This window comes from Streptomyces typhae (assembly GCF_009755605.1).
In the GTDB taxonomy this organism is placed as follows: domain Bacteria; phylum Actinomycetota; class Actinomycetes; order Streptomycetales; family Streptomycetaceae; genus Streptomyces; species Streptomyces typhae.
Window position 1 is genome coordinate 397,528 of record NZ_WPNZ01000003.1, and the last position, 57,671, is coordinate 455,198.

The window sequence follows — 57,671 nt, forward strand, 5'->3', positions numbered from 1 at the left end:
GGGAACATCACGCAGATGGACACCGGGATCATCTACACCCAGGCGCGGAAGGGCAGTTGCACCTACGGCGAGGTCTTCACCACCGACGGCCGCATCAAGGCCATGAACCTGACGCCCATGGCCGACGACAAGCGCTTCTTCCCGAACTACAACGCCGCCCCCGAGGTCAACTCCAAGACCCTGAAGAAGTATCCGGAGATCGCGGACGTCCTCGCGCCCGTCACCGCGAAGCTCGACAACAAGGTGGCGCAGGACCTGAACGCGAAGGTGGACGTCGACGGCCGGGATCCGCACGAGGTGGCGAAGGACTGGATGGTGGCGGAGGGGTTCGTGAAGGAGTAGGCGGGGCGAGTTCCTCGGGGTGCCGACAGCATGCAAAGACTCTGCTGCAAAGACTCCGTTGCAAAGAAAGCGTTGCAACGGAGTCTTTGCATGCGTAGGCTGCGGGGCATGACGGAAGAGCAGCAGCAGCCGGAGCAGGCGGCCGAGCCCCGCAAAGTCGTGAATCTCGACCCGCGCTCACTGCGCGGGCTCGCGCATCCACTGCGGATGCGCCTGCTCGGCTCGCTGCGCCTGGACGGCCCCGCGACCGCGTCCCAGCTCGCCCAGCGCCTCGGCGAATCCAGCGGGGCCACGAGCTATCACCTGCGCCAGCTCGCGGAGTACGGCTTCGCCGAGGACGCCCCCGAGCGGGGCAAGGGCCGCGAGCGGTGGTGGCGGGCCACCTACGACGGTACGTACGTGGACAACCAGCTGGCCCGGGACGCGGACCCCGAAGTGCGCGGCGCCTACAACGCGTTCATGTACGAGCACGCGACCCAGCACGCCACCGAGGTCACCACCTGGATCGCCACCGAACAGGACTGGGCGCAGGAGTGGGTCGAGGCCGCCGACATCAGCGACTTCTCCCTGGCCCTGACGCCCGAGCAGGCCGCGGAACTCAAGGCGCGGATGCACGAACTCGTCGAGGGCTACCGGGGTTTGACGCCCGAGCCGGGCTCGGCCGACACGGCGACGGTCCGCGTCCACACTCACCTGATCCCGACCCGGCACACGGACTGAGAGGCACCCGCATGCACCCCGAAGCCCACCTGTACGCGCACCATGCCCGCGCGGCGGAGTTACAGCGCACGGCCGGCACCCGCAAGCCGCGCCGCGGCCCGCTCCGCTCCCAAGTCGGCTGGACCATGGTCGAGTTGGGTCTGCGCCTGGTCAGCAGCTCGGAACGCGCTCGCCCTTCCGGAGGGCTCGTAGCGCGTCGATCGTGCCCGACAGCGTAGTCACCGGAATGAGCTGGAGGCCCGCGGGCTTCTCGGCCTCGGCGTCCGCGCACTCGTCCTCGGGCACGAGGAAGACGGTGGCGCCGTCGCGCCCCGCGGCCTGGGTCTTCAGGGCGACGCCGCCGACGGCGCCCACCTTGCCGTCCTCGCTGATGGTGCCGGTGCCCGCGATGGTGCGGCCACCCGTCAGATCCTCGCCGCTGCCGTCGCCGTCCAGCTTGTCGATGATGCCGAGGGAGAGGAACAGGCCCGCGCTCGGCCCGCCGATCTTGCCGAGGTCGACGTCGACATCGACCTTCTCGGTGCCCTTGACGCCGTTCTCCCGCAGATAGCGGAGCGCGGCCCGCGTGGCCTTGTCCTTGGACTTCCGCATGTCGCCGAGGTTGTGCTTCTCGACCTCCTCGACGTCGTCGCCGGTCGGATAGACGGAGTCCTTCGGCATGACGGCACGGTCCGTGCGGAACCAGCCGTCGACGACGTCACCGATCCGTACGTCCATCTGCGGCCCCGTCGCCACGATGGTCGTCATCCGCAGCTGCCCCTCGGTCTTGCGCTGCGGCGCCCCCGTGACCGTGAGGACCGGCTTGCCCTTGTAGTTCCCGAGCACGTCGGCGGTGCCGCCCGGCTGGGCGACGGCGAACGGCAGCGGGGCGAGCCCCGCTGCCGCGAGCAGGGCGGCAAGCGGGAGCGCCGAGACGGCGAGGGCCTTGGGGCGGCTCAGACGAGCCAGACGAGACAGCACGCGTCCAATCTAACGCGAGGCAGATCAAGCCCGTCCGGCGCTTGCGGACGAGCCGGGCGCGGGCCGCGACGGACGGCGGGCCCGCGCGGCCTCAGCGCAGCGCGTCGGCTACTTCCCTGGCGGCGTCCACGACGCGCGGGCCCACCCGCTCCGGCACCGAGTCCGCCAGCATCACGACCCCCACGCTGCCCTCTATGCCGGTGACCCCCACGAGGGGAGCGGCGGCCCCGCTGGCGCCCGCCTCCAGTTCGCCGTGGGTGAGGGCGTACCCGGGGTCGGTGACCTGGCCCTGCCGGGCGGCGAGGATGGCGCGGCCCGCGGCGCCCCGGTCCAGGGGGTGGCGGAAGCCGGTGCGGTACGCCACGTGGTAGTCGGTCCAGGTCGGCTCGACGACGGCGACGGCGAGGGCCTCGGTGCCGTCGACGAGGGTGAGGTGCGCGGTCGCTCCTATGTCCTCGGCGAGGGAGCGCAGAGCGGGCAGCGCGGCCTCCCGGACGAGCGGGTGGACCTGCCGGCCGAGCCGCAGCACCCCGAGCCCGACGCGCGCACGGCCGCCCAAGTCACGCCGTACGAGCGCGTGTTGTTCGAGCGTGGCGAGCAGGCGGTACACCACGGTGCGGTTCACACCGAGCTTGTTGGACAGCTCGGTGACGGTGAGTCCGTGGTCGGTGTCGGCGAGCAGTTTGAGGACGCGCAGTCCTCGGTCGAGCGTCTGAGATGTCTCCGCGGTCACGACGCCCACTCCTTTGGTGGTGAGGGTCGACGGCCCCCTCTGCGGCGGGCACCGGACGCGCTCCGGGGCGGCGCTGCCACGGGGCGTTGTGTAGCGGGGACAGTAGCGAGGGCGTCCCGCTCAGCGGAAGACTCCGTCCAGAATCCGGTCAAGAGCACGGAAAGACTGCCCGTAATACCCCGATACGTCCGCCCGTGGATGGACGCGGTGCGCACAGTGTCTGCACGCCACGCGCACGAATCGTTACGCGGTGGCGTACCCGGGTGTACGGCGCGACGCGGTGCCCGGCCCGGCGTGCGGCTCAGCTTTTTGTACGGTTCCGCCCTGCATGACGCCCCACCCGCGCGGGCACGCGCATGCCGCCCCACCCGCGCGGGCACGCGCATGCCGCCCCACCCGCGCGGGGCCCGCGCGCCGGGGTCACTTCATGCGGGTGGCCCACTCCTGGACCTTCGCGATGCGCTGGCGGAGCTGGCCCGCGGTGGCCTCGGCGCTGGGCGGGCCGCCGCAGGTGCGGCGCAGCTCGGTGTGGATCACGCCGTGCGGCTTGCCGCTCTGGTGGACGTACGCGCCGACCATGGTGTTGAGCTGCTTGCGCAGTTCGAGGAGTTCCTTGTGGGAGACCACGGGCCGCCGCTCGGCGGGCAGTTCGAGCAGATCGGCCTCTTCCGCGGGCTTCTTCTTGCTGTGCGCGATCTGCCGTGCCTGCCGCTTCTGGAGCAGCATCTGCACCTGGTCGGGTTCGAGGAGGCCGGGGATGCCGAGGTAGTCCTGCTCCTCCTCGCTGCCCGGGTGCGCCTGCATGCCGAACTCGGCGCCGTCGTACAGGACCCGGTCGAAGACGGCGTCGGACTCAAGGGCCTCGAAGGGCAGCATGTCCTGCTCGCCGGTGTCCTCGTCCTCCTGCTTGTTGGCCTCGTCCATCTCCTTCTCGGACTCGGCGTACGGGTCCTCCTCGCCCTGCTTCTTCGGCTTGTCGAGCACGTGGTCGCGCTCGACCTCCATCTCGTTGGCGAAGGTGAGCAGGTCGGGGACGGTGGGCAGGAAGACGGACGCGGTCTCGCCGCGCCTCCTGGAGCGTACGAAGCGCCCGACGGCCTGGGCGAAGAACAGCGGCGTCGAGATGGTGGTGGCGTACACGCCGACGGCGAGCCGCGGCACGTCGACGCCCTCCGACACCATGCGGACGGCGACCATCCACCGGTCGTCGCTCCGGCTGAAGTCGTCGATGCGCTGCGAGGCCCCGGCGTCGTCGGAGAGCACCAGGGTGGCCTTGTCCCCGGTGATCTCCCGGATGAGCTTGGCGTAGGCGCGCGCGGAGTCCTGGTCGGAGGCGATGACGAGGCCGCCCGCGTCGGGGATGGCCTTGCGGACCTCGCCGAGGCGCCGGTCGGCGGCCTGGAGGACGTTGGGCATCCAGTCGCCGCGCGGGTCGAGCGCGGTGCGCCAGGCCTGCGAGACGGCGTCCTTGGTCATGGGCTCGCCGAGCCGGGCCGCGATCTCGTCGCCCGCCTTGGTGCGCCAGCGCATGTTGCCGCTGTAGGACAGGAAGATCACGGGCCGCACGACGCCGTCGCCGAGGGCGCTGCCGTACCCGTAGGTGTAGTCGGCGGCGGACCGCCGGATGCCGTCGTTGCCCTCCTCGTACGCGACGAAGGGGATCGGGTTGGTGTCGGACCGGAACGGCGTACCGGTGAGGGCGAGCCTGCGGGTCGCGGGCTCGAACGCCTCCAGGCAGGCCTCGCCCCAGGACTTGGAGTCACCGGCGTGGTGGATCTCGTCGAGGATGACCAGCGTCTTGCGCTGCTCCACGCGGTTGCGGTGCAGCATCGGGCGCACGCCGACACCCGCGTACGTCACGGCGACGCCGTGGTACTCCCGGCTGAGGGGGCCCGCGCTGTACTCGGGGTCCAGCTTGATGCCCACTCTGGCCGCCGCCTCCGCCCACTGCTTCTTCAGGTGCTCGGTGGGCGCGACCACGGTCACCTGCTGCACCACGTGGTGGTGAAGGAGCCAGGACGCGAGGGTCAGCGCGAACGTCGTCTTGCCCGCGCCGGGCGTGGCCACGGCGAGGAAGTCGCGCGGCTGCTCCTGGATGTACCGGTCCATCGCTCCCTGCTGCCAGGCACGCAGCTTGCCTGCGGTGCCCCAGGGGGCGCGGCCCGGGAAGGCCGGGGAGAGGTGGTGTGAGGAGGCGGCGGTGGTAGTCACGGTCTCCGGGTCTGACGGGGCCGCGGGGCGGCGGCTTGGACGGGTACGACAACCCGGCCACCCTACCGGTGGGCCGGGGGCGCGCCGTCGGGGGCGCGGGAAGCGCCCGGCAGGGGCGCGGGAAGCGCCCGGCAGGGGCGCGGGAAGCGCCCGGCAGGGGCGCGGGAAGCGCCCGGCAGGGGCGCGGGAAGCGCCCGGCAGGGGCGCGGGGCTGTATCGATGTGCGGCTCCGCCGCGTGGGCGCGGCCGGCCATGGATATGCCGCAGACGCGTCTGCGGGGGCCTCGGCAGATGCGTCTGCGGCTTTTCGTCGGTTGCGCGCGCAGTTCCCCGCGCCCCTTACGGGGCGCCCCCAGGCCCCCCGGCTCAGCGCGGGGCGCGGAGCCGGGTGCCGACCCACGCCCCGAACAGCGCCACCGCCGCCATCGGCAGGAACACGGCCGCGAAGGCCACCGGGTGCGAGCCCGCGGCATCGGCGCCTGAGCCGGTGCCGTGGCCGCCCACCGTGCCGCCACCGAGCGCGGCGAACGCGGCGCCGCCCGCGGCGAGCAGGACGACGTTGGACAGGCCGTCGGATATCTGGAGCGCGGCGGAGTTGGCGCCCGCGTCCGCGGGAGGCGAGAGGCGCAGCAGCAGGACGCTGGTGGAGGCGATGACGACGCCCATGCCGAGGCAGCCGACGCCCCAGGCGACGGCGACGATCCACACCGGCACGGCGTCCACGAGGACGCTGGGCACGGCTGCGATGGCGCCGGCGACGAGCACCATCCCGAGGGCCACCAGCTTGCCCCGGTGGGGCTCCATGCGCGGCCGGGACTGGACGTACGAGCCGAGCGCCCAGGTCGCGCCGCCCGCGGCGAGGGACAGCCCGGCCAGGGTGGGCGAAAGGCCCCGCTCGGTGACGAGCATCAGCGGGACGAAGGACTCGGCGGCGACGAAGGATCCGGCGGCGACCCCCCGCAGCAGCACGACGGACGGCAGCCCGCGCGCGGCCCGGTAGGTGCCGCGCGGCAGCAGCCCGAGGACGGCGGGCACGAGGAGCGCGGCGCCCAGGGCGGCCGGGAGCAGGGACAGGGGGCGCAGGTCCTGCCCCGCGTACTGGAGGAGCCCGGCGCCGAGCGAGATGCCGAGGGCGAGACGGATGCGGCGCCGGTCGGGGGTTCGGTCCGGGGCGGCGGGGGTGCTGTGATCGCCGGGTTCGGCGGGGGCCTCGGGGGCGCCGGGTCCGGCGGGGTCGGCGTGGTCCTCGGATCCGGCGGGGTCGGCGTGGTCCCCGGGGCCGACGGGGCCGCCGTAGTCCCCGGATCCGGCGGGGTCGCCGTGGTCCCCGGGTCCGGCGGGGGCCTCGGGGGCGCCGGGTCCGGCGGAGTCCCCTGGGCCCTCGGGACCGACGCGGTCGACGGGGCCCGCGGCCGTGCGGCGGATCGCGGGCAGGGCGAGGGCGAGGGGGGCGAGGACGAGTACCGGGATGCCGAGGAACACCCAGCGCCAGCCCAGGTGCTCGGTGATGGTCCCCGAGATCAGGGGCCCGACGACGGAGGGCACCACCCAGCAGGCGGCGAAGGCCGCGAGGATGGCGGGGCGCAGCCGCTCCGGGTAGGCCCGGCTCACGATGACGTACAGCGCGACGATGACGAGCCCGCCGCCGAGGCCCTGCACGGCCCGCCCCAGGATGAACATCCACATCACGGCTGCTGTGCCCGAGAGCACGAGCCCCGCGGCGAACGCGCTGATCCCCACCGCGAGCGGCCCGAGCGGCCCGCGCCGGTCGGCCCACTGCCCCGACAGGACCATGCCGAACAGACTCGTCGTGAAGTACCCCGAGAAGGCGAACGCGTACAGCGACACGCCGTCCAACTCCCGCGCCGCCACGGGCATCGCCGTGCCGACGGCGGTGGCTTCGAAGGCGATGAGCAGCACGACGGAGACCACGCCGATGCTCAGGGCCCGGTGCGCCTTGCCCAGCACCCCGCCCGCTTCCCCGTCCGCCGCGCACTCCAGGGCGGCAGGGGCGACGCCGACATCGATGTCGGCGCGCACGCTCACGTCCGCGTCACGCGTGTCTGTGGGGGTGTCGGAGTCCGTGTGAGGGTCGGGAGCAGGCATGTGAGCCACCGTACGAGCCCCCACTGACAACCGCGCCTGCCCGGGGTTCCTGCTTGGCTGCTCCTTTCGTCCTACGACCGCGAGCCGGGTCACCGGCCGCGCATGCTCGACCGCACCCGCTCCTACACGTACGACACCGCTGTCCGAGCCTCCTCAGCTGAAGGCAAGGTCTCAGTGATCAGCTCCCAGACCCGTGCGGCGGGCACACGGGAGAGCCTCAGAGGGGTGTTCGGGCCGACCTGCCCCGCTTCCACCGGCTCCTTGGGCGACTCGCGATGCCAGTAGCCGAGAGGCCCACAGTCCCAGACAGCGAACGCCCGTGCCGCCACGCTGTCCGGCTCCCCGGGCCGTCTCTGCCACACGGCTGTCATACGCCAGCTCGACCGCAGTTCCGCGATCATGTCGGTGAACGTGCTGAGCGTATGGCCGTCCAGGGGTCCGCCCGCCGCAAGAGCGTTTCTGATGTGCTCTCGCTCCTCGTGCCCGGACGCGGTGAGGGGCATCGTCTCCAGGGCGGACAGGCCCGCGTCGAGTGTTCCGACGGTCGTCTCGACAACGGTGGCTCGCACGTCGTCCGGGGAAGGGGCGGGAGCGGTTCGCCGTAGGTTCACCATGTCCGCGAGTGCCCACAGAAGCATGCTGGGCTCGACGCAGGCGTACTCCGATTCGGCCTCGCCGGGCCACGCCTCGTGGGTGACCACATGGTCCTCGCCGATGAACATCCCGTGGTGCAGCTTTCCCTGCCTGCCCGCCAACTCCAACGAGACGGCCACCACCGGGCTGATCAGTGTCTGGAGCAGCGGGAAGAGGAGGTGGGAAAGCTCATCCGCCTGATTGAGGAGACCGCGTTCCCGCAGCTCGCTCCGGGCCGGTGCCATCTCGTCGGGCGGCGTTTCTCCCGTCGCCAGGCTGAAGAGGACGACCACGTGGTCGTCACCAAGGCGGAACCGGGACCGGGCGACGTCCATGGAAGGCACGTGATCACTCGCTTCGCAGTTGCTTGTACGACGTTGCTTGTACGACGTGGCTTGTACGACGTGGCTTGTACGACGCTCCGGCCGGAGCGTGGTCAGTACTGCGACTCCACGGAGAGGTGCGTGACTCTTGCGATGCCCGCCCGGACGGCCCCTCGTCGCGTCAGCGTCGCCCTGTCGACGCCTGCGAAAAGAGCCGCGAGCGCGATGTCGGCACCGACAGCACGTTTCGCGACGCTCAGCGTCAGCTTCTTCCTCGATCCGCGGCCCGTCTCACGCACCGTGATGGTGACTCCGGGGTCCTCATCGTCCGCCGCTCGGGACAGGACGTACTCCCGGTGGTTGTTCGCCGCCAATCGGTAGGTGTCTCCCGCGTGCTTGAGAAACAGCGATCGTCCTTGGTGCGTGACGCCCAGGCGATTCCTCGTCATGTGGACATGAGCGTCGCCGAGACGCAGCGTCGCACGGTTCAGAGACGGCATGACCATCCCTGATGTGTGAATTCCGCGTGCTTCGAAGGTGGCGGTGGGAATCGAACCACCCCGTACCTCGGTGATGAGCATCTCGGGGTGACTCGGGGTCAGCGGGTACGTCACTCTGATGTCGCCGAACTCCTGCGAGGTGCCTTGCCATCCGAACTGGTGCCGTTTGCCTTTGTTGCTCTGCTTCCAGAAATCCAAGGTGAACGGAGCAGAGGTGGTGTGCATTTCTGGTCCTCGCTAGTCGAACGGGTTGACGACGTCTTTGAACTTCTTCGCACCGTCGGCCATGCCGGACCCGAGCCCATCGACCCTGTCTCCGACCCAGTCCTTCGCCTCTCCGATGCCCTTGCCGAGGGCCTCGTGGTTGTCCCAGATCAGGGCGCCTCCGTACACGGCTCCGGCCCCCAGAGCCACACCGAGCGTCACAGGATTGGGCGCCACGGTCAGCGCCGTCATGGACCCGCTGAACGCCGTGCCACTCAGGTCCGATGCGAACTTCGACGGGTCCGCTCTGATCTTCGCCCCGTCGTACGTGGCGAGATTGGCGATCCCGTACGCGGTCGCCGCGCCGCCGCCGACAACGCCCGCGCCACGAATCCAGCCGGCGGCTCTTCCTGCCTGTGCGAACCCACCGCCCCGTGCTACCCGAATCAGATTCGCCTCCGACGCCGACGGCATGACGTACGTGCCGTTCCGCATGAAGCCGCCGAACATGGCGGCCTCGTCCGATCCGGTCAAAGCTGTCACCGCGCCGGGGGGAAATCGGCTCAGGAGGCTTCCCGGAGCGGCGCCCGCCAGGCGGGTGTTGGCGAAGCGCGACACGAAGGTGCCGGGAGCGTGGATCTCCTTCCCGGTACGCATATGGCTGAGCAGCTTCACGGAGTACAGGACGGATGTACCCGTGGCGGCCGCGAACGCCCCGGCTGTCATCGTTCCCGAGGTCACGGCACTGACCAAGCCCCCGAGCTGCGCGCTCCCCGTCAGACGGGTCACCCCGTCACGCCGCAGCCGCTCCATGTAGTCGTCGAGGGTCTCGTCGTCCCGCTTCTCGAACCAGGCCGAGTCGTCGCGCGCCCGCTTCTGCCGGCGGTCGGCCTTCGCCACCTGGTCGGCGTCACCGTTGAAGCCCGTGCCCGCGGTGCGATCGTTCTTGTTGCCCTTGCCGTCCTTGACGACGGCCTCCAAGTCCCTCTTGAGGTCCTGGTCGGCGTCGTCGAAGGCCTTGACGCACAGCTTGATGAAGTCGGCCCACGCGTCCACGCTCGCGTTGATGCTCGCGGCCCGGACGGGGTTCAGGCGGGCGGCGCTGCTTTCCGACGCGCTGAGCCTGTCGTAGTCGAACGCGACCTTTCCCTCTTCGGAGACCTTCATCCCGGCCTCGACTGCATCGGCACGTGCGGTCGCGAGTTGCTTCCTGAGGTCGACGAACTGCTGGTGTGCGTTGCGCAGCAGCGTCGCGGTCGCCCTGGCCTGCGTCTGGGCCGCCTGGTACTCGTAGCGCGTGGCGGCGAACCTCGCGTGCGCCGCCCGCGCGCTCTCACCGAGCCAGGCCTGCCCTTGCGCGATCTTCTGAACGCCGTCCCGGTAGCGGCCCTCGACCTTGTCGAACTCCTCCGCCATCTCCTGCCACTTGTCGGCGGCGGCGGAGAGGCTCCCGAAGTCCGTCGTCATGGCTTCGTAGTACGACAGCACGCGGCGCTTCCTCCGGAGGTGACTCAGCTGGTCGAGGCGATTCAGTACTGGTCGAGTCGCGACCTGAGCCCGCCGATGCGCCGGGAAGTATCGAGGTCGGTATCGGTGAAGGTCTTGTTCGTGGACCGCAGGGCACCCTTCTCCGCGTCCAGCCGCCGCATGAGCGTCCTGACCTGGCTGTCCCAGGTGGTCCGCACCTTCTTCAGGCCATCTGCCGTGGCCCAACCGCCGAATGCGCTGATGGCCCTGTCGGTCGCCGCGTCGGCCCGGTCCCCCGCTTTACGGGTGTCCGGCTGAAGCTCGGTCTCGATGGTGTGCGCGGCGGCTCTCTTGTCGCGTGGCGTCGTCGCGAGGTCCGGTGCGCCCCCGGGCGGCGGCCCCGGAGGGTCCGTCTGATCGAGCCGCATCGACGTCGGCCGGCGTTCGGTCGCGTCGGCCCGCGTGCGGGCACCTTCCTGGTCACACCCCATGGTCGCGTGCCACAGCACCCCCGTGTGGCCAGGGCTAGGTCTCAGTCGTCGGACGTCACTCATCACTCTGTCGGTCCAACAGTGGCCAACTCGCAGCGCACGTTGCCAGTGCAATTCGCGTCATATGACGGCGAGTTCGCTGCCAACTGGAACGTGCGCGGCGTGCACCCGACGGACCCTGGCGTGCACCGGGCGGCCCCGGCCCCATTCATGAACGCCGTATGGCAGTCCCGTTGCAGCGGTGGCGGTGGTCTTGAGCAAGGTCATCGCCACCGCCTACCGTCGAGGTCAGCAGCAAGAAGCGCAGCGCGAGAAGAGCAGTAGGAGCAGTAGGAGCAGTAAGAAGCGCAGCTTGGCCGTGTGCCCGAGTGGTTGAGGGATTCGCCTGCAAAGCGAAGCACGCCGGTTCGATTCCGGTCACGGCCTCCAAGCAGTGGTCATCAGGGGTCAGCGGTGCAGGGCGCTGCCCTCCCGCCACTCCTTCCACGGCACGTTCCAGTCGCCGTAGCCGTTCCCCGGTGCCACCGTCTCCTTGGAGCCGGTCACCCTGACGACGTCACCGGGGATGACCTCCTCGAAGAAGCGCCGTGCCGTTCCGTCGGTGGCGAGGCCTATGCAGCCGTGCGTGACGTTGCTGTTGCCCGCGTACGTGTCGGCCTTCGGGTTCTCGTGGAGGTAGGTGCCGGACGTCGTGAGATGGACGGCGTAGTTGTAGTAGTCCTTGTAGGCGTCCGCGTAGCCGACGGTCCTGGAGTCCATCAGGACGCTGCGCTGCTTGTCGGAGACCACCATCGTGCCGTTCCAGGTGTCCATGCCCGGGGCGCCCGCGGTGACCGGTACGCGACGCGTCGTGCCGTCCTTGGTGACCTTCATGGTGTGGGTGCGCACGTCCACGGTGGCGATCAGCGACCGGGCGACCGTGAAGCGGCGCACGGTGTCCGCGCCCACCCGCACCGTGACCTCGGTGCCGGGCTTCCAGTAGGTCCTCGGGCGGTAGTCGACGCGCTGCCCCTCGTGCAGGTTGCGGTCCTTCACCCAGCTCCAGGAGCCGGTGGTCGGGGTGCTCGTCCGGACGCGCAGGCGCTTCTCCACGGCGGCCCGCTCGGCTGCCGGGACGGGCCGGGCGAAGGTCACGGACACCGGCATGCCGACGCCCACCCGCTGCCCGTCGGCGACGTTGACCCGTACGCCGTTCCCGCGCAGCGCCGCGGGTTCCACGACGGGCTTCGCCCGCTCGGTGGACGCCCCCGCGTCGCCCCTCCCCCGCTCGCCCGCCCCGGCCGTCGACGCCGCCCGCCCGTCGTCGCCCGTTCCCCCGTCCCCGGAGCCGCCCGCGCAGCCCGCGAGCACCGCCGTGCAGAGTGCCGCGCAGAGCGCCGCCGCGGCCGCCCCTCGCACGCCGTGCACGCCCTGTGCGACGTGCGTGCCGTGCACGGCACGCCGGGTTCCGGTGGTGTGTCTGGTCATTGGTTCCCCCCCTGCGGGCCCTGTCGGCCCTGTCGGCCTTGTCGGCCCTGTGCGATGTTCCTGTGGTGTGTTCCGGCCACAGCCGGTGTGCTTCCATGTACGCCTCCCATACGCACGGCGGACGACGCCGGGTTGCATGGTGCTTGCGGGAAATTTCGGGGCGGGCGGCCGGGACGGGCGACGCGGTTGCGGCAAGGGACGGCGGGGGCATGACGGAGGACGAGTTCGACGCGTTCTACGCGTCCGCGTTCCCCCGTGTCGTGGGCCAGGTCTACGCCCTGACCGGCGACCACGGGCAGGCCCAGGACGCCGTCCAGGAGGCGTTCGTACGGGCCTGGGACCGGCGGCGCGAGTTCAGCGCCGTCGACGCCCCGGAGGCCTGGATCCGCACGGTGGCCATGCGGATCGCCGTCAGCCACTGGCGCCGGGCACGCCGCTGGCTCGAACTGGTCCGCCGCACCCCGCCGCCCGAGCACGCTCCGGGGCCTGCGGTCGAACACCTCGCCCTGGTCGAGGCGCTGCGGCGGATCCCGGACGCGCAGCGCCTCGCGATCGTGCTGCACCACCTGTGTGACCTCAGCGTGGAGCAGGTAGCCTCCGAGACCGGCGCCCCCACCGGCACCGTCAAGGCCCGGCTCGCCCGCGGCCGGGCCGCCCTGGCCCGGCACCTCGCCGTCAGCGAGGACGACGTGCTCGACGGGGCTTCCGGGACTTCCGGGACTCCCGGGACTTCCGCACGAGGTGTACGGGGTGTACGGGGTGACGGTGCGGTCTCCGGCAGGAGCGGCGGTGCGGCCTCCGGCAAGGACACCGGTGCGGCCCCCGCCAGGAGCGGTGGCGACGACCGCGTACGGAGCGGGAAGGAGGGCGACCATGTCCGATGAGCCGAGGAACGGCCGACCGTCCGGCGACCCCGCACGCCGACCCGCGCCCACGCCGACACCCGCCCGGGCGCCCGCCCCGGCACCCACGCCCGCCCCGGCCCCGGCCCCGACGGCCCCGGAGCACCTCTCCACCGCCCTCCGCGACCTCGCCGAGAGCGGCCGCGCCCCCGCCCCCGGCACCGGCGCCCAGGTGCGGCGGCGCGCGCAGGCGCGCAGGCGTCGGCGGCGCACCGTCGTCGCGGGCGGAGCCGCGGTCGCCGCCGGTGCGCTGGTGTTCGGGCTCGCCGCAGGTCTCGGCGGTGACGACGGCTCCGGCCCCACGCCTGTGGCCGCTCCCTCGTCCCCCGCCGCGACGGCCGCCGCCGCCCCCGCCGTCGCCGTCGATCTCGCCGAGCGGACGCTGACCGTGCGCGGCCGCACCCTGCCTGTCTCGTCCGGCACCGCACGCCACCCCACGAAGCCGGGTCGCATGACCGTCGTCGCCAAGCACCGGACCAAGCGGCTCTCCGGCGCGTCGGTGGGCTTCGGCGGCGAGTACGACCTGACGCTGCCGTGGGTCGTGGAGCTCCGGGACTCCGGCGGCCGTACGAACTACCTCGTCGCCATGACGTACGACGACAGCGCGCCCGGTACCAGGGACATCACCCGGGGCTGGCTCGGGCTGCGGCCCGACGACGCCAAGTGGCTCTACGGGCAGATCGGTTCGGGGTCCGCGGTGACGATCGAGGGCACCGCGCCCGCCGCTCGGTGACGGCGCACGACGCGCACGACGCGCGAGACGCGCGAGACGCGCGAGACGACGGGAGCCCCGCGGAACGACGGCGAGGGGCGGCCCCGCTCGGGACCGCCCCTCCGGTGCCGCGCCCTGTGCGGCACCTCTTCGATCAGTGAGCCGGGATCAGCCCCAGCCCGTGTCCTCGTCCCCCATGATTCCCCCGTGATCGTGACGTAGTTGCTCGGGACACCTTCTGTGGTGCTTCTTCTGTGGTGCTTCTTCGGTCGTGCACTTCGGTGGTGCACTTCGGTGGTGCACTTCGATGGTGCCTTGCAACTGCCGTATACCAAAAGGGATTTATGGGGGGACACCGTGCCTGAGGCGTCATCGCGACCTAATGGGCACCGGTCGGTGACATTCCGCTCTCAGGCCACCGCCGCCTCGCCGAGGCGCGCCAGAATCGCGTCCACCGTCCGGTCCACGGTCAACTCCGAACTGTCCAGCCACAGTCCGATACGCGGCGTCGTCGCGCGGAACCCCTCGTCCAGGGCCTCCACCGTCCACTGCCCGTAGCCCGTCTTGCCCCGGGCGGCCTCACGTTCGGCGACCGCGGCCGGGCGGGGGGCGAGCACGACGACGTACAACGGACGGGTCCGCACCAGGCCGGCGTACCGCTTCAGCTCCTCGCCGAGGATCACGTCCTGGACGATCGCGGTGAAGCCCGCGGCGGCGTACGCGTCCGCGGTGGACGCCGAAAGGCCGTAGCGCAACCGGAGTTGGGCCTCCGCCTCGGCGCCCGCGCCCGGCGCGTACTCCTCGCGCCCTGAGACGATCATGCGGCGGAACACGTCGCCCCGGACGTGCGCCGCCCGCGGCAGCCGCTCGGCGAGGGCCTGCGCGACCGTGGACTTCCCGGCGGCCATGATGCCGGTGATGACGACGACCCCTTCAGGGTGATCCTCGAAACGGGTCTCCTGGCGGGCTTCCCGGCGGGCTTCCTGGTGCCCCTCAGGGCTCGTTGCAGCACTCACACTCGCGAACGTAGCGCAACGCGCCCCTCGGCCTCCTCCCCATTTCCGGGGCCCATGGGCCTGGGCACACGCGCCGGGGCACACGCGCCCGAGCCCTGTCCGGGGGGACTACACCAACTCCGCCCCCACCGCCGCCTGCGGCCTGATCGGCAGCCGGTTCACCGGCCGCCCCGTCGCCGCCCGCACCGCCGACGCCACCGCCGCGGGCGCCGTGACCACGGGCACCGCGCTCGCCGCCTTCGCGCCGAAGGGGGCGACCACGTCGCGCTCCTCGACGAGTTTGACGATGCGGATGTCGGGCGCGTCCAGGGCCGTGGGCAGCGCGTACCCCGTCAGGTCGGGGTGGCGCACCAGGCCGCGCGGCGTGCGCAGGTTCTCCGTGAGGGCCGCGCCGACGCCCTGGGTGACGCCCGCCTCGATGCGGACCCTGAGCTGCGCGGGGTTGAGGATACGGCCCACGTCCTGGGCGACGGCCAGCTCCACCACCCGTACCGAACCGATCTCGATGTCGACGTCCACGACCGCGCGGATCGCGCAGAAGGCCATGCCGACGAACGCGTCGCCCTGGCCGTCGGCGTCGAGCGGCTCGGTGGGGTGCGGGCGGCACTGCGCCGTCGCCCACAGCTCCTTGCCGTCCATCGCCTCCTCGACGGTGGTGGAGAGGACTCCGTCGTACGAGGTGATCTTGCCGTCGGCGATCTGGAGCAGCTCCGTCGACATGCCGAACTTGTGCGCGAGGGGCTGGAGCATCTGGGTGCGCACCATCTTCGCGGCGCGCTCGACCGCACCGCCGGACACCCAGGTGTGGCGGCCGTGGCAGCTCGGGCCCGCGGGCGGCTGGTCCGTGTCGACGGGGGCCACGCGCACGTCGTCGATGCCCAGGGTCTCCTGGACGATCTGCCGGGCGAGGGTCGCGAAGCCCTGGCCCGTCTCGACGGCCGCGCAGATCACCGTGGCGGCGCCGTCGTGGACCTTCACCGTGGCCGTGGAGACCTCGTCGGCGCCCTCGGCGCCGAGGAGCTGGACCATGCCGAGGCCGTAGCCCACGCCGCGCCGCACCGCCGCGGGTTCGCCCGCGCCCTCGGGCCCGCCGGGCAGCAGCCAGTCCTCCTGCGGGGTGTCCTTGGGCAGCTCGGGGAGCGGGAAGTCCCGTACGGCGTCGAGAAGTTCGGCCACCGGGGCCGGGCAGGTCACCGTCTGGCCCGTGGGCAGGATGTCACCGGTCGCCATGGCGTTGCGCAGCCGCAGCTCGGCCGGGTCGGCGCCGAGCTTCTTGGCGAGCTTGTCCATCTGCGCCTCGTAGGCGGCGCAGACCTGGAGGGCGCCCTCACCGCGTACGTGGCCGGACGGCGGGTTGTTCGTACGGACCGCCCAGCCCTCGATGAAGGCGTGCGGGACGACGTAGGGGCCGCAGGCGAAGGAGACGGCGGCGGCGAGGGCGTCGGCGGAGGTGTCCGCGTACGCGCCCCCGTCGAGCAGGATCTGCGCCTCCACCTTCACCAGTTTGCCGTCCGCGTCCGCGTGGTGACGGTAGCGCAGGAGCGTGGGGTGGCGGTGGGCGTGGCCGAGGAAGGACTCCTCGCGGGTCGCGGTGAGCTTGACGGGGCAGCCCGTCCTGAGCGCGAGCAGGCCGAGGGGGAGCTGGAAGCTGGCGTCCTCGCGGTCGGCGCTGGCGCCGGGCACGCCCGTGACGACGATCTTGACCTGTTCGGGGGCGAGGCCGTAGCAGGCGGCCGCCCGGTCGCGGTCGCCGTGCGGGTCGGTCGACGCGGTGTACAGCTCGACGCCGCCGTCCGGGCGCGGCACCGCGAGCCCCGCCTCCGCGCCGATGGGCGCCGGGTCCTGCCTGCCGATGCGGTAGAGGCCCTCGACGACGACCTCGCCGGCCGCCTCCGGGTCGCCGTGGCGCAGCGGGATGTGCCGGATGAGGTTCCCGTCGGGGTGCAGGGGCGGGGCCTCGAAGGACTGCTCGGGGTCGGTCACCGGGTCGAGCAGCTCGTACTCGACGATGATCGCGGCGGCGGCCATCCGGGCGGTGTCGGGGTGGTCGGCCGCGACGGCGGCGATGGCCTCGCCGTGGTGGCGCACGACCTCGGCGGCGAACAGCGGCCGGTCGGCGGTCTTCCGGCCGTGCAGCGGCCGGCCCGGCACGTCCTCGTGCGTGACGACGGCGCGGACGCCCGCCATCTCCTGCGCGTGCGTGACGTCGATGGACACGATACGCGCGTGCGCGTGCGGCGAGCGAAGCACGGCCGCCCACAGCAGGCCCTCGGCCCACAGGTCGGCGGCATAGGGGAAGGTCCCCTCGGTCTTGGCCCGCAGGTCCGCCGACGGCAGCGAGGAGCCGACGCCGTGCGGCAGCTGCTCGGTGCCCGGCGCGGACGCGGCGACGGTCTCGTTGCTCACGCCTGGCCTCCGTCCTGGTCGTACGGGCCTGCCTGGTGCGGTACGCGCGGCGCGCCCGCCGCCGTCCCGTCCTGACCGAAGTGCCCTTCCTGCCCGCCCGGGCCGCCCTGGCCGCCCTGGCCGTCATGCTCTTGGGCCGCGGCGCCCTTCGCCCGGCGCTCGGCGACGACGTCGCGCACCGCGTCGAGCACGCCCCGGTAGCCGGAGCAGCGGCACAGGTTGCCGCACAGGGCGCGGCGGGTCTCCAGGTCGCTGGGGGCGGGGTTGCCCTCCAGGAGGTCGTGCAGGGTCATCGCCATGCCCGGTACGCAGAAGCCGCACTGCACGGCACCGCAGTTGGCGAGCGCGCGCTGCACGTCGGAGGGGCTGCCGTCGACGGCGAGGCCCTCCACCGTGCGCACCTCGCTGCCCGCCGTGGTGGCGGCGGGCACCAGGCAGGACGCGACGAGCCGCCCGTCCACCTGGACGTTGCACGCCCCGCACTCACCCTGCGAGCAGCCGTCCTTGGCCCCCGCGAGCCCGAGCCGCTCCCGCAGCACGTACAGCAGCGACTCCCCGACCCAGGCGTCGGTGACGGGCCGGTCGGCGCCGTTGACACGCAGGACGTAGGACACGAGGGGGTGTTCCTCGTGCGGGTGGGCGGGCTGCTCCTCCTCGGGCGGCGCGGGCTGCTCCTCCTGGGCGAGGGCGGCGCGCTCCTCCTGGGTGAGCGGGGCCTGTTCCTCCTGCGTGGGGGCGGCTTGCTCCTCCGGCGCGAGGGCGGCCCGCTCTTCCTGCTCCTCGTCCTGCTTCGGGGTACGGGGCTCGGCGGGGGCGGTTTCTTCGGCGAGGGCGTCCGTGTCGGGGGCGGAGGTGTCCGGGACCTCGGCCTCTGGGGCTTCGGCCGCTGGGGCTTCGGCCTCTGGGGCTTCGGTCTCCGGGGCTTCGGTCTCTGGGGCTTCGGCCTCCGGGGTGCGGTCGGCGTCCGGGGCGAGATCCGCCTCCGGGGCGAGGACCCCCTCCTCGACGGGGTCCGGCTGCGCCTCCGGTTCTTCCGGCTCCTCGGGGGCCTCCAGGGCCTCCGGCTGCTCCGGTGTCTCCGGCTGCTCCGGTGTCTCCGGCTCCGGGGCGAGGTCGCCCTCGAAGACACCGACTTCGTCGTGCAGGTGGTGCAGGTCGTGCACGTCGTGCGCGTCCTGCACGACGTCCGCGTCATCCGTGCCGTCGGCGTCGTCCGCCACGAGGTCCTGGACCTGGACGGGTACGGAGTCGTCGGCGAGGTCGTCCGCGAGGTCGGCGACGTGCGCGGGGTCGATCCCGTCTGCGAAGTCCGCGTCCGGCCCCGGGTAGGCCTCGTGCACCGCGGGGTCGAAGGTGTCGAACCCGGGGTCGTCCGCGTGCGCCGGGCCCGCGGTGGGCCCGGGGTCGTGAGCGAGACCGGCGCCGTGCCCGAGGTCCGCCGCGTGCACGGGCGACGCGCCCCCGTGCGCGAAGTCGGCGCCGGGGGCGAAGTCGCCGCCCTGCCCGAAGTCCGCGCCCGCTTCGTGCGCGAAATCTGCGTCGTGCGCGAAGTCCGCTTCGTGCGCGTCGTGCGCGTCGTGCGCGAAGTCCGCGTCACGCCCGAAGCCGCCCTCGTGCCCGAAGTCGCTCTCCTGCGCGAAGTCGCCGTCGCGCCCGAAGTCGCCCTCGTGCGCGAAGTCGCCCCCGTGCGCGGAGTCACCCTCGCGCGCGAAGTCGGTTTCGTGTGCGGATGCAACGCCGTGTGCGAGTTCCGCCGCGTGCGCCGCGGTGGCGTCCGCCGCCTCGGCGGCGTGCTGCGCCGACTCGTGGACGGCCGTCTCCAAGCCGTGGCCCTGGCCGCGGTCCTGCCCGGCCGGGTCGCCCTCCGGCCCCGCCGGACCGAGGGAGCCGTCCGGGCGGCGGGTCACGACGAACAGCTTGGCCGTCCGTTCGAAGGGCGTCTCCTCGGTGCCGTGCTGTCCGTGCTGTCCGTGCTGTCCGTGCTGGCCCTGCTGTCCGTGCAGTACGGGCGCCGGCCCGGAGGGGGCGTACCCGGCCGCGTACGCGGAGGACTGCGGAGCCTGAGGGGCCTGCGGGGCTTGGGAATCCTGAGGGGCCTGAGGCGCCTGAGGGGCCTGCGGGGCGTCCGCCGGCGAGGTCGGCCACGACGTCGCCCAGGGCGCGGGCGCCCCACCGGGCAGCGTGGCGGGCGGCGTGCCACCCCCCGCCCAGGAGCCCAACGGCGAGTGGGCGGGCGGGATTCCGTCCCCGGCGAGCGCGGACGCCGCGTACTCGCCGGACTCGTCCGGCAGATCGCCGTCCGCGACGGGGATCGACCACTGCCCGGTCACGTCGTGCGGCGCGGGCGCGGGCGCATGCCCGTGCGCGTGCCCGTTCCGCGCGCCCTCCTGCGGGGCGGCGGCGTCCGGGAACGACCACTGACCGGTGGCCCGGGGGTCGTAGGGGTCCCCGGCACCGTCGCCCGGGAGCTGCTGCTCCGAGTGCGGCGCACCGAGCTGGGTGCTGCCCGGCTCCGGCCAGCGCACGGCGGCCTGCGGGTCGACGGGCGACGCGGGCGCGGCGGCGGGCGCGACGCCGGTGATCTCGGGCGGCAGCACCCACACGCCGGTGGACGCCGGGTCGGTGGCGTCGGATGCCGTCGGCGTGACCGTTATCTGCGGCGGCACATAGCCGTGTCCTGGCGCGGCGAGCGGTGTGCTCACCGCGTCGGCGGCGCCCTCGGGCAGCTGCACGAACGCGGTGGCGTCCGCGTCGTACTCGCCCTGCGGGTGCGGCTGCCAGCCGCTGGTGCCGTTCCTCTGTCCGTCGGTCACGACAGCGCCCTCCCCAGTGCTCGTCGGGCCAGTGCGGCGACGGTGCGCCGCAGGTGCAGTACGGCGGGCGGCAGCGGCTGTGCCGTGCCGTCCTCGGCGGGCGGGTGGTCCGGGATGCACGCGGCGGCGACGTACTCGCCGAAGGCCGTCAGGGCCTCCGGCACCAGGCCGCGCTCGCCGTCCCAGTCGATGAGTCCCGCGACCCACTGCTCGGCCTCCAGGGGCCGCAGCGGCATGGGCGCGATGGCGCCGACGGCGCATCGCACGCCCCTGCGCGCCGGGTCGAGCACCAGGGCGACGGACGCGGTCGCGCGCCCCGGTCCGGTGCGCCCGGTCGCCTTCAGGAAGACCTGCGGGGCGTGCAGCAGGGGCACGCGGACATAGCCGATGAGCTCGCCGGGGGCGAGCATCTCCATGCCCGCGAGCAGGTGGGAGACCGGGATCTCGCGGCGGGCGCCGCCGGGACCCGCGATGATCAGTACGGCTTCGAGCGCGGCGAGCACGGGCAGCGAGTCGCCGGTGGGCGCGGCCGAGGCGATGTTGCCGCCGAGGGTGCCCGCGTTGCGGATCTGCGGCGGCCCCGCGGCGCGCGCGGCGGCGGCGAGCGCCGGAATGAGCGCCGCGAAGTCCGGGCGCCCCATCCGGGCGTGCGTCAGTCCGGCTCCGAGGAGTGCGTGTCCGTCCTGGTACTGCCAGCCGCGGATCTCGCTGATGCGGCCGAGGCCGACGAGCGCTGCGGGACGGAGCTGGCCGGCGTTGACCGAGGACATCAGGTCCGTGCCGCCCGCGACGGGCACGGCGGCGGGCAGGGCGGCGAGCGCCGCGACGGCCTCGTCGAGCGTGACAGGCAGCGTCACAGACTGCGCCCCCTGCGCCGCCCGCGGTGCGTGCGTGGTCAAAACCGGCTGCCCCTTCCCGATGACCCGGCGGCTTGCGCGCCGTCTCACCGTTACGCCTGTTCCGCCGTACGGTACGTGCTCACAACCCGGACGTGGCAACTCTGGCACATCTTCGCCGGGCCCCGGCGCGGGGGTCCGCTAGGAGACGTTCGTCCGCAGACCTGGGGGATATGCCGTTTTCGCACTCCCTCGCCGGTCAGCGGGAATTGCCACTCTTCGGTGATCCTTGTACGGCTTCCTCCCGGCGGTCCGCGGTGTCACCGCGGACCGCCGGGAGCACGGGCTCGGGGGTCGCCCTCACACCATCGGGGGCAGCCCCTCGATCGGGCGTCCGCCCCCGCCGGGGCGCTGCTGCCACGGCAACGGACCGCCCGGCGGGCGGTAGTCGACGCCCAGCGCGTCAAGTCGCGCATAGTGTGCGGTCATTCGCCGTTCGAAATCGGCGAAGTCGCGCTCCGCGGGCGCCGGGAGCGTACGCCAGGCGACTTCGGCGAACGCCGCGAGCCTCGGAAAGACCTGATAGTCCACGCGTCCGTGGGACTCCATCACTTCGGTCCACACGTTGGCCTGGGTGCCGAGGACGTGCTCGGCCTCCTCCGCGCTGAGCTGCGCGGGCACCGGCTCGAAGCGGTAGACGTCCTCCAGGGTGCGGACCCAGCCGATGGGCACCGGCTCGTCGGGGCCGCCGTGCTGGCGGTGGTCCAGATAGACGTGCTGCTCCGGGCACATGACGACGTCGTGGCCCGCCTGGGCGGCCGCGATGCCGCCGCTGTAGCCGCGCCAGGACGAGACGGCCGCGCCCTCGGCGAGGCCGCCCTCCAGGATCTCGTCCCAGCCGATGAGCCGACGGCCGCGCGCGGAGAGCCACTTGTCGAAGTGCCGGATGAACCAGCTCTGCAGCTCGTCCTCGTTGCTGACGCCGAGCTCCTCGATGCGCGCCTGCGCGGCGGCGGAGTCCTTCCACTGCTCCTTGGGGCACTCGTCGCCGCCGACGTGGATGAACGTCGACGGGAACAGCTCCAGGACCTCTTCGAAGACGCCCTCGTAGAAGCGGAGCGTGTGGTCGTTGGGAGCGAGGACGTTGGGCGTGACACCCCAGGTGTCCCAGACCCCGAGCGCGGCGGTGTCGATGACGTCGGTGTTGCCGAGCTCGGGGTAGGCAGCGATGGCCGCCTGCGAGTGCCCGGGGATGTCGATCTCCGGGACGACGGTGATGTGCAGCGAGTCGGCGTACGCGACGATCTCGCGGATGTCGTCCTGGGTGTAGAAGCCGCCGTGCGGCTTCTCGTCCCACAACTCCGACTGGCGGTGGCCCCACTTGGTGCGCGAGCGCCAGGCGCCGACCTCCGTGAGCTTCGGGTAGCGCTTGATCTCCAGGCGCCAGCCCTGGTCGTCGGTGAGGTGGAAGTGGAAGACGTTGAGCTTGTGCGCGGCCAGGAGGTCCAGGTAGCGCAGGACCCCCTCCTTCGGCGTGAAGTGCCGGGACACGTCCAGCATCATGCCGCGCCAGCCGAACCGCGGGGCGTCCTCGATGACGCCCTGCGGGACGGTGTACTCGCGCCCCGGCGCGATGGGCGCCCGGCGGAACGCCGCCGCACCGAGGAGCTGACGCAGCGTCTGCGCGCCCCAGAAGACACCGGCCGCGGTGCCGCCGCGGATCTCGACGCCGTCGCCGGTGACGGTCAGGCGGTACGCCTCGGCCTCCAGTTCGCTGTCGAGGCGGAGGGCGACGGAGCCCGGCGCGCCTTCCGCGCCGGGCGCGAGCGGGAGCCGCAGTGCGGCACCGAGGGTGCCGCGCAGCCAGTGTTCCGTGGTCTGCGTGCCGGGTCCTGCCCAGAGCGTGGTCGACGCGTCGAGAACGAAGCCGTCGCCACCGGGCCCCTCGGCGCGTGCGGGCGCCGGGATCAGTTGCTCAAAGGTCATGGGAGGAGGCTGCCATGCGATTGCAGCCTGCAAAAGGGTCGTTGCGCGGGGTGCAACAGCCCGCGAGGAAGGAGCGAGCCATACGCGCCACGCCCCGGCGCGGCGGGGCCGACAGTAACGGGCAGGCGGGGGGAAACCGCCGCAAAGCGGCGCAGAGCTCGCAGCCCGCCACACACAAGCGGGCCCCCGGTACGCACAGCACCTGCGCGTACCGGGGGCCCCGAGTGGTCGGCCGACCGGGAGGGTGGCTACTTCTTGCCGCCGTCCTTGCCGCCCTTGTCCTTGTCGCCGCCCGCGCCCATGGACTCGTAGATCTCCTTGCACATGGGACAGACGGGATACTTCTTCGGGTCGCGGCCGGGGACCCACACCTTGCCGCAGAGCGCCACGACGGGCGTACCGTCGAGAGCGCTCGCCATGATCTTGTCCTTCTGGACATAGTGCGCATAGCGCTCGTGGTCGCCGTCACCGTGCGACACCTGCGGCGTCGGCTCTACGAGGGTCCCCGTACCTGCCCCGCGCTCGGGCTCGGGCTCAAGAGTGCTCATAGCTGCCAAGGGTACTCACGCCGGGCGCGCCCCGGCAGCGGCCGCCGCCGGGGCCGTCCGGGTGCGACCCGTGCGGCGCGCACGCGCCCCGGGCGGGTGCGGCGCGAGCCCGACGCGTCAGTTCAGGGACGCGTCGTCCGGGTACGTCGCCACCATCGCCAACTCGCTCCGCTGACGGCGCAGCACCGCGCGCCACAGCCGTTCCGGTACCGGTGAGGACACGTCGCCCGGCTCGGACTCGACGACGTACCAAGCCCCTTCGGCCAGTTCGTCCTCCAGCTGGCCCGGCCCCCAGCCCGCGTACCCGGCGAAGATCCGCAGGCTGCCGAGGGCGGAGGCGAGCAGCTCCGGCGGGGCCTCCAGGTCGACGAGGCCGATGGCGCCGTGCACCCGGCGCCAGCCGAGGGGGCCGTCCTCGCCGGGGATCACCGCGACGCCGAGGGCGGAGTCGAGCGAGACCGGGCCGCCCTGGAAGACCACGCCGGGCGCGCCCGCGAGGTCGCCCCAGCCCTCCAGGATGTCCTCGACGCCCACCGGGGTCGGACGGTTGAGCACCACACCGAGGGAGCCCTCCTCGTCGTGGTCGAGGAGCAGCACCACCGCACGGTCGAAATTGGGGTCCGACAGGGCCGGCGTGGCCACGAGCAGCCGCCCTGTGAGCGAGGACACCTCGGTCATGCCAGACATGATCCCGCATCACGGGCCCGGACGGGGAGGCAATGGGCCGACGCGGGGGAACCCAGCTCAGGGGGTGCCGGGGCGCCTGGGACGCACTGCCTGTCCAGTGACCGTGAGCGTCCGGTTCCGTACGGTTCGTGTTGTAGCGGAGTCATGACGTGTCTGAGGCCGCCTCGGGCTTACTCAAGGGGGGTACGCGGCCATTACGCTTGCCCTTTGATCCCCCCGTCCACCTCTTCGGAACGCGAGATTCATGACCGTCACCGGCACCCAAGACGTACTGCTTGTCCACGGCGGCACCCCGCTGGAGGGTGAGATCCGTGTCCGCGGCGCGAAGAACCTCGTGCCCAAGGCCATGGTCGCCGCCCTGCTCGGAAGCGCGCCGAGCCGGCTGCGCAACGTCCCCGACATCCGTGACGTGCGCGTCGTACGCGGCCTGCTCCAGCTGCACGGGGTGACGGTTCGCCCCGGCGAGGAGCCGGGCGAGCTCGTCATGGACCCGTCGCACGTGGAGAGCGCGAACGTCGCCGACATCGACGCGCACGCGGGTTCCTCGCGCATTCCGATCCTGTTCTGCGGGCCGCTCCTGCACCGCCTCGGGCACGCCTTCATCCCGGGCCTCGGCGGCTGCGACATCGGCGGCCGGCCGATCGACTTCCACTTCGAGGTGCTCCGCCAGTTCGGCGCGACCATCGAGAAGCGCGCCGACGGCCAGTACCTGGAGGCCCCGCAGCGGCTGCGCGGCACCAAGATCCGGCTGCCGTACCCGTCCGTGGGCGCCACCGAGCAGGTGCTGCTCACGGCCGTCCTCGCGGAGGGCGTCACGGAGCTGTCCAACGCCGCCGTGGAGCCCGAGATCGAGGACCTGATCTGCGTCCTGCAGAAAATGGGCGCGATCATCGCGATGGACACCGACAGGACCATCCGCATCACCGGTGTGGACACCCTGGGCGGCTACACCCACCAGGCCCTGCCGGACCGCCTCGAGGCCGCCTCCTGGGCGTCCGCGGCGCTCGCGACCGAGGGCAACATCTACGTCCGCGGCGCCCTGCAGCGCTCGATGATGACGTTCCTGAACACCTACCGGAAGGTGGGCGGTGCCTTCGAGATCGACGACGAGGGCATCCGCTTCTGGCACCCGGGCGGCCAGCTGAAGTCCATCGCCCTGGAGACGGACGTCCACCCCGGTTTCCAGACCGACTGGCAGCAGCCCTTGGTGGTGGCCCTGACGCAGGCCACGGGCCTGTCCATCGTCCACGAGACGGTGTACGAGTCCCGGCTCGGCTTCACCTCCGCGCTCAACCAGATGGGCGCCCACATCCAGCTGTACCGCGAGTGCCTCGGCGGTTCCGACTGCCGCTTCGGGCAGCGCAACTTCCTGCACTCCGCGGTCGTGAGCGGCCCCACCAAGCTCCAGGGCGCCGACCTGGTCATCCCGGACCTCCGGGGCGGCTTCTCGTACCTGATCGCCGCCCTCGCGGCCCAGGGCACGTCCCGGGTGCACGGCATCGACCTGATCAACCGCGGCTACGAGAACTTCATGGACAAGCTCGTGGAACTGGGCGCGAAGGTCGAGCTGCCGGGCAAGCCGGCAAACTGAGGCCGGGCCGGGAGAACCCAGCCCGGCCGGCGTTTGCGGCCATCTTTTAGGCGGCACGCAGAAGGGCGGCCACCCCGCACGGGGTGGCCGCCCTTCGCTGCACAAGGCCAGAGGACTGCTTACTTGCCCTTTGCCGCTTCCTTGAGCTTGGAGCCCGCGGAGACCTTGACGCTGTAGCCGGCCGGGATGTTGATCGGCTCGCCGGTCTGCGGGTTGCGGGCGGTGCGAGCGGCACGGTGCGTGCGCTCGAAGGTCAGGAAGCCGGGGATGGTGACCTTCTCGTCGCCCTTGGCAACGATCTCGCCGACGGTGTCGGCGAACGCGGCCAGCACGGCGTCGGCGTCCTTGCGGGTCACCTCGGCGCGGTCGGCCAGCGCGGCCACCAGCTCACTGCGGTTCATGTTTGTACTCCCGTGTTCTTCTTGCTGTTGAGGCGTGCCACGCGGCGGAGCCGCATACCGGGCACAGCGAAGCCGATGCTGCCAGGGTCCTCAGGCGAGCCCCGGACCGGGTCCCCGTCGGACCCTCGCGCCCAGAGACGCATCCTGCCCCCACCTGCGGCGGGAAAGCCAATCCGGCACCCGTGGGAGTCACACGAAAAGCGCCGCTTTCTCGGCTGGGTGCCTCGAAATGGTGACGCTCCGTCCGCTCCCGGTGCCGGACCCGAGTGCCCTGGCGGACCGGCCTGGGGGCCGGCGCAGGGCCCTTGGGGGCCGGGTAGGGCCGCGCGGGCCCCCAGGCCCGCGTCCCGCCACCCTAGAGGGCCGTCACGGGCGCCGCGTTCCACGACGCGCCGTGCGGTCAGGCCGTGGTACCCGTCACAGCGGCCCCCGCCGCCTTGGCGGCGCCGCGCACCGCTCCGGCGACCGCGCCCGCGACCTTGTCGTTGAAGACGCTGGGGATGATGTAGTTCGGGTTCAGCTCGTCCTCGGTGACCACGTCCGCCAGGGCGGTGGCAGCGGCCAGCATCATTTCCGTGTTGACCGTACGCGACTGGGCGTCGAGCAAGCCACGGAAGACACCCGGGAAGACCAGGACGTTGTTGATCTGGTTCGGGAAGTCGGAGCGGCCCGTGGCCACAACTGCCGCCGTCTCGCGGGCGATTGCGGGGTCGACCTCCGGGTCCGGGTTCGCGAGCGCGAATACGATCGCGTCGTCCGCCATGGCCGCGACGTCGTCGCCGCCGAGCACGTTCGGGGCCGACACGCCGATGAACACGTCGGCGCCCACGACGGCCTGCTTGAGGGTGCCGGTGACGCCCTCCGGGTTGGTGTTGTCGGCGATCCAGCGCAGCTGCGAACCCTGCTCGGTGTCGGCGGCGGAGGACGCCAGGTCCTCGCGGCCCGCGTGCACCACGCCGTGGATGTCGGCGACGACGGCGTGCTTGACGCCCGCGGCGAGCAGCAGCTTGAGGATGGCCGTGCCCGCGGCGCCGGCGCCGGACATGACGACGCGGACGTCCCCGATACCCTTGCCCACCACGCGCAGCGCGTTGGTCAGGGCGGCGAGCACCACGATCGCGGTGCCGTGCTGGTCGTCGTGGAAGACCGGGATGTCGAGGGCCTCGCGGAGCCGGGCCTCGATCTCGAAGCAGCGCGGCGCGGAGATGTCCTCCAGGTTGATGCCCGCGAAGCCGGGCGCGATGGCCTTGACGATCTCGACGATCGCGTCGGTGTCCTGGGTGTCCAGGCACAGCGGCCAGGCGTCGATGCCGGCGAAGCGCTTGAAGAGGGCGGCCTTGCCCTCCATGACCGGCAGTGCGGCCTTCGGGCCGATGTTGCCGAGACCGAGCACCGCGGAGCCGTCCGTCACGACTGCGACGGAATTACGCTTGATGGTGAGGCGGCGCGCGTCCTCGGGGTTCTCGGCGATCGCCATGCACACGCGGGCGACGCCCGGCGTGTACACCATGGAGAGGTCGTCGCGGTTGCGAATGGGGTGCTTCGACTGCATCTCGATCTTGCCGCCGAGGTGCATCAGGAACGTACGGTCGGAGACCTTGCCGAGGGTGACGCCCTCGATGCCGCGCAGTTCCTCGACGATCTCGTCGGCGTGCGCGGTGGAACTCGCCGCGATCGTCACGTCGATGCGCAGCTTCTCATGGCCGGACGCCGTGACGTCGAGGCCGGTGACGGAGCCGCCGGAGGACTCCACGGCCGTGGTGAGCTGGGAGACCGCGGTTCCGCTCGCGGGCACCTCCAGCCTGACCGTCATCGAGTAGGAGACGCTGGGCGCCGTTGCCATGGCGGACTTCCTCTGCTTTCACCTTGTAGCTGTTGCCGTTCGATCGTCGCACCTACCCCTGAGTACGCGGTAGCCGCATCGGATTACGAACGTTTTGTTCACTCCACTTTTGGAAAACGACTTCCACCATACGAGAAGTTGCTGGAAACAGAAAGAGGGGAACGCGAAGAGGTCCGCGTCACCCGGTGGAACCCGGTGACGCGGACCTCTGCACTGGCGTTGAGTGACACCGACCCGCCATGCTCGCCTCGCGGCAAGTGGTCGCTCGTAGCGACGAAGGTTGGGCCCGGGGGCTTGGATCGGGCCGGTGCCACATCAAAGGTAACAAACGAACCCCGTAAGGCAATTCCCCTCACGCGAATTCGGCCTCGGCACACGGCGCGCCGCCGTGACGGTCACCCGCGCGGCCGTCACGACGGCCCTGCGCGCGGTCACTCGCGCAGCAGGTCCGGCACGCCCCGCTCGTCCGGGTCGTCCCGTTCGCCCGACAGGACGGTGAGCTGCTGAGTGGCGCGGGTCAGCGCCACGTACAGCACCCGCAGGCCCGCCGGGGACTCGTCGGCGATCTCGGCGGGCGACACGACAAGCGTCGCGTCGTACTCCAGGCCCTTGGCCTCCAGGCTGCCGAGGGCGACGACGCGCTCGCCGAGCCCGGCGAGCCAGCGGGCCGCCTGCTCCCTGCGGTTCATGGCCACGACCACGCCGACGGTGCCCTCGACCCGCTCGAGGAGGCGGGCCGCCTCGTCGCGCACCGCCCGGCCGATGGCGCCGTCCCGGCCGCCGCTGTCCCTCGCCGCGCGGCCGACGACGGCGAAGCGCGGCTCGATGCCGGTGGAGCGGACCGCGGACGGCGACTCGGAGCCCGGCATGGCGAGGGCCAGGACCTTCGCGGCGAGCTCGGCGATCTCGGCGGGGTTGCGGTAGTTGACGGTGAGGGTGAAGCGGCGGCGCGGGCGGGTGCCGAGGGCCTCGTCGCGGGCCTCGGCCGCCTCGTCAGGGTCCGACCAGGAGGACTGCGCCGGGTCGCCGACGACCGTCCAGGTGGCGTGCCGGCCGCGGCGGCCGATCATGCGCCACTGCATGGGCGTGACGTCCTGCGCCTCGTCCACGATCACGTGCGCGTACTCGGTGCGCTCCGCGGCCAGGCGTTCGGCGCGCTCGCGCTGGGACTCCTCGCGCTGCGGCATCAGCTCGTCCAGGCCGGTGAGCAGGTCGAGCGGGTCGAGCTCCTTCTTCTTGCGGGGCCGGTGCGGGGTGCCGAGGACCGCCTGGAGTTCGTCGAGGAGCGCCACGTCGTGCACCGACAGGGCGTCGCGGCGCAGGGAGCGGGCGACCTTGCGGATCTCGCCCGGGTTCAGGACACGGCGCGCCCAGCGGTTCAGGCTGCGTTCGTCGGCCATCGCCGTGAGCACGGCACGCGGGGTCAGCTCGGGCCACCAGGCGTCGAGGAAGGCCAGGAAGTCGTCCTCGGAGGTGATGTCGTCGTCGAACGACGAGCGGAGTTCGGCGGCGAGTTCCGGGTCGTCGTGCCTTCCGGCCGCGCCGGACTGCTCCCAGAGGGCGTCCAGGAGGAGTTTCCTCGCTCGGGGGCGGAGGAGGTTGACGGGGGCCGTGCCGCTCAGTGCCGTCTGGCGGATGCGGGACAGCTGGTCGGCGCCCAGCTCCAGACGGCGGCCGAAGGCCACCACCCGGAGGCGGGTGGGGGTCACCTTCTCCCCCTCGCCGGCGGCGTCGGGCTCCTCCTCGCCGAAGGCGAGTTGCTGGGGGCTCGCCGCCTCCGGGTGCGGGGCGGCTCTCTTCGAGCCGGGCGCCGCCCCGGCGGCACGACTGCCCGCGGCGGAGCGGGGCGCGTCCTGTTCGAGCGCGCCGCGCGCCGCCCTGCGCAGCACCCGTACCATCCGCGAGGAGCCCTTGACACGAGCCACCGCCGGGGTGTCGTACACCGTGGCCTCGATGCCGTCGACCAGGGAGCCGACCGCGCGGATCGCCACCTGGCCCTCCTCGCCGAGGGACGGCAGGACGCCCTCCGTGTAGGCGACGAGGAGCGGGGTCGGGGAGACGATCAGGATGCCGCCCGCGTACCGGCGGCGGTCCTGGTAGAGGAGGTAGGCCGCGCGGTGCAGGGCGACGGCGGTCTTGCCGGTGCCGGGCCCGCCCTCCACGTACGTCACCGAGGCGGCCGGAGCGCGGATCACCAGGTCCTGCTCCGCCTGGATCGACGCCACGATGTCCCGCATGGAGTGGCTGCGGGCCTGGCCGAGCGCGGCCATCAGGGCGCCGTCGCCGATGACGGGAAGCTGCTCGCCGTTCAGGAACGCCGTCAGCTCCGGGCGCATCAGGTCGTCCTCGACACCGAGGACCCGGCGGCCCTTGGAGCGGATGACGCGGCGGCGCACGACCCGCCCCGGGTCGACCGGGGTCGAGCGGTAGAAGGGCGCTGCGGCGGGCGCGCGCCAGTCGATGACCAGCGGGGAGTAGTCCGCGTCGAGCACGCCGATGCGGCCGATGTGCAGGGTCTCGGCGATGTCGGCGACCAGCCGCACCGCGCGGCCGTCCCCGCTGCCCTCGCCGTCGCCGCTGCCCTCGCCGTCCCCGCCGGCTCCCGAGCCGCTGTCGGCTCCGCCCTCCTCCAGTTCCCTGACCGCGCCCTCGGCGGGCTCGACCGCCGTGTACGCGCCGTCGGGCCCCTTCTTGCCGTCCTTGCCGAGCAGCAGGTCGATACGGCCGAAGAGGAAGTCCTCGAACTCGTTGTTGAGCCGGTTGAGATGGACGCCCGCGCGGAAGACCTGCGCGTCCCGCTCGGCGAGCGCGCCCGGCGTGCCGACCTGGGACCGCTTGGCGGCGTCGTTCATCAGGAACTCGGCCTCGTGGATCTTCTCTTCGAGGCGCCGGTAGACCTGGTCGAGATGTTCCTGTTCGACGCTGATCTCGCGGTCGCGTACGTCGGCCACCGGGGCCCCTTTCCTGACGTGCTGCTGCCCGTATTGAGCAGCCGTCCACCGTACGCGAAAGGGACCCCGCTTGTGCAGTCGCCGCCCTGCTAGACGTCCACCTCCACCAGCCGCTCGCCGTCGAACGTGCGCACTTCGAAGTGGTCGATCTCGTTGCGGTCGAACGCGGCGCCGCCGTGCACGTACAGCGGGCTCCGCGACCCCTGGTGCGGGCTGTCCTCGATGCCGTAGCCCCACCGGGGCACCGACCAGGTCGTCACGGTCTCCTTCTCGCCGTCCTTGCCGACCGCGATCAGCGAGCACTTCAGCGGGCCCTTGACGTTCTTCAGCTCCAGGACCGTGTGCGTGCCCCAGGCCTTCTCCTCGGTGCCCACCGTCGCCGTGACCTTGGTCCTGGGGTCGGTGGCGGCCCTCTTCGTCTCCATGTGGTGGAAGAAGGCGTCCTCCGCGGGCGACGTCGGGTGCGGGTCGCCCGCGCGGTCCTCGATCCCGCCGCCGCCGTCGTCCGCGGTCGCCACGATGACCGCGAGCGGACCGCCGATGATCAGTGCCGCGGCCGCCGCGACCAGGTACATGGAGCGCCTGCGCCCCTGGGACCGCTTGGCCGCGACCTCGTCCACCAGGCGGTCCGCGAGCTCCGGGCCCGGCCGGGCGTCGAGCTGTTCGCCGATCCGGGGCGTGCCGCGCCGGTGGGCGCCGCCCGCGTCCGGGGGCGCGGGGAGACCGTTGGGGGGTCCGGGGAGACCGGCGTCGGGGAAGTCGGCGAGGGCGGCGAGCATCGGCTCCATGCCGGAGAACTCCTCCAGCTGCCGCGCGCAGAGGTCGCAGCCCGCCAGGTGCGCCTCGAACTCGGTGGCCTCCGCGTCGTCGAGGATCCCGAGGGCGTAGGAGCCGACGGTCTCGTGCACGTCACCCGAGCCGGGGCCGGAGCTGGAGCCGCCGCCGGGGAGCCACGGATCCTGCCCGTGCCCGTGACCGTGTGCGTCGTACGGCGTACTCATGCCGTCACCCCCCGCTCCTCCAACGCGAGCTTCATCGAGCGCAGCGCGTAGAAGACCCGCGAGCGCACCGTCCCGCTGGGTATACCCAGTGTCTGTGCCGCCTCATTGACCGTACGCCCTTTGAAGTAGGTCTCGACAAGTACCTCCCGGTGCGCGGGAGTCAGGTCCTCCAGCGCGTCCGAGAGGGTCATCAGCCACAGCGCCTTATCGATCTCGTCCTCCGCGGGGATGACCTCCAGCGGTGACGGGTCGACCTCCTGCGGCCGGGCCTGCCGGCTGCGGTGGCCGTCGATGACGATGCGACGTGCGACCGTCACCAGCCAGGGGCGTACCGAACCGGTGGCCCGGTTGAGCTGACCGGCGTTTTTCCAGGCACGGATGAGCGTTTCCTGTACGACATCTTCGGCCCGCTGCCGGTCGCCCGCCACCAGGCGGAGCACATAGGCGAGAAGTGGTCCCGCGTGCTCCCGGTAGAGCGCGCGCATCAGTTCCTCGTCGGGCTCCGGCGCGGGAGTCGGCGTCAGGCGATGTCGTCGGTGTGGGCGTTCATCGGCCACGGCGGAATCCTTGCGCACGGCTGCCTCCGCTGTCCGCTGTTCGTCTCGGCTGCCCGTCCCGGCCGTGCTCCGCGCGGGGTCGGCGCAGTCGGTCCTGTCGGCTGGTCACCTTGGACGTACGGAGCGGGCGTCGCGCCCGTTCAAGGAGCGGAGCTGTTTTTGCCGCGAGGGGGGTTCCCTCAAGCGCGTGCGAGGGCCGCGCGTCGCCGGTGTCGCGCCACCCGTTCGCGGTTGCCGCACACCTCGCTGGAGCACCAGCGCCTGCGGCGGCCCCGCGAGGTGTCCAGGTACACGATGGTGCAGTTGTCGCCCTCGCACTGGCGCAGGAGCGAGCGCGCCACCGGGTCGGTGAGCAGTTCGACGGCGTCCCTGGCGACGGCGGCGAGGAGCGCCGGGCGGCCGGGGACGCCGTGCAGGGCGCGGGCCAGGGAGCCGTCGGCGAGCCGGACGGCGCGCGGGGCGGGCGGTGCCCCCGCGGCCAGGGCGTTGACGCGGGCGAGCGCGGTGTCGGCGCGCCGCCCGACGAGCTCGGCACGGACCAGCAGGGCGATGTGGCCGCGCAGTTCGCGGAAGGCGACGAGACAGGACGGGTCCACTCCCGGCAGCGGTGTGCCGGGCGGGACGAGCCCCGCGCCGGCGAGCCAGTCCCGCAGCCGCTGCACGCCGTCGAGCCGTTCCACGGGATGACTGGTCGCGAGGAGGTCGAGACAGGTGCGGCCCGCGTCGAAGCGCAGGTCCTGGAGAGCGGGGGGCGCCGCGGAGGGCGCCATCGGCGTGGGAGGGCGCGCGGGCGGGCGCCCGGGGGTGCGCGCCGGAGTGCCGGGGGGAGGGGACGCCGAGCGGGACACAGAAGGGGACGCAGACTTGGACGCACCCAACACCATGCGCCTTTCACCGCCTTGGGGTGTGCCGGTGAGTGCCGTACCCCTACAGTGCCCGCCCGCGGGCCCCACCGGAACCCCTGCCACCGGCCCGCGCGTGTGCCGGTCCGGTGCGGGCACACGCGGATGTCCCGCGCAGACGCACGCGTATGCCGCCGCGCGCCTCGGCCATGGCTGCCGCGGGTGCCCGGCGGTTGACTCGGTGCCATGAGCCGAAACGACCTGACGGTACGTCCGCTCCGGGGCACCGGGGTGCTCCTGGGCGCCGCCGCCGTGACCACGGGCCTGAGCGCCGGGACCTTCTACACCTTCGCCTGCGCCGTGATGCCGGGCCTCGCCCGCGGCACGGACCGTACGTACATCGAGAGCATGCAGCACATGAACGCGGCGATCGAGAACCCGGTGTTCTTCCTGAGCTTCCTGGGGGCGCCGCTCCTCACGGCCGCGGCGGCCTGGCGGCTGCGGGGCTCCGGCGGTCCCGCCACCCGGTGGGTGCTCGCGGCCCTGGGCGCGTACAGTGTCGCGTTCGTCCTCACCGTCGCCGTGAACATCCCGCTGAACGAGCGGCTCGCGGACGCGGGCGACCCGGCGCGGATCGGCGATCCGGCGGCGGTGCGAGCGGACTTCGAGGACCCGTGGGTGGCGTGGAACGCGGTGCGCGCGCTCCTGACCACGCTCGCCTTCGGCTTCCTCGTCCGGGCGCTCGTGCTGTTCGGCGGGCGGCGGGAGGCGGGGCGTGCGGACGTGGCGGGGAACACGGAAGGGGCGGGGCGCGCGGACGCGGCGAGGAACACGGAAGAGGCCGGGCGCGCGGACGCGGCGAGGAACACCAAAGGGGCCGGGAACGCGGAGGGGGCGGGCGCTCAGTCCGCGTACTTGGACCCGGCGCCGGGCACCGGGTCGAGCGCGAGCCGGTAGCCGCGCTTGACGACGGTCTGGACGAGCTTCGGGGCGCCGAGCGCGGTGCGCAGCCGGGCCATCGCGGTCTCGACGGCGTGCTCGTCGCGGCCCTCGCCCGGCAGCGCGCGCAGCAGCTCGGCGCGCGCGACAACCCAGCCGGGCCGCCGGGCCAGGGCCCGCAGGAGCGCCATCCCGGCGGGCGGCACGGCGCGCAGCTCACCGTCGACGAGCACCGCGTGGCCGCGGATCTCCACCCGGTGCCCGGCGACCGGAAGCGCCCGCGCCCGCCCCGGCAGCTCCTGGCAGAGCACCTGTACGAGCGGCCCGAGCCGGTACCGCTCCGGCTGCACGGTGTCCACACCCCGGGTCTGGAGCGCGAGCGCGGTGACGGGGCCGACACAGGCGGACAGGACGTCGTGCCGGAGAGCGGCCGTCAGCCCGCCCGTCATCCCCCGCTCGTCGGCGCGGGCGAACAGCGAGGCGGCGGCGGGCGCGGAGGTGAAGGTGAGCGCGTCCACACCGCGGGCCACGACGGCGTCGAGGAGCCGGTCGACGGGGGTGAGGTCGGCGGGCGGCAGCCAGCGGTAGACCGGGACGAGGACGACCTCGGCGCCGCCCGCGCGCAGGGCCTCCACGAACCCGGGCAGCGGCTCCCCGTGCAGCTGCACGGCGACGCGCCGCCCGTCGACGCCCTCCGCGAGGAGCCGGTCGAGCACCTCGGCCAGGGACTCCGACGACGGCGACCAGGTTTCGGTGAGCCCGGCGGCACGGATGGCGCCCTTCACCTTCGGCCCGCGGGCGAGGAGCTCGACGCCGCGGAGCCGGTCGAGCAGCGCCTCACCGTGCCCCCACCCGTCGGCGGCCTCCACCCACCCACGGAACCCGATGGCGGTGGTGGCGACGACGACGTCCGGCGCGCGGGCGGTCAAGTCCCTGGTGGCGGCGAGCAGTTCGCTGTCGTCCGGGAGCGGCACGATGCGCAGGGCGGGTGCGTGCAGGACGGTGGCACCGCGCCGCTGGAGCAGCGCGCCGAGTTCGTCGGCGCGGCGGGCCGCGGTGACGCCGACGGTGAACCCGGAGAGGGGCCCGTGCTGCTGGCTGACGTTCATGCCGCCGAGCGTGCCAACGGCCGGTGACGGCGGCGGATCACCAGGATGTCCTGCGTGTTACGGGTGACGGGTCACGCGTGGCCGGGGTGACCCAGATGTCGCGTCGCCGCGTCACACCTCGGCGTAGGCGTGCCGCGCGTCGTTGCCCGCGGCGGAGGTGGATGAGGGGTCCGGGGCGGCCGGGCGGCGCAGGTATACGGCCCAGGTGACGGCGGTGCAGAGGGCGTAGCAGACGAGGAAGGAGAAAAAGGCACCGGTGCCGGCCCCGGCCGCCTCCGCCGCCCCGGTCGTCCCCGCGCCCCCTCCCCCTCCCGCGCCCGCGCCCCCTCCCGCTCCCGCTCCCGCTCCCGCTCCCGCTCCCGCTCCCGCTCCTGTACGGAACGCCTCGCGGAAGGCGAGGTTGATGCCCAGGCCGCCGAGCGCGCCGACGGCGCCGATGAGCCCCATGGCGGCCCCGGAGAGCCGCCGCCCGTACCGCGCGGCCTCCTCCCCCGCGAGCCCCGCACGCACGGCCTTGGCATGGAAGATCCCGGGAATCATCTTGTAGGTCGACCCGTTCCCGAGCCCGCTGAGCACGAAGAGCACGACGAACGCGCCGGTGAACAGGGCGAGGGACCCCCGCTCGGACGCCACCACGACGACCGCGGTGGCCGCCGCCATGGCCGTGAAGTTCCACAGGGTGATGCGGGCCCCGCCGAACCGGTCGGCGAGCCGACCGCCGACGGGCCTGACCAGCGACCCGAGGAGCGGCCCGAGGAAGGTGATCTGGGCGGCCTCCAGAGGGGTGCGCCCGAACTGCGTCTGGAGCACGAGCCCGAAGGCGAAGCTGTACCCGATAAACGACCCGAACGTCCCCACGTACAGCAGCGACATGATCCAGGTGTGCGGGTCGCGGACGGCCTCGCGGGCGGCGCCGGTGTCGTTCCGTACCGTCGCGAGGTTGTCCATGAACAGCGCGGCGAGGACGGCCGAGACGACGACCAGCGGGATGTAGACGCCGAGCAGCAGCCGGGGCCCGCCGCCGGCACCGATGACGGCGAGGGCGGCGAGTTGCATGACGGGTACGCCGATGTTGCCGCCCCCGGCGTTGAGGCCGAGCGCCCACCCCTTCTTCCGCAGCGGGAAGAAGGCGTTGATGTTCGTCATGCTGGAGGCGAAGTTGCCGCCGCCGACGCCGGTGAGCAGGGCGCACACCATGAAAGCGGTGTACGAGGTCCCGGGTTCCATGACCGCGAACGCGGCGACGGTCGGCAGCAGGAGCAGCGAGGAGGCGACGATCGTCCAGTTGCGTCCGCCGAAGCGGGCGACGGCGAAGGTGTACGGGACTCGGACGACGGCGCCCACGAGCGTGGCCATCGACACCAGGAAGAACTTCCCGGCGGCGTCGATCCCGTACTCGGGACCCATGAACAGCACCATGACCGACCACAGGGTCCACACGGAGAACCCGATGTGCTCGGACAGCACCGAGAACACGAGGTTCCGCCGCGCCGCGCGACGCGCGCGCCCTCCCGCTCCCAGAACTCCTCGTCCTCGGGCTCCCACCGCGAGATCCACGCCCGCCGACCGCGCCCGCCCTCGGCGTCCGCCCCCGTAGCGGTCGTCGCCGTGTCCCTGACCGTGTCCTTCGCCCGTATCCTCATTCGCTTCCCCGTCCGCGTCCTCGAACCTCTTCCGCGCCTCCCGGCCGGCGGCGGCTGCTGGTCTCGAAGGTAGGGAGGACGCGTTTCGGCGCTGTGCCGTCGGGTGACTGCGGGGGAACGTTGGGCTCACGGTGGGGCGGGGTGGGGGGTGAGGGCGGGCCGCCCCCGCCGGAGCCCCGCCGGGAGCCCCGGGAGAGGCGGCCCGCGCGGGGCTCACTCCCGCGTGCGGGCTCACAGAGGGCCGGCGTGGGGCGGCCGGCCGAACTAGTCGAGCCCCCCGGCCCATTTGAGGGTGTCGGAACCCCCCTTGTCCCAGTCCATGACGACGGAGTCGCCGGAGCGGGACAGATCGGCGCCGATGAACTTCTCGTTCGTACCGGTGCCGCACTTGAGGGCGAGCCGGAACTCGCCGCCGGAGCGGTCCTGCCCGAGCCCGGTGCACATGCCGTCGCCGCCGGGGTCGAGGTAGGACACGATGTGCTTGCCCGCGGCCTGGCCGGTGGTCTGCTTGTCGGCGATGGTGAGGGTCTTGAGGGCCTCGTTCTGCCACTGCCCCTTGTACCCGGTGGCGGGCGCGGGGCCGTCGTCGTCATCGCCGCCGATGCCGCCGCCGCCCGGGACGCCGGTACTGGGGTCGGCGGAGGGTATGGAGGGCGACGCGTCCCCCAGACCGCCGCTGCCGCCACTGCTGCCGCCGTCGTCGTCCGCGCCGTCGGAGGGCTCGCCGGAGCCCTCCGGTGTCACATCGGCGGACACACTCGTGTCGACCCCCGGCTTCTTGTCCTTGTCGGCCTTGTCTTCCTTGTCGTCGCCACCGCTGAGGAGGAAGATCCCCCCACCGACGACGAGAACGGCGGCCACGGCCGCGGCGACGAACACGGCACGCTTCTTCTGCGCGGGGCCGCCGCCGGGCGGGGGCGGGGGCGGATACGCCCCGAACGGCTGCTGTTGCCCGTAAGGCGGCTGGCCGTGGGGCTGTTGCCCGTACGGCTGCTGTCCGTAGGCCTGCTGTCCGTAAGCCTGCTGGGGTTGCCCGTAGGGGCCCGGCGGGGGCTGCTGCCCGTACGGGCCTTGCGGGGGCTGCTGCGGATACCCGTAGCCCGGCTGCGCCGAGGGCGGCGGCGGGGCGGCCGGCGGCTGCCCCGGGAAGGGCGGCTGCGGCTGCGGCTGGTGGGGCGGATAGGACTGGTCCGACGACTGCGACGACTGCTGCGGCGCGCCGAACCCGTCCTGCGGCGGCTGGCCAGGTGGCTGGGTCATAGCGCGGAGCGTAACTGTCGGGGGTGGGGCGTCACATCCGTAAATCCGACTAGTGCGTCACAGGGGGCGGCGGTTCTCTCCAGGCGCTCAGCGAGTGGCGCGATCACATGGCATCGGCCCAGGACAAGGCGCCCCTGGCCGGTAGCGTGCGGGCTTGCGAATCCCCGGCCCGGAGAACTCCGGCCGCCGCACCCCGAGAGACCGAGGTAGTCACCGTTCATGCCTTCCCACGACAGCTCCCGCGCACGGTTTCGGCTGGCCGATCGCCATGTCGCGGTACTCGCGCACCTCCTGGACGGCGAGAGCCCGACCGATGAGCTCTGGCCCTCGCTGGGCGAACTCGTACAGATCGGCTTGGTCGGCGAGGAGGGTGAGCTGGCCCCGATCCTCAAGGACCTCCTCGGTGCGCTGGCCGCACCGCTGGTCCTCGGGACTGTCGAAGTCACGGGTGAGCACGGGACGGTCAACCATGGGGTCGTCGTCGGCCGGGAAGCCGTGATCGCCCACGAGGGCTGGCCCGGCGACGAGGAGTCCCAGTACACACCGATCGCTCCGCACAGCCTGGTCTGGGAACTGGCCCGCATGGTCAACCTCCAGGCCGACGACGACGCGGCGGGCGCGGTCACCCGTATCACGACGACGATGGGCGCGCTGGACGCCGGGCTCTCGGCCCTGGACGAGGGCCAGGGCGACGAGGCCGTGACCAGAGAGCTCATCCACAAGGCGCTGACCGGCGTCGGAACTCTCGCGGAGCCGGAACTGGCCGAGCTCACCGAGCTCATCATGGGCATGAACGCGATGTGGCGGATCACCGTTGCCTGGGACGGCAGCCACGAGGGCGAGCGGGCGGCGATGGTCCGTGCTCTTGCGGTGTGGGACTGCGGGGCGCGCGGCTACTGGGTACGGGAAAAGCCGGCGGAGCCCGTCGTGGAGGGGCAGGTCGGGCCGGAGAGCGAACTGCGCCTGGTTCGGACCAGGAACGGCGCGATCTGGGAGAAGATCACGGACCTTCTTCCGGACAAGGAGGACCTGATCGACGCGTGATCTGCCGCTTGTCGCAGGCTCAGAACCAGTTCTTGGGATTGAGCTTGCGGCCGGCCTTCTTCGCCGTCCCGACGGGGTCCTTCACGATGTCCTCGGCCGTGTCCCCGACCGTGTCGATCGCCTTCCCCGCCCCCTTCTTGACGCCCTCCCAGTGCTCCACGGTCTTGGCCCCCAGATAGACACCACCGAACACGACGGTGGCGCCGATGGAATAAGGGTTGGGTGCGACGGTGGCCGAGGTGAGCGAGGCATGGAAGCCGACTTCCGCGGCGTTGGCCACGTATCGTGCGCCCTTCTGCCGTGTACTGAAGTTCCCGTGCTTCCACGGCAGGCCTCGGCGAACGAGTTGGTCACCGGCCAGATAGGTGGACCAGGCGCCGCCGACGATCCCCGCGCCACGCAGCGCTCCGGAGACCTTTCCGGCCCCGGCCAATCCCTTGACCACCGACATGCCCCGCCCGATGCCGACAGTGCGCGCCCGGGTGTAGATGTTCGAGGTGACCTTCAGGAGATCGGCCTGACCGGCGCGGGCCACCGCCTCGCCGGAGTGCGTCAGACCGCCGTAACGTGCCGCGATTCTGTCATTGCCGACGATGGCGTTGATGGCTCTGTTGGCTGTGAGACCGTGCCAGACCGGGCGGTTCATGAGGGGTAATCGGCGAGCCGCGTCGAATTGCCGACCTACGTGATCATCGATCGTTCCGCTGACAAAGGGTATGTTGCGCGGCGCTCCCGCCCAGATCGCGATGCGGCTCGGCAACCAGCTTCCCGGAGCGGACAGCGAATGGAGCGGAATCCGCTTCCTGACCAGACCCGTGCCCCATTGGTGGATCAGCGGACTGGAGGATCCGCGAAGAAATGCGCCGGCCCGGACCTTCCAGTAATGCACAGGCGAGCTCTGCATGATCGCGTTGTTGACCAGGACCCTGGTCAACGCGGCTCCTTGGAAGGCAGCGACCGTCGCGGTGCTGCGGGCACTCGTCCAGTCTCCATAGAGAGCGATCAGGGACTGGATGGTCTGTTCGTGCGCCCGCAGTCCGGGAACCTGCGCCAGCGCATGCGCTCTGACGCGATCGAACCAGTCGGTGAGCGCCTCACCGTCCTTGCGCGCGAACCCCTTCGCGCCGGGGTCGTCACTGGCGGCGAGCGAGTTGGCAAGGAGCAGGTCATCGGGGGTCGGCCCCTGTCCCTCGTGCTTCCTCAGGTCCTCCGTCGTGAACCCGGCCCAGCGCAGGCCCGCTTCGGGATCACCGCTGTCGAGCCTGCTGAGCGCTGCTCGTCTGCGCAGGTCCGGTCCCTGTTCGGTGACCCAGCTGTCGAGCGACTTCAGGGACGCCAGCTTGGACGACACACCGAGGTGTGATGCCCGGGCGAATGCCTCCTTGAGTTTGTCCCCCAATCCGCCCCTGCCGTCGATGAGCCTGGAAAGCTGTTCCAGGTCCTCCGGATTGACGTTCCGCATCGCTCCCCCGCGCGCTCTCAGCTGTCCCCGAGGACAGCGAACGCGAAGGCGAGACGGCGATCGAGCCAGTCGGCCTCGACCACCAGAGCCTGAATGCTTTGAGAGACCATGACCAGCTCACCGCCGGACCACCACTCCAGTTTGCGACTCTGCCGCTGCGATCTGCCGCCGCCGTGGGTGGCGTCCTCGCCGACCGGAATGATGTGCTGCAGGCTGCTCAGCGCCTCCGTCAGAGCTTTTCCGGCGGCGCGGTCGGCGATCCGCTTGACGCCTCCACTGGCCCACTCGTTGCGTCCGACGATTTCCGGGTGACCGGGCTGATCGATGCGCCACGTGTGTTTGAAGATCCTGCCGGCCGGGGGGATGCGCCGCACCGTGCCGATCTCCGTGCCGGACGTATCGTGCACGTGGTAGCACCGCTCGCCGCTGCCGCTCTCCTCAGCGATGAGGTAGCAGAGCAAGCGTTGCGATGCGGAATCCTCGTACAGACAGGGCTCCGTGGCCGAAGGTGGTGCGGGCGGGGCCACGCGGCCCGTATAGGCGCAAGGCGCGAACACCTTGGATTGTCCGGCACCGCTGGGGACACGGATGGCTCGCGGGCCACGCACCGGACGGGCACGCTTCTTCGTGACCGGGCGCTCCACGGTGCCGACGGTGAACTCCCGCACGCGGGCCCACTCGACCGGGGGCACGGGGTCCTCCTCGCGTACATCCCCGCTCCCCTCCTCCCGCGGCCGCCGCCTCCCGATCCCCACGACTTCCCCCTGCCTTTCGCTCCTGTCACCAACAGCACAACCGCCCCGGCCCGCACACGGCCGGGGCCCGTCGGCTCCCGCCCTCACCGCGTCAGCGGTTGATGGACTGGATCTCCTCGACGGTGACGTTCTGGTCGCCGCCGAACTCGGCGTCGGGGAGCCTGTCGCCCCCCTCGGTCGTGCTCGTCCACGTGATCTTCCAGGTGACGGTGGCGCTGAGCCGGTACGAACCGTCGCCCGACGACCGCAGGTACTTCACTCCGCACGGCGGCGTCTGCTTGGACTTCCCCTTGGCCCAGGGCTCGCCGATCCGGCCGTCCACGATGGGGCACTCACCGGAGGCGGGGTAGGTCGTGGCGTCCTTCGTGCCCGGGTTGATCTTCAAGGAGATCGGTTCGGCGGTCGTCGTCGCCGACAGGCTCGTGTCGGGCAGGGTCGCCGTCACCGAGACCTTCTTGAATTTGACCTTGTCCAGCCAGACCCAGGTCGGCAGGTTGACCTTCGTCTCCCCCGCGGGCGCCATGGTGACCTCGGTCTTGGGAAGCGGAAGTTCGTCGTAGGCGTATTCCGCGAGGACCCGAGGAGTGACGGCAAGAGGCTCCTTGGGCGTCTCGCCATCGGGCACCCAGAACGGCAGTCTGTCGCAGGCGCTGGCTTCCGGGTCGTTCTCGCGGTGGTCGTTGATCGCTGCGGCCCAGAACATCCCCTCGCCCTGCTTGTCCAGGTTGTAGTTCTTGTAGGGATCGCCGTCCTTGTAGTACGAGTCGAAGACGTCGCCGATGAAGTCCCCGAGGCCGAAGATCTTCACCTTCCGCCACGCCTTGACCCTGGACTCGATCTCCTTGGGAGAGAAGGCGGGTTCGTACCAGCAGGCGGGCGGCGTCCAGTCACTGTCGACGGAGGAGAGCTTCCCGGTCTTGGTGGGCCCGGCACCCCCGTCGGTCGTCGTCCGGATTCTCGTCTCGACGTTGATCTTGCCGTTCTGCACACCGCCCTGCGCGCTGCTGGAATCGCGCTGGTGCTTCTTTCCGCCCTCGCCGCCGGCCGCGTGCGCGGTGGCAGGCGTCGCGGCCACCACCACGGTCAGAGCGAGCGCGGCCAGCCTGGCGGGCCTCCTCGGGCGTACTACATGCACTTCTTCGCTCCCGTCTCGGACAGGACATCGACCGACTGCCAGACGCCATCGGCGTTCTTCTTCAGGCGCTCGTTGAAGAACGTGTAGTCGTCGGCAGAAGCAGGGATGGACCTGTTCACTTTGCCGGTCTTGCGATCCTTGGGGTACGTCTTGGTCGCGTCCGCGCAGTACGTCAGGCTCGCCTCGTCCGACCCGTGCAGAGTGACCTGCCGGTCGTAGTAGCGAGTGGCGCCGACGTAGCTCTTCCCGTCGTCGTAATAACCCTGGATGTACGAGGCCGTGGCGATCAGGGCCTTGTCCTTGTTGTAGAACTTGAGCGCCTTCTGGGAGGACTTTCCGCCCACCGTGATCGCCACGTCGATGACATCGAGATTCCGCGCGTTGTCGTCGAGGACCGCGTCCTTCTTCGCGTCCCCGGTCGCCCCGCCCTCGAAGACGTTGCTGACGCCCTTCGGCATGTCGACCTTCGGGCGGTCGGCCCGGTCACCCGCGGCCGACGCCGACGGCGACGGCTTCTCGCTCGCCTGGGACCCGGCGCCCTCGATCTTGTCATCACCCTTGGAGTCGCCGTCTCCGCCACCGCAGGCGGAGAGCGACAGGGCCGCGGCAGTGGTCAGCGCGGCCACCGCGAGCAAGGCAGGTCGGCGGTTCACAGTCAGCTCCCGGTGGGACGAGGGGTCAGTGGGTTCACTTCAGTGAACCCACGCTATCCACGGGCAAAGGCTGATGCGAGAGTGAGGTATCCCCAGCACGGGGACAGAGGGGGGCATATCGAAGCCCTGTGCGGGACGTTGTTTCCTAACAGTCGCACAACGCCCCGCGATGATTACCGCCTTGTGGCAGTCCGAAGCGTTGCGTTTCGTACCCGCTCCGCCACCGCCGGAGGCGGATGTCCGGGCTCCGGATGCGGGGGACCCGTAGGGGCCGGACGCGCGCCCGCTCCGGGCGTGGCCGCGCTCCCCATGACGCGGGCGTCCGCCTCCGGAACCCAGCCGTCCACAGGGACGGTCAGCCAGCCCTCCGCCGCCGCGAGTTCGGCCGCCGCCCCGCGCAGGGCGTCGAGGCCTGGGTGGCGCAGCCCCCGTCGCCACACCAGGGAGACCGGAGACAGCGGCACCGGGTCGACCAGGGGCCGCAGAACCGCTCCGGGCAGCTCCGGGAAACCGACCACCGCGAGGACCGGGTTGCGGTGCTTGGCCACGATGCGGGCGAACTCCTCGGGCCCCACCGCGAGCGGCGCGGGCGGCGCGACCTCGATGCCGCGGCCCTCGAACAGGCGGCGGGCCAGGTCCGTCCACTCCGGCGTGCGCTCGTTGCCCGCGCCCGCGTACACGCGCTCCCCCGCGAGCCGGTCCAGCGGCACCGCGTCGAGGCCGGTCAGCGGATGGCCCACGGGAAGCAGCACCGCCATCGGCTCGTACCGTACGGGCTGCTGCTCCAGGCCCGCGCGGACCCCGGCCGGCAGCCCGGCGAACCGCCCGAACGACGCGTCCAGGCGACCCGCGGCGATCTCCCCGGCCGCGCCGGTCAGGCCGCTCTCGAAGCGGGCCATCAGTTCGCAGTGCGGAACGAGTTCACGGGCCCGGTCCAGGACCCGGCCGGAGAACAGCCCGGGGCTGTTCAGGTCCACGAGCAGCGGGCGCGCCGACTGCCCCGTACGCGCGAAGGCGGCCGACAGTTCGTCGTGCGCCGCGAGCACGCGCCGCGCGTACGGAAGGAGCCGCTCACCGGCCGCCGTCGGCGTCACCCGCCGCGTCGACCGTACGAACAGCTGCGCCGCGAGGTCGCGTTCGAGGCGCCGCACATCTCGGCTCAGAGCCTGCTGGGCCACGTACAGCCGGGCCGCGGCTCGCGTGAAGTGCAGTTCCTCCGCGACGGCGACGAAGGACCGCAGGAGGCGGGGGTCGATGTCACGGGGCACCGGGGAGCTTGGCGCCAGCGGCGATGTCGGCTGCGATGTCGGCTGCGATGTCGGCTGTCCCTCCGGGGCGGTCATCCGGTGAACCTACAGCCCCAGCGCACACCCACAACCCAAGTGCGTGAATCACTCCCAAGAAGGTGTTGGACCCCGCACCCCCGCCCCCGCGAGCCTGAACCCCATGCCCGAGCCCGTCACCCGCCCTCATGACCTCTCCCCCGCCCCGGCCGACCCCGCCCCGGCCGGCCCCGACCCGGCCGACCCCGCCCCGGCTGACCCCGCCCCCGGCAACCAGCGGCCCCGCCGCCCCCGCACCCCCTACTCCCGCCTCTTCGCGATACCCGGCGCCACCGCCTTCACCGTCGGCAACCTCATCGCCCGGCTCCCCATGGGCATGTTCAGCGTCAGTGCCGTGATCATGATTGCGGGGGCCCGTGACTCGTACGCCCTCGCGGGCGCCGTCACCGCCACCGGGCTCGCCGCGACCGCGGTCGTGGCGCCCTGGACGGCGCGTCTGGTGGACCGGTACGGGCAGAGACGTGTCGCGGTCCCCGCGACGGTCCTCGCGGTGCTCGGCTCGCTCTCGCTGCTGCTGTGCGTGCGCCTCGGCGCGCCGGACTGGTCCCTCTTCGTCTCGTACGCCGCCACGGCCACCACCCCGAACACCGGGGGCATGTCGCGGGCCCGCTGGTCGCATCTGCTGCGGGGGCGGCCGGACGCGCTGCACTCCGCGAACTCCTTCGAGCAGGCGGCCGACGAGCTGTGCTTCATGCTCGGCCCGGTGCTCGCCGCCTTCCTCTGCGGCGCGCTCTTCCCACAGGCGGGCACCCTCGTGGGCGCCGTGCTCCTGCTGACCGGGGTGCTCCTCTTCACCGCCCAGCGGACGACGGAACCGCCGCCGCGAGGCCGTACGGAGGGAGCGCCGAAGCCCAGATCGCCCCTTCGCACGCGCGGGATGCCCGCGCTCCTCGTCGTCTTCCTCGCGACGGGCGCCGTGTTCGGATCCATGGAGGTCGCGACCATCGCCTTCGCGGACGACCGGGGCCACGAGTCGGCCGCCGGTCTCGTCCTCGCCCTCCAGGCGGCGGGTTCGTGCGCGGCGGGCCTCGCGTACGGGGCACTGCGACCCGGCGGGTCCGCGGACCGCCGCCACCTCCTGTGCGGGGCGGCGATGGCGGCCCTGATGACGCTTCCGCTGCTCGCCGTCTCGCTGACCGGCTCGCTCGTGGTGCTCGCGGTCGCACTCCTGATCGCCGGGATGGCGACCGCGCCGACGATGGTCACCGGTATGACGCTGGTGCAGCGCCTCGCCCCCGAGGGGCAGTTGAACGAGGCCATGACGCTCGCCGTGACCGGGCTCCTCGGGGGCATCGCGTGCGGCGCCGCGGGCGGCGGCTGGACGGTGGAGCACCTGGGCCCCGCCGCCGGCTACACCGTCCCGGCCGCGGCGGCCCTGTGCGCCCTGCTGCTCAGCACCGCGCGGGCTTCCGCCACGAGCACTCCAGCGCGCCGTCCGCCTCGGAACCGCGCTCCGCGCGGGGCGCGACCGGCACGGCCTTGTCCTCGTCGGACTTCGCGAGGGTGACGACGATGGCGTCCTCCAGAGCCTTGACGGAGGCGGGCAGGTAGTTGTTGAGGATGATGCTGAAGACCAGTTCGCGGCCGCCCGCGTCCGTCACGTAACCGGACAGCGCGGACGCCCCGGTCAGCGTCCCGGTCTTGGCGCGGACGTTGAGAGCCGCCGGAGTTCCGCACATGCGCGAGCGCAGCGTGCCGCCGTCGAACTTGTCCGGGTCGCACGCGACGGGCAGCGACCGGTACCAGTCGGCGAACCACGGCTCGCCCTTCGCCGAGCGCAGCAGCGCGATGAACTGGTCGGCGGCGACGTTGTTCTTGCGGGAGAGCCCGGAGCCGTCGACCTGGCGCAGGTCGCCCGGGTCGACCCCGGCCGTCTTCAGATAGCCGGCGATGGCCGCGATGCCGTCGCCCCAACTCCCCGGCCGCCCCGTCGCCTTGTGCCCCATGGCCTTCGTCAGGGACTCGGCGTGCATGTTGTTGGACAGCTTCATGAAGGGGATCAGCAGGTCCTTGAGCGGCATCGAGTCGTGCGCGGCCAGCGCACGCGCCCCCTCGGGGGCGGCGATCCCCGCCTTGGTGGGCCCGCTCACCCGCACACCGTGGGCGGCCAGGGCGTCCCGGAAGATCGCGGCGGCGTACCGCGTGGGCTCCCAGACAGTGATCCACTCCTTGGTGGTGGCGCCGCCCACGGGCACCGTGCCGGTGACGGTGATGGTGTTCCCGCCATGCTGCCGTTCGACGGCGAGGGTGTCGGACCCGCCCGCGGCGACGGTCCTCGCCCGCAGGTCGATGTCCACGTAGTCGGTCTTCGGAGTCACCGTGACCCGCGGCCGGTCCCCGGCGGCGGCACCCGGCGCCACCTCGACGACGACCGTGCCGGTGTCGTAGTCGGTGTCGGGTGCGACGCTGAGCGCGGAGATCTGCGCCGCGTAGTACGAGGACTCGTCGTCGGCGCCCCAGGTGTCGCCCTGGCGCCGGTCGTCGAACCGGGTGTCGTCGGCGACGAGCCGCCCCGCGACCCGCTCGACGCCCGCCTCCGCGACCCGCTCGGCGAGCCGGTCGTAGTCCTTGGCGAGCGTCGTCGGGTCGCCGGTGCCCCGCAGGTACAGATCGCCCTTGAGTACGGGTCCGTGCCGGTCGCCGGTGGTGAGCACGTCGGTGCGGAAGCGGTGGTCCGGGCCGAGCAGTTCCAGGGCGGCGGCGGAGGTGAGCATCTTGGTGTTGGACGCGGGCATGAGCCGCCCGCTGGGCAGATGCTGGTAGAGGGTCCTGCCGGTCGCGGCGTCGGCGACCACGACACTGGCGGCGCCGCCCTCCATCCGGGGGTCGCCGAGGATGGTGTCGATGGCTTCGGGCAGCCCGCTCCGGTCGGAGTCCGCCCCGGCCGGGGCGGAGAGGGAGCCGAAAGAGAGGGTGGCCACGGCGAGGCCGAGCACGCCGGGCCAGATCCAGTGGCGCATGCGGTGGTTGACGCGTCTCACGGGTCTTCTCATGACCCTGGAGCATCCCCGATGCCGGGCGCGGGCGACAGTAGGCGGCGCCGTACGGGGCCAGGTGGCGCACTGTACGACGAAGGCCAGGTGGCGCATCGTACGGCGAAGGCCCGGTGGTCGTGGTGACCACCGGGCCTTCGTCTCACATGGGAATTGTGGAGATGGCGGGAATCGAACCCGCGTCCAACGGTGCGGAATCAGGGCTTCTCCGTGTGCAGTCCACTTCGATTTTCTCGGCCCCGGAGATCTCGTGGACAAGTCTCCGACGGGCTCAGTCACTGTTTGATTTCCTCCCAGACCCCGTGACCGGGTCTAGAAGTTTAGTTCCCTAGCTGATGCCAGGATCCGGGTCGGGAACAGCCCCGGGCTGACACTTCGCGAAGTCGCTACTTAGGCAGCGAGGGCGAAGGAATCGCGCTTGGTGTTGGCGATTATTGGTTGCGACATATGGTTTACGAGATCATTGCCGCTTCCTCGACACGCTTCCCCTGCTTCGACATCCGCTGTCGAAACCGATCATCCCCATGTTGTTTTTTCAAACCGGACCCTGCGATCCGGGCCGGACCCTGAGGTCCGGGGCGCCCCGTCACCTGCGGGACGTGTTCCATCGTACGTGACCAACGCCGACACGTGCCAGCCTATTCCCCGCGCGGGGCGGGTGCTCCCCGCGCGGCGCGAGGGGGCTACCCGATCCCCTGCCGCCGCCGCGCCGCCGAGATCGCGCGGTTCGTCTCGCGGGTGTCCTGCTTCTCCCGCAGCGTCTGCCGCTTGTCGTACTCCTTCTTGCCCTTGGCGAGCGCGATCTCGACCTTGACGCGGCTGTCCTTGAAGTACAGCGCGAGGGGCACGATCGTGTGGCCCGTCTCCTGGGACTTCGACTCCAGCTTGTCGATCTCCGCGCGGTGCAGGAGCAGCTTGCGCTTGCGCTTGGCGGAGTGGTTGGTCCACGTCCCCTGCACGTACTCCGGGACGTGGATGTTGTGCAGCCACGCCTCGTGGCCGTCGATGTGCACGAAGCCGTCCACCAGGGAGGCGCGGCCGAGGCGGAGGGACTTGACCTCCGTGCCCATCAGGACCAGGCCGCACTCGTAGGTGTCCAGGATGTGGTAGTCGTGCCGCGCCTTCTTGTTCTGCGCGATCATCTTCCGCGCGGGCGCCTTCTCGGCGGCCTTGGCCGCCTTGCGCTTTTCCTTTTCCTTAGCCATAGTGCGGCCATTTTCGCACTACGAGGGGGGTCCGAGGCCAGTCAATACTGTCTCGGCCCGCTTCTGGGCACCGTCCTCGACCTCCAGGTCGGGGGTGATGCCCCGGCCGTCGACCGCCCGCCCCGAAGGGGTGCGGTAGTGCCCGACGGTCAGCTCGGCGACGGAGCCGTCCGGCAGTCTGCTCGGCATCTGCACCGAGCCCTTGCCGAACGTCCGGGAGCCCACGACGACCGCGCGTCCGCGGTCCTGGAGGGCTCCGGTGAGCAGTTCGGCCGCGCTCATCGTGCCGCCGTCGACGAGCGCGACCACGGGTCTGGTGGTGTCGCCGCCCTGCCGGGCGTGCAGGGCGCGCTGCCGTCCGCGGACGTCGTACGTGGCGACGAGGCCGCCGTCCAGGACGGCGGAGGACGCCTTGGTGGCCTCGGTGACCAGGCCGCCGGAGTTGCCGCGCAGGTCGAGCAGGATGCCGGCGCCCCGGGGTGCTTTGCGCACCGCCTGCCGCACGGCCTCGCCGGAGCCCTTGGTGAAGGCCCCGACCTTGATCATCACGGCGCCGCCGGGGAGCCTTCTGACGGTCACGGAGTCCGTCGACAGGCGGGCGCGGCGCAGGGTCTCGGTCCACGCGCGCGTGCCGCGGCGCAGGCCCAGGGTGACCGGGGTGTTCTCGTGGTCGCCGCGGAGCAGGGACACCACGTCCGTGACGGGACGGCCCGCGACCTTCCGGCCGTCGATCGCGGTGAGCCGGTCGCCCGCGCGGATGCCGGCCCGTTCGGCGGGCCCGCCGCGCTGCACCCGGGACACCTCGATCCTGCCGTCGGCGGCGCGCTTGGCCCACAGGCCGACGCCGGTGTAGGCGCCGTCCAGGGACTGCTCGAAGGCGCGGTACTCCCCCTGGGAGTAGACCGACGCCCAGCGGTCGCCGCTGCGGCTGACCGCTTCCTCGGCGGCCTCGGTGGTCTCCTTGCCGGACTTGCCGTCGGCCATGGCGTCGGCGGCGGCGTCCGCGGCCGCGTCGGAGGGGTCGCGGCCCCTGTCGCGGCCGGTGTCCCGCTGGTCCTTGTCGCGGTCCCCGGCACGGTCCTTGGAGGAGGCGACGGAGCGGGTGGGCGCCGCCGCATTCCGGCCTTGCTCCGTCTCCCCGGTCCAGGAGCCGGTGGCCGCGCCGGTGGCGAGGACGCTCGCGAAGACCAACGTCAGGGCCGCCCCGCGGCGGATGCGACGGGGCTCGGCGAGCCGATCAGGGCCTGACATGTCGGTGAGTCTAGGACAACGAGGGGCGCCGCACGGCAGGTTGACCGTACGGCGCCCGAGGCACTCCTCACACCCGCGGAACGGAAGTCGCCCGCCGTTTCACACCTCTGCTGCCCGCGTCACACCTTCAGGTACTTGCGCAGCGCGAAGAACGCGGCAAGGGCGGGCATCAGCAGACCGATGGCTAGCACCAGCGGCAACTTGGCCAGAACCGCGTCCCAGCCGATGAAGTTGATCAGGTTGAGCTTCTCGGACAGCTGCAGTCCGTGGTCGATGATGAAGTACCGGCCGAGGAGCAGGAATCCGCAGGCGAGCCCGCCACCGATCAGACCGGCGACGGCCGCCTCCAGGATGAACGGCATCTGGATGTAGAAGCTGGACGCGCCGACGAGCCGCATGATCCCGGTTTCACGGCGACGGCTGAACGCCGAGACGCGCACCGTGTTGACGATCAGCATCAGCGCGACGACGAGCATCAGCGCCATCACCGCGAGCGCCGCCCAGTTCATGCCGTTGAGGAGCTCGAAGAGGTTGTCGAGGACGCCCTTCTGGTCCTCCACGGACTGCACGCCGTCACGGCCGGAGAAGGCGGTCGCGACCACCTGGTACTTCTCCGGGTCCTTCAGCTTGATGCGGTACGACTCCTGCATCTGGTCCGGCGTCAGCGAGCTGGACAGCGGGGAGTCGCCGAACTGTTCCTTGTAGTGCTTGTACGCCTGGTCGGCCGTCTCGTGCTGGACGGTGTCGACGACGGGCATCTTCTTCAGGTCGGTGAGGATCTGCTGCTTCTGCTCGTTGGTGACCGCGCCCTTGGCGCACTTGGGGTCCTGCTCGGCGTCTCCCTTGTTGCACAGGAAGATCGAGACGTTGACCTTGTCGTACCAGTAGCCCTTCATCGTGCTCACCTGGTCGCGCATGAGCAGCGAGCCGCCGAACAGGGCGAGCGAGAGCGCTACGGAGACGACGACCGCGAAGGTCATCGTGAGATTGCGGCGGAGACCGACGCCGATCTCCGACAGGACGAACTGGGCGCGCATGGCGGCCTTTCAGTGGATCAGGTGGAGCTCGTGGATCAGGTGGAGCCCCGGGGAGCCCGGGGGCACACACGAGAGCGGACACCGGCGGCCATGGCAGGCGCCGGGTTCCGGATCAGTGCTGGTAGCCGTAGACGCCGCGGGACTGGTCGCGGACCAGGCGGCCCTTCTCCAGCTCGATGACGCGCTTGCGCATCTGGTCCACGATCTGCTGATCGTGGGTGGCCATCACGACGGTGGTGCCGGTCCGGTTGATGCGGTCCAGGAGCTTCATGATGCCGACCGACGTCTGCGGGTCGAGGTTGCCGGTCGGTTCGTCGGCGATGAGGAGCTTCGGCCGGTTGACGAAGGCGCGGGCGATCGCCACCCGCTGCTGCTCACCGCCGGAGAGCTCGCCGGGCATCCGGTCCTCCTTGCCGCCGAGCCCGACGAGGTCGAGGACCTGGGGCACGGACTTGCGGATCTCGCCGCGCGACTTGCCGATGACCTCCTGGGCGAAGGCCACGTTCTCGGCGACGGTCTTGTTGGGGAGGAGCCGGAAGTCCTGGAAGACGGTCCCCAGCTGGCGGCGCATGTGCGGCACCTTCCAGTTGGAGAGCCGGGCCAGGTCCTTGCCCAGGACGTGCACCTGGCCGTGGCTGGTGCGCTCCTCGCGGAGGATCAGCCGCAGGAAGGTGGACTTTCCGGAGCCGGATGAACCCACCAGGAAGACGAACTCGCCCTTCTCGATCTCCAGCGACACATCGCGGAGGGCTGGGCGGTTCTGCTTCGGGTAGGCCTTGGAGACGTTGTCGAATCGGATCACGGATGCACCACGGGTAGCCGGGGGTAGGTGAGCGTGACCCTACGCGAAGCGGGTGGGACCGCGCAGTCGGCGTCCTGAGTTGCGCGTTTTGTTGTGGATAGGTCCTGACACAAATGGGGCACCGGTGGAGCGAGGGTCGCGGTGGACGGCGGGCCGCGCCTAATTCCGTGGAAGCTGGCACAGTGGTAGGGGGAACGGTTGGGGTTCCCCGAGCGTTGGGCAGGCTGAGACTGTGCGGGAGGAGAGGCACATGACCTATGACAGGTTGGTGTGCGCGAACTGCGCGGCGCCTGTGAGTGAGGGCCGCTGCCCCGTGTGCCGGGCCAGCCGGGAGCGGATGCAGCAGGAGGGCCCCTTCGGCGGCCTCAGCCCTGCCACCCTGATAGGGCTGCTCGTGGTCCTGATCACGGCCATGGCACTGGTGGCGCACCAGACCGCGTAGTCCGTGTACGCGGAGTAGTCGGCGGGCACCGGACCGGAGGCGGCCCGATGACACCCCCGAGGCACGAGGAAGGGCCCGGAGCCATGCGGCTCCGGGCCCTTCTCATGTGCGTTCCCTGCGCTGACCGGCGGGTCGCTCGTTCTGCGTACCGGCCGGTCGGGAAGGGCGGGCGGGTCAGGCCGCGGCGCCCCGGTTGCCGACCAGGCGGGGCAGGAACCGGAAGCCGACGCCACCGGCGATCATGGTGGCGGCACCGATGATCAGGAAGGTGGTCTCGGTGGCACCGGTCTCGGCGAGTTCGTCGTCCTTCTTGCCGCCGCCGTTGTCGGAGATCTGCTCGACGGGCTGGGAGCCGGTGTCCGTCAGGCTGTCCTTGCCGCCCTGCTCGGCCGGTCCGGAGCCGCCGCCCGCGGGGTCGGCGTCGTTGCCGCCGGTGCCGCTGCCACCGCCGGTGCCGTTGCCACCGCCCGTACCGTTGTTGTGGTCGTCGTCACCGTCGCCGTCGTCACCCGGATCGGTGGGCTTGGTGGGCGGAACGGTGGGCTCGGGCGGGTCCGTCGGCTCGGTGGGCTCCGGCGGCTGCGTCGGCTCGGTGGGCTCCGGCGGGTCCGTGGGCTCGGTGGGCTCCGGCGGGTCCGTCGGCTCGTTGGTGGGCTCGGGCGGATTGCTGGGCTCCGGCGGGTCGGTCTCGTCGTCCGTACCCGGGAGGTCAACGTCGACACCGATGCCGTTGTCGTCGGCGGAGGCGCTCGCGCCCGCACCGCCGAGCTCGACACCGACATCGAGGGCCGAGGCGGCGCCGGCGGCGGTCAGCGAGGCACCGGCGGCGATCACCGCGCCGGCGGCGATCCGCGCGACGCGGATCCGCGTCTTCTTCGTCATCTGGCTGCTACCCCCAGTAGCTGAATCGTCAGTGAGGCAGCGTCCCGGATCGCGGTCGCGGGATGACTTTCGAGCGGCCCCCCGGATCACACGCGTCCCAGAGATACGCATGCCGCCCGCTAGCTTTTCCAGTTTCCGAAAAGCCGTCAAGGCCGTTGCGGGCGCGATGCCCGTTATGAGCCAGTTGACCGACGTACGGACATGTGACTGTGACGCAAAAAGCGCAGGAAGCCCACACAAGCCCCATGAACAAAGGCAACCGCCGCCCCGAGGGCGGCAGTTGCCTTTGCTGTCAGACCGGTTCAGTTTGTCGACTTAGCGCCGAAATCACTTCTCCTGTTGCTTGCGCCAGCGAATTCCGGCCTCCAGGAAGCCGTCGATCTCGCCGTTGAACACCGATTCCGGATTACCGACTTCGTGCTCCGTACGCAGGTCCTTCACCATCTGGTACGGGTGCAGGACGTAGGAACGCATCTGGTTGCCCCAGGAGTTGCCGCCGTCGCCCTTGAGGGCGTTCATCTTGGCCTGCTCCTCCTGGCGGCGGCGTTCGAGCAGCTTCGCCTGGAGGACGTTCATGGCCGTGGCCTTGTTCTGGATCTGCGAGCGCTCGTTCTGACAGGAGACGACGATGCCCGTCGGGATGTGCGTCAGGCGGACCGCGGAGTCGGTGGTGTTGACGCCCTGGCCGCCGGGGCCCGATGAGCGGTACACGTCGACGCGCAGCTCGCTCTCGTCGATCTCGATGTGGTCGGTCTGCTCGACGACCGGGAGGACCTCGACGCCCGCGAAGGACGTCTGCCGGCGGCCCTGGTTGTCGAACGGCGAGATCCGCACCAGGCGGTGCGTGCCCTGCTCGACGGAGAGCGTGCCGTAGGCGTACGGGACGTTCACGGCGAAGGTGGTCGACTTGATGCCGGCCTCTTCCGCGTACGACGTCTCGTACAGCTCGGTCTTGTAGCCGTGGCGCTCCGCCCAGCGCAGGTACATGCGCTGGAGCTTCTCCGCGAAGTCCGAGGCGTCGACGCCGCCGGCCTCGGCGCGGATGGTGACGACGGCCTCGCGGGAGTCGTACTCACCGGAGAGGAGGGTGCGGACCTCCATCTCGTCCAGCGCCTTCTTGACCGCCGTGAGCTCCGACTCGGCCTCCGCGCGGGTGTCCGGGTCGTCCTCCTCCTCGGCCATCTCGAAGAGCACGCCGAGGTCGTCGATGCGCCCGCGCAGGCCCTCCGCCTTGCGCACCTCCGCCTGGAGGTGGCTCAGCTTGCTGGTGATCTTCTGCGCTTCGTCCGGGTCGTCCCACAGGGACGGCGCGGCCGCCTGCTCCTCGAGCACGGCGATGTCTGCCCTCAGCTTGTCGAGGTCCAGGACGGCCTCGATCGACTCCATGGTCGAGGAGAGGGACTTGAGCTCTTCGGATACATCGACGACTGCCACGGGTCCAGCCTAACGCCCGTGAGCTCTCACTTGGGCCCTGGGCTCATGGGGCTGCGCCCCTCACCCCGCTTGTCGGCCCTCCGGGCCTCGTCCTCAAACGCCGGACGGGCTGGGATCCGATACCTCAGCCAGTCCGGGACCAAATCAGCCCGTCCGCGGAGATATCAAGCCTGTCCGGCGTTTGAGGACGAGCGCGAAGCGCGATTCACGGGGCTCAAGGCCGGGGTCAGGGGACAGGCGGGGCCGAGTTGCCGTTGGCCGGGGCTGACGGGCCGGACGGGCCTGACGGACCTGACGGGGAGGACTCGTCACCGGAGGTGGCGTACCAGGCTCCGACGCCCACCGCGGCGGCAAGGGCCACACCGGCCACGCCGAGTGTGATCCGGCGGCGACGGGTGGCGGCGCGGTGGCGGGCCGAGCCGGGGCGGGCGGCGCCGGGGGCGCGGGGGGCCCGCGCGGTGCCCCGGGCGCCGCCGGCCAGCTCGTCCGGGGCGGGCACGCGCATGGAGGTGTGGGTGTCCCGGTTGGCGTCCGCGGGCGCGGCGCCGGGCACCAGGGGCACGGCGCCCCGGCGCGGGGGCTTCTCGCGCGACTCCGGCGCGGCCTCCTCGTAGGACTCCTCGGCGGGCTCCGCCTCCGGCTCGTCGACGTCCAGCGGCGGCATGCCCGCGAGCAGCGGGAGCTGCTCGCGGAGGCGGGCGCCGAGCTCGGAGGCGCGAAGGCGGGAGGCGGGGGCCTTGGCCAGGCACTGGACCATGAGCTGCCAGAGCTCTTCGGGGATGCCGGGCAGCGGGACCACGGTCTCGGTGACGTGGCGTCTGAGCACCGCGCCGGGGTGCCCGCCGCCGAACGGCGTGAAGCCCGCGAGCAGCTCGTACAGGACGGTGGCGAGGGCGTAGATGTCCACGGCGGCGCGCGGGGGCAGACCCTCGATGATCTCGGGGGCCAGATAGTCCGGCGTACCGATGATCTTCGTGGCGCGGGTGCGGCGCGGGGAGTCGATGAGCTTGGCGACCCCGAAGTCGGTCAGGAGCGCGGGGTGCGCCCCGCCCGGACCGAGGGGCCCCTGCATGTCGAGGAGGACGTTCTCGGGCTTGACGTCGCGGTGCACGATCCCCGCGGCGTGCGCCGCGGCGAGCGCGTCGGCGACGTCCGCGACGATGGCGACGGCGGCCTCGGGGGCGAGCCGCCGCTCGCGCTCCAGGCGCGTGCGCAGGTCCGTGCCGCGGACGAGGTCCATCACGAGGGCGAGGTCGTTGCCGTCGACCACGAGGTCGTGGACGCCCACCACGCGCGGGTGGTCGAGGCTGAGCAGTGCCGTGCGCTCCTGGACGAAGCGGCCGACGAGCTCCTGGTCGGAGGCAAGGTCCTCGCGCAGCAGCTTGATGGCGACCGGGCCTTCGGGTCCCTCGCCGAGCCACACCGTGCCGGCGCTGCCCCGTCCCAGAATCTGGTGGGCCGTGTACCGGCTGCCGATCTTCCGTCCCAAGACTGCTCCTACGGATGTGTGTGGGCCCAAAACTACGCGGCCAGGGCACCAACCATCACATCCGCACGGGAAATCACCCCGTAGGAGTCGACAAATCAACAGAGTCGGCGCTACGGAGGAGTCGGCGCCGCAGAGGGGTCGGCGCTACGGAGGAGTCGGCGCCGCAGAGGAGTCGGCGCCGCGGCGGCAGCCGGAGGCGGCCGGGTCCGGGAGCCGGACCCGGCCCGGGATCAGTTCCCGTTGATCTTGCCCATCCAGTCGCCGACGGTGTGGTAGATGTCCTCGACCTGGTCCCAGTACCCCTTCGTGGTGCCGATCCAGTCCTGGAGCGGGCTCAGCTCCCAGACCAGCCAGCTCGCGACGAACAGGATGACGAGGACGACCAGGCAGCCCTTGAGGCAGCCGAGGCCGGGGATGCGCGTCCGGTTCGGGTTGTCGCGGCGGCTCCGGCGCGGAGCGGCGGGCTGCTGCGGCGGGGGCGCCTGCGGGGCGGGCTGCTGCGGCGGCGCGTACGGCTGCGGTTGCGGCGTCCGGCGGCGCGGCTGCGCCGGGGGCGCGTACGGCTGGGGCTGGTTCTGCGGCGGGTACGGCTGCTGGTGGTGCTGCGGGGGGTACGGCTGGGGCTGTTGCTGCTGTTGCTGCTGCTGCGGGCGCGCCACCTGGCGCTGGGGGCGGCGGCGCAGCGGGTCCTGGTTCGGGTCCAGGTACTGCACCTGCGTCTGGTCGTTGCGGTCGCGGGCCGCCCGCATCTGGTTCTGCCAGGGGTGCGGGTCGTCGGGGTTGCCCCCCTGGCCGCCCGGGCCCACCGGCGGCATGACGGCCGTCGGGTCGGCGCCGCCCTGGGGCCCGCCGGTGTGCGGCAGGACGCTGGTGGCGGCGGCCGGGTCGTACCCGCCGGTGTTCGGCAGGACCTGGGTGGGGTCGGCGGCGCCCGGGGTGTCCGGCACCGGCGCGGGCGAGGGGTCCGGGGCGAGCAGCGCGGCCACGCCCTCGGCGGCGGCGATCTGGGCGGCGTTCGCGTGCACCCCGATGCCGTCGGCGACCGCGCGCAGACCGCGCGCCAGGTTCTCGGCGCTCGGGCGGCGGTCGGGGGCCTTGCTCAGGCAGCGCTCGATGACCGTCCACAGCGGGTCGGGCACGGTGGAGGGGCGGCGCGGCTCGGCGCTCAGGTGCTGGTGCAGCACTTCGAGGGCGGAGCTGCCGGCGAACGGCGGCCGTCCCGTGACCAGTTCGTACAGCAGGATGCCCGCGCCGTAGATGTCGACGGCGCTCGTCTGCGGGCGGCCCTCGGCGGACTCCGGCGCGACGTACGCGGGCGTGCCGACGAACTCCTGGGTACGGGTGAGGCCCGGCGAGTCGGCGAGGCGGGCGATGCCGAAGTCCGTGAGCATCGGGTGCATGCCGCTCGCGTCCTGCTTGACCAGGACGTTCGCGGGCTTCAGGTCACGGTGCACGACGCCGTCGGCGTGGCTCGCGGCCAGCGCATCGGCGATCTGCGCGGTGAGCAGGGCCGCCGCCGCGGGCGTGAAGGGGCCGTTCTCGCG

General features: G+C 72.0%; 46 protein-coding genes, 1 tRNA gene, 1 other RNA gene and 2 pseudogenes (2 of these 50 only partly in view). 10 read left to right on the top strand and 40 right to left on the bottom strand.

All coding sequences use genetic code 11. From position 1 onward, the window contains the following. Positions 1-342: the 3' end of a glycine betaine ABC transporter substrate-binding protein gene (locus tag GPA10_RS08350; RefSeq protein WP_157164991.1), read on the top strand. It extends 588 nt beyond the left edge of the window; the window shows 342 of its 930 coding nt (coding positions 589-930); its start codon lies beyond the left edge, outside the window; it ends in the stop codon at positions 340-342. A gap of 108 nt (positions 343-450) precedes the next feature. Further along, positions 451-1,062, top strand: a complete 612-nt coding sequence (locus GPA10_RS08355) for an ArsR/SmtB family transcription factor (RefSeq protein WP_157164866.1) — start codon at positions 451-453, stop codon at positions 1,060-1,062. Between the two features lie 150 nt (positions 1,063-1,212). On the opposite strand, the gene GPA10_RS08360 is transcribed toward GPA10_RS08355, so the two are convergent. From GPA10_RS08360 to GPA10_RS08395, 8 genes are all read right to left on the bottom strand, one after another. Next, positions 1,213-2,022, bottom strand: a complete 810-nt coding sequence (locus GPA10_RS08360; RefSeq protein ID WP_343040523.1) for a S16 family serine protease — start codon at positions 2,020-2,022, stop codon at positions 1,213-1,215. A gap of 91 nt (positions 2,023-2,113) precedes the next feature. Then, positions 2,114-2,755 (bottom strand): IclR family transcriptional regulator, encoded by a 642-nt coding sequence (locus GPA10_RS08365; RefSeq protein ID WP_058848405.1) that lies wholly within the window; start codon positions 2,753-2,755, stop codon positions 2,114-2,116. A gap of 420 nt (positions 2,756-3,175) precedes the next feature. Then, positions 3,176-4,966, bottom strand: a complete 1,791-nt coding sequence (locus tag GPA10_RS08370) for a DEAD/DEAH box helicase (protein WP_343040524.1) — start codon at positions 4,964-4,966, stop codon at positions 3,176-3,178. A 366-nt stretch (positions 4,967-5,332) separates the two neighbouring features. Continuing rightward, positions 5,333-7,072, bottom strand: coding sequence for an MFS transporter (locus GPA10_RS08375; RefSeq protein WP_157164867.1), 1,740 nt, complete (start codon positions 7,070-7,072; stop codon positions 5,333-5,335). 122 nt (positions 7,073-7,194) lie between these two features. Further along, positions 7,195-8,040: a histidine kinase gene (locus GPA10_RS08380; RefSeq protein ID WP_157164868.1), complete on the bottom strand. Its 846-nt coding sequence runs from the start codon at positions 8,038-8,040 to the stop codon at positions 7,195-7,197. 101 nt (positions 8,041-8,141) lie between these two features. Then, on the bottom strand, positions 8,142-8,753 hold the full coding sequence (locus GPA10_RS08385) for a hypothetical protein (RefSeq protein WP_157164869.1): 612 nt from the start codon (positions 8,751-8,753) through the stop codon (positions 8,142-8,144). Between the two features lie 12 nt (positions 8,754-8,765). Further along, entirely contained in the window at positions 8,766-10,220 is a 1,455-nt protein-coding gene (locus GPA10_RS08390; protein ID WP_343040525.1) for a hypothetical protein, read from the bottom strand. Between the two features lie 41 nt (positions 10,221-10,261). Further along, complete coding sequence (locus GPA10_RS08395) at positions 10,262-10,753, bottom strand: hypothetical protein (protein ID WP_198351535.1); 492 nt, start codon at positions 10,751-10,753, stop codon at positions 10,262-10,264. 291 nt (positions 10,754-11,044) lie between these two features. On the opposite strand from GPA10_RS08395, the gene GPA10_RS08400 reads away from it, so the two are divergent. Beyond that, positions 11,045-11,119 (top strand) — tRNA-Cys (locus tag GPA10_RS08400). An 18-nt stretch (positions 11,120-11,137) separates the two neighbouring features. Here the strand turns inward: GPA10_RS08400 and GPA10_RS08405 are convergent. Then, positions 11,138-12,157, bottom strand: a complete 1,020-nt coding sequence (locus GPA10_RS08405) for a L,D-transpeptidase (protein WP_157164871.1) — start codon at positions 12,155-12,157, stop codon at positions 11,138-11,140. A gap of 209 nt (positions 12,158-12,366) precedes the next feature. On the opposite strand from GPA10_RS08405, the pseudogene GPA10_RS08410 reads away from it, so the two are divergent. Both GPA10_RS08410 and GPA10_RS08415 read left to right on the top strand, forming a co-directional pair. Continuing rightward, a pseudogene (locus tag GPA10_RS08410) lies at positions 12,367-12,846 on the top strand (SigE family RNA polymerase sigma factor); the annotation flags it as partial. A 184-nt stretch (positions 12,847-13,030) separates the two neighbouring features. Beyond that, entirely contained in the window at positions 13,031-13,792 is a 762-nt protein-coding gene (locus GPA10_RS08415) for a L,D-transpeptidase (RefSeq protein ID WP_157164872.1), read from the top strand. A 389-nt stretch (positions 13,793-14,181) separates the two neighbouring features. On the opposite strand, the gene GPA10_RS08420 is transcribed toward GPA10_RS08415, so the two are convergent. The 7 genes from GPA10_RS08420 to GPA10_RS08450 all read right to left on the bottom strand — a co-directional run bounded on the left by GPA10_RS08420 (position 14,182) and on the right by GPA10_RS08450 (position 24,054). After that, entirely contained in the window at positions 14,182-14,691 is a 510-nt protein-coding gene (locus GPA10_RS08420; protein ID WP_343040549.1) for an AAA family ATPase, read from the bottom strand. Positions 14,692-14,895: 204 nt separating this feature from the next. After that, positions 14,896-17,193: a xanthine dehydrogenase family protein molybdopterin-binding subunit gene (locus GPA10_RS08425; protein ID WP_343040526.1), complete on the bottom strand. Its 2,298-nt coding sequence runs from the start codon at positions 17,191-17,193 to the stop codon at positions 14,896-14,898. Beyond that, positions 17,190-20,006, bottom strand: coding sequence for a 2Fe-2S iron-sulfur cluster-binding protein (locus GPA10_RS42265; protein WP_343040527.1), 2,817 nt, complete (start codon positions 20,004-20,006; stop codon positions 17,190-17,192). The genes GPA10_RS08425 and GPA10_RS42265 overlap by 4 nt, the downstream gene beginning before the upstream one ends. Next, positions 20,003-20,905, bottom strand: coding sequence for an FAD binding domain-containing protein (locus GPA10_RS08435; RefSeq protein WP_058848395.1), 903 nt, complete (start codon positions 20,903-20,905; stop codon positions 20,003-20,005). The genes GPA10_RS42265 and GPA10_RS08435 overlap by 4 nt, the downstream gene beginning before the upstream one ends. A 297-nt stretch (positions 20,906-21,202) precedes the next feature. Next, on the bottom strand, positions 21,203-22,828 hold the full coding sequence (locus GPA10_RS08440) for a beta-N-acetylhexosaminidase (RefSeq protein WP_157164873.1): 1,626 nt from the start codon (positions 22,826-22,828) through the stop codon (positions 21,203-21,205). Positions 22,829-23,076: 248 nt separating this feature from the next. Continuing rightward, positions 23,077-23,376 (bottom strand): DUF3039 domain-containing protein, encoded by a 300-nt coding sequence (locus tag GPA10_RS08445; protein ID WP_037825937.1) that lies wholly within the window; start codon positions 23,374-23,376, stop codon positions 23,077-23,079. A 117-nt stretch (positions 23,377-23,493) separates the two neighbouring features. Then, entirely contained in the window at positions 23,494-24,054 is a 561-nt protein-coding gene (locus GPA10_RS08450) for a YqgE/AlgH family protein (protein ID WP_058848393.1), read from the bottom strand. A gap of 253 nt (positions 24,055-24,307) precedes the next feature. Here GPA10_RS08450 and murA point away from each other — a divergent pair, with 253 nt between their 5' ends. Continuing rightward, the gene (gene murA, locus GPA10_RS08455; RefSeq protein ID WP_157164874.1) at positions 24,308-25,654 is read left to right on the top strand and encodes a UDP-N-acetylglucosamine 1-carboxyvinyltransferase; all 1,347 of its coding nucleotides are present in this window, start codon (positions 24,308-24,310) and stop codon (positions 25,652-25,654) included. 119 nt (positions 25,655-25,773) lie between these two features. Here murA and GPA10_RS08460 read toward each other — a convergent pair whose 3' ends face one another. The 6 genes from GPA10_RS08460 to GPA10_RS08485 all read right to left on the bottom strand — a co-directional run bounded on the left by GPA10_RS08460 (position 25,774) and on the right by GPA10_RS08485 (position 33,177). Then, a complete protein-coding gene (locus tag GPA10_RS08460) occupies positions 25,774-26,055 on the bottom strand; it encodes an HU family DNA-binding protein (protein ID WP_058848391.1) in 282 nt (93 codons plus the stop codon). 400 nt (positions 26,056-26,455) lie between these two features. Next, positions 26,456-27,898: an NAD-dependent malic enzyme gene (locus GPA10_RS08465; RefSeq protein ID WP_157164875.1), complete on the bottom strand. Its 1,443-nt coding sequence runs from the start codon at positions 27,896-27,898 to the stop codon at positions 26,456-26,458. Positions 27,899-28,329: 431 nt separating this feature from the next. Continuing rightward, positions 28,330-30,849 (bottom strand): HelD family protein, encoded by a 2,520-nt coding sequence (locus GPA10_RS43335; protein WP_343040528.1) that lies wholly within the window; start codon positions 30,847-30,849, stop codon positions 28,330-28,332. A gap of 89 nt (positions 30,850-30,938) precedes the next feature. Then, a complete protein-coding gene (locus GPA10_RS08475) occupies positions 30,939-31,850 on the bottom strand; it encodes an anti-sigma factor family protein (protein ID WP_157164876.1) in 912 nt (303 codons plus the stop codon). Then, positions 31,847-32,425, bottom strand: a complete 579-nt coding sequence (locus tag GPA10_RS08480; protein WP_078965895.1) for a sigma-70 family RNA polymerase sigma factor — start codon at positions 32,423-32,425, stop codon at positions 31,847-31,849. The genes GPA10_RS08475 and GPA10_RS08480 overlap by 4 nt, the downstream gene beginning before the upstream one ends. A gap of 161 nt (positions 32,426-32,586) precedes the next feature. Continuing rightward, entirely contained in the window at positions 32,587-33,177 is a 591-nt protein-coding gene (locus tag GPA10_RS08485) for a CGNR zinc finger domain-containing protein (RefSeq protein WP_058848389.1), read from the bottom strand. Positions 33,178-33,495: 318 nt separating this feature from the next. Between GPA10_RS08485 and GPA10_RS08490 the strand changes: the two genes are divergently transcribed. After that, positions 33,496-34,206 carry an anthrone oxygenase family protein gene (locus tag GPA10_RS08490; RefSeq protein ID WP_157164877.1) on the top strand — a complete coding sequence of 237 codons (711 nt, stop codon included), beginning with the start codon at positions 33,496-33,498 and terminating at the stop codon, positions 34,204-34,206. Here GPA10_RS08490 and GPA10_RS08495 read toward each other — a convergent pair. The 3 genes and pseudogenes from GPA10_RS08495 to GPA10_RS08505 all read right to left on the bottom strand — a co-directional run bounded on the left by GPA10_RS08495 (position 34,152) and on the right by GPA10_RS08505 (position 38,200). Continuing rightward, positions 34,152-35,297, bottom strand: a complete 1,146-nt coding sequence (locus GPA10_RS08495; RefSeq protein ID WP_157164878.1) for a uroporphyrinogen-III synthase — start codon at positions 35,295-35,297, stop codon at positions 34,152-34,154. The genes GPA10_RS08490 and GPA10_RS08495 overlap by 55 nt on opposite strands. A gap of 111 nt (positions 35,298-35,408) precedes the next feature. Further along, positions 35,409-36,940: pseudogene (locus GPA10_RS08500) on the bottom strand (MFS transporter). 264 nt (positions 36,941-37,204) lie between these two features. Continuing rightward, positions 37,205-38,200 (bottom strand): hypothetical protein, encoded by a 996-nt coding sequence (locus GPA10_RS08505; protein WP_157164879.1) that lies wholly within the window; start codon positions 38,198-38,200, stop codon positions 37,205-37,207. A gap of 219 nt (positions 38,201-38,419) precedes the next feature. Here GPA10_RS08505 and GPA10_RS08510 point away from each other — a divergent pair, with 219 nt between their 5' ends. Continuing rightward, positions 38,420-39,244, top strand: coding sequence for a hypothetical protein (locus tag GPA10_RS08510; RefSeq protein ID WP_157164880.1), 825 nt, complete (start codon positions 38,420-38,422; stop codon positions 39,242-39,244). Positions 39,245-39,263: 19 nt separating this feature from the next. On the opposite strand, the gene GPA10_RS08515 is transcribed toward GPA10_RS08510, so the two are convergent. The 5 genes from GPA10_RS08515 to GPA10_RS08535 all read right to left on the bottom strand — a co-directional run bounded on the left by GPA10_RS08515 (position 39,264) and on the right by GPA10_RS08535 (position 44,592). Continuing rightward, positions 39,264-40,706 (bottom strand): PE-PGRS family protein, encoded by a 1,443-nt coding sequence (locus GPA10_RS08515; protein ID WP_157164881.1) that lies wholly within the window; start codon positions 40,704-40,706, stop codon positions 39,264-39,266. 17 nt (positions 40,707-40,723) lie between these two features. Continuing rightward, positions 40,724-41,398 (bottom strand): hypothetical protein, encoded by a 675-nt coding sequence (locus GPA10_RS08520; RefSeq protein WP_157164882.1) that lies wholly within the window; start codon positions 41,396-41,398, stop codon positions 40,724-40,726. Positions 41,399-41,552: 154 nt separating this feature from the next. Beyond that, a complete protein-coding gene (locus GPA10_RS08525) occupies positions 41,553-42,596 on the bottom strand; it encodes a hypothetical protein (protein WP_343040530.1) in 1,044 nt (347 codons plus the stop codon). Then, positions 42,587-43,249, bottom strand: a complete 663-nt coding sequence (locus GPA10_RS08530; protein WP_343040531.1) for a hypothetical protein — start codon at positions 43,247-43,249, stop codon at positions 42,587-42,589. Before GPA10_RS08530 ends, GPA10_RS08525 begins: the two co-directional genes overlap by 10 nt. Positions 43,250-43,422: 173 nt before the next feature. Then, positions 43,423-44,592 carry a LysR family transcriptional regulator gene (locus tag GPA10_RS08535; protein ID WP_157164883.1) on the bottom strand — a complete coding sequence of 390 codons (1,170 nt, stop codon included), beginning with the start codon at positions 44,590-44,592 and terminating at the stop codon, positions 43,423-43,425. Positions 44,593-44,695: 103 nt separating this feature from the next. On the opposite strand from GPA10_RS08535, the gene GPA10_RS08540 reads away from it, so the two are divergent. Next, positions 44,696-46,099, top strand: coding sequence for an MFS transporter (locus GPA10_RS08540; protein WP_157164884.1), 1,404 nt, complete (start codon positions 44,696-44,698; stop codon positions 46,097-46,099). On the opposite strand, the gene dacB is transcribed toward GPA10_RS08540, so the two are convergent. The 6 genes from dacB to ftsE all read right to left on the bottom strand — a co-directional run bounded on the left by dacB (position 45,984) and on the right by ftsE (position 51,880). Continuing rightward, positions 45,984-47,585: a D-alanyl-D-alanine carboxypeptidase/D-alanyl-D-alanine endopeptidase gene (dacB, locus tag GPA10_RS08545; RefSeq protein ID WP_198351536.1), complete on the bottom strand. Its 1,602-nt coding sequence runs from the start codon at positions 47,583-47,585 to the stop codon at positions 45,984-45,986. The two genes, GPA10_RS08540 and dacB, sit on opposite strands and share 116 nt — an antisense overlap. Positions 47,586-47,738: 153 nt before the next feature. After that, positions 47,739-48,109: a transfer-messenger RNA gene (gene ssrA / locus GPA10_RS08550) on the bottom strand. A 159-nt stretch (positions 48,110-48,268) separates the two neighbouring features. Next, positions 48,269-48,790 carry an SsrA-binding protein SmpB gene (gene smpB / locus GPA10_RS08555; RefSeq protein WP_058848384.1) on the bottom strand — a complete coding sequence of 174 codons (522 nt, stop codon included), beginning with the start codon at positions 48,788-48,790 and terminating at the stop codon, positions 48,269-48,271. Between the two features lie 18 nt (positions 48,791-48,808). Further along, the gene (locus tag GPA10_RS08560) at positions 48,809-50,041 is read right to left on the bottom strand and encodes a S41 family peptidase (protein WP_058848383.1); all 1,233 of its coding nucleotides are present in this window, start codon (positions 50,039-50,041) and stop codon (positions 48,809-48,811) included. A 119-nt stretch (positions 50,042-50,160) separates the two neighbouring features. Next, positions 50,161-51,078: a permease-like cell division protein FtsX gene (gene ftsX / locus GPA10_RS08565; protein ID WP_058848382.1), complete on the bottom strand. Its 918-nt coding sequence runs from the start codon at positions 51,076-51,078 to the stop codon at positions 50,161-50,163. Positions 51,079-51,190: 112 nt separating this feature from the next. After that, on the bottom strand, positions 51,191-51,880 hold the full coding sequence (ftsE, locus tag GPA10_RS08570; protein WP_016644946.1) for a cell division ATP-binding protein FtsE: 690 nt from the start codon (positions 51,878-51,880) through the stop codon (positions 51,191-51,193). A 250-nt stretch (positions 51,881-52,130) separates the two neighbouring features. On the opposite strand from ftsE, the gene GPA10_RS08575 reads away from it, so the two are divergent. Beyond that, the gene (locus tag GPA10_RS08575; RefSeq protein WP_058848381.1) at positions 52,131-52,322 is read left to right on the top strand and encodes a hypothetical protein; all 192 of its coding nucleotides are present in this window, start codon (positions 52,131-52,133) and stop codon (positions 52,320-52,322) included. 174 nt (positions 52,323-52,496) lie between these two features. Here GPA10_RS08575 and GPA10_RS08580 read toward each other — a convergent pair whose 3' ends face one another. The 4 genes from GPA10_RS08580 to GPA10_RS08595 all read right to left on the bottom strand — a co-directional run. Beyond that, entirely contained in the window at positions 52,497-53,204 is a 708-nt protein-coding gene (locus GPA10_RS08580; protein ID WP_157164885.1) for a hypothetical protein, read from the bottom strand. Positions 53,205-53,531: 327 nt separating this feature from the next. Further along, entirely contained in the window at positions 53,532-54,638 is a 1,107-nt protein-coding gene (prfB, locus tag GPA10_RS08585; protein WP_058848379.1) for a peptide chain release factor 2, read from the bottom strand. Positions 54,639-54,864: 226 nt separating this feature from the next. After that, positions 54,865-56,127: a serine/threonine-protein kinase gene (locus tag GPA10_RS08590; RefSeq protein ID WP_157164886.1), complete on the bottom strand. Its 1,263-nt coding sequence runs from the start codon at positions 56,125-56,127 to the stop codon at positions 54,865-54,867. Positions 56,128-56,357: 230 nt separating this feature from the next. Next, positions 56,358-57,671 carry the 3' portion of a serine/threonine-protein kinase gene (locus GPA10_RS08595; protein WP_343040532.1) on the bottom strand. It continues 324 nt past the right edge of the window, so only the last 1,314 of its 1,638 coding nucleotides appear in the window; its start codon lies beyond the right edge, outside the window — the gene reads right to left on this strand; its stop codon occupies positions 56,358-56,360.

Bases quoted from the DNA above. Each gene is read 5' to 3' on its own strand.
- GPA10_RS08485 (WP_058848389.1), bottom strand. From the start codon at position 33,177: ATGGCGCCCTCCGCGGCGCCCCCCGCTCTCCAGGACCTGCGCTTCGAC.
- GPA10_RS08490 (WP_157164877.1), top strand. From the start codon at position 33,496: ATGAGCCGAAACGACCTGACGGTACGTCCGCTCCGGGGCACCGGGGTG.
- GPA10_RS08465 (WP_157164875.1), bottom strand. From the start codon at position 27,898: ATGGCAACGGCGCCCAGCGTCTCCTACTCGATGACGGTCAGGCTGGAG.
- smpB (WP_058848384.1), bottom strand. From the start codon at position 48,790: ATGGCTAAGGAAAAGGAAAAGCGCAAGGCGGCCAAGGCCGCCGAGAAG.
- GPA10_RS08440 (WP_157164873.1), bottom strand. From the start codon at position 22,828: ATGACCTTTGAGCAACTGATCCCGGCGCCCGCACGCGCCGAGGGGCCC.
- GPA10_RS08375 (WP_157164867.1), bottom strand. From the start codon at position 7,072: ATGCCTGCTCCCGACCCTCACACGGACTCCGACACCCCCACAGACACG.
- GPA10_RS08515 (WP_157164881.1), bottom strand. From the start codon at position 40,706: ATGCGGAACGTCAATCCGGAGGACCTGGAACAGCTTTCCAGGCTCATC.
- ftsX (WP_058848382.1), bottom strand. From the start codon at position 51,078: ATGCGCGCCCAGTTCGTCCTGTCGGAGATCGGCGTCGGTCTCCGCCGC.
- GPA10_RS08535 (WP_157164883.1), bottom strand. From the start codon at position 44,592: ATGACCGCCCCGGAGGGACAGCCGACATCGCAGCCGACATCGCAGCCG.
- GPA10_RS08385 (WP_157164869.1), bottom strand. From the start codon at position 8,753: ATGCACACCACCTCTGCTCCGTTCACCTTGGATTTCTGGAAGCAGAGC.
- dacB (WP_198351536.1), bottom strand. From the start codon at position 47,585: ATGAGAAGACCCGTGAGACGCGTCAACCACCGCATGCGCCACTGGATC.
- GPA10_RS08575 (WP_058848381.1), top strand. From the start codon at position 52,131: ATGACCTATGACAGGTTGGTGTGCGCGAACTGCGCGGCGCCTGTGAGT.
- GPA10_RS08560 (WP_058848383.1), bottom strand. From the start codon at position 50,041: ATGTCAGGCCCTGATCGGCTCGCCGAGCCCCGTCGCATCCGCCGCGGG.
- GPA10_RS08460 (WP_058848391.1), bottom strand. From the start codon at position 26,055: ATGAACCGCAGTGAGCTGGTGGCCGCGCTGGCCGACCGCGCCGAGGTG.
- GPA10_RS08395 (WP_198351535.1), bottom strand. From the start codon at position 10,753: ATGAGTGACGTCCGACGACTGAGACCTAGCCCTGGCCACACGGGGGTG.
- GPA10_RS08495 (WP_157164878.1), bottom strand. From the start codon at position 35,297: ATGAACGTCAGCCAGCAGCACGGGCCCCTCTCCGGGTTCACCGTCGGC.
- GPA10_RS08475 (WP_157164876.1), bottom strand. From the start codon at position 31,850: ATGAGTACGCCGTACGACGCACACGGTCACGGGCACGGGCAGGATCCG.
- murA (WP_157164874.1), top strand. From the start codon at position 24,308: ATGACCGTCACCGGCACCCAAGACGTACTGCTTGTCCACGGCGGCACC.
- GPA10_RS08540 (WP_157164884.1), top strand. From the start codon at position 44,696: ATGCCCGAGCCCGTCACCCGCCCTCATGACCTCTCCCCCGCCCCGGCC.
- GPA10_RS08380 (WP_157164868.1), bottom strand. From the start codon at position 8,040: ATGGACGTCGCCCGGTCCCGGTTCCGCCTTGGTGACGACCACGTGGTC.
- GPA10_RS08415 (WP_157164872.1), top strand. From the start codon at position 13,031: ATGTCCGATGAGCCGAGGAACGGCCGACCGTCCGGCGACCCCGCACGC.
- GPA10_RS08505 (WP_157164879.1), bottom strand. From the start codon at position 38,200: ATGACCCAGCCACCTGGCCAGCCGCCGCAGGACGGGTTCGGCGCGCCG.
- GPA10_RS08510 (WP_157164880.1), top strand. From the start codon at position 38,420: ATGCCTTCCCACGACAGCTCCCGCGCACGGTTTCGGCTGGCCGATCGC.
- GPA10_RS08355 (WP_157164866.1), top strand. From the start codon at position 451: ATGACGGAAGAGCAGCAGCAGCCGGAGCAGGCGGCCGAGCCCCGCAAA.
- GPA10_RS08450 (WP_058848393.1), bottom strand. From the start codon at position 24,054: ATGACCGAGGTGTCCTCGCTCACAGGGCGGCTGCTCGTGGCCACGCCG.
- GPA10_RS08405 (WP_157164871.1), bottom strand. From the start codon at position 12,157: ATGACCAGACACACCACCGGAACCCGGCGTGCCGTGCACGGCACGCAC.
- GPA10_RS08445 (WP_037825937.1), bottom strand. From the start codon at position 23,376: ATGAGCACTCTTGAGCCCGAGCCCGAGCGCGGGGCAGGTACGGGGACC.
- GPA10_RS08580 (WP_157164885.1), bottom strand. From the start codon at position 53,204: ATGACGAAGAAGACGCGGATCCGCGTCGCGCGGATCGCCGCCGGCGCG.